Annotated in this window: 52 protein-coding genes (2 of these 52 only partly in view); 21 read left to right on the forward strand and 31 right to left on the reverse strand. The window is 63.8% G+C overall.

What is annotated here, in order from left to right; genetic code table 11:
• Nucleotides 1-1,247, reverse strand: partial view of a heparin/heparin-sulfate lyase HepB gene (hepB, locus tag AC07VH_RS05080; RefSeq protein WP_494786998.1) — the 5' end (the start) only. The gene continues 1,630 nt to the left of window position 1, outside the view; only the first 1,247 of its 2,877 coding nucleotides appear in the window; the start codon lies at nt 1,245-1,247; its stop codon lies beyond the left edge, outside the window.
• Between the two features lie 170 nt (nt 1,248-1,417).
• Nucleotides 1,418-3,679, reverse strand: coding sequence for an OPT family oligopeptide transporter (locus tag AC07VH_RS05085; RefSeq protein ID WP_494786999.1), 2,262 nt, complete (start codon nt 3,677-3,679; stop codon nt 1,418-1,420).
• Nucleotides 3,680-4,051: 372 nt separating this feature from the next.
• Here AC07VH_RS05085 and AC07VH_RS05090 point away from each other — a divergent pair, with 372 nt between their 5' ends.
• Entirely contained in the window at nt 4,052-6,379 is a 2,328-nt protein-coding gene (locus AC07VH_RS05090) for a penicillin-binding protein 1A (RefSeq protein ID WP_494787000.1), read from the forward strand.
• Nucleotides 6,380-6,902: 523 nt separating this feature from the next.
• Here AC07VH_RS05090 and AC07VH_RS05095 read toward each other — a convergent pair.
• On the reverse strand, nt 6,903-7,556 hold the full coding sequence (locus tag AC07VH_RS05095; RefSeq protein WP_489630678.1) for a TetR/AcrR family transcriptional regulator: 654 nt from the start codon (nt 7,554-7,556) through the stop codon (nt 6,903-6,905).
• 361 nt (nt 7,557-7,917) lie between these two features.
• Between AC07VH_RS05095 and AC07VH_RS05100 the strand changes: the two genes are divergently transcribed.
• On the forward strand, nt 7,918-8,832 hold the full coding sequence (locus AC07VH_RS05100) for a lipase family alpha/beta hydrolase (RefSeq protein ID WP_494787001.1): 915 nt from the start codon (nt 7,918-7,920) through the stop codon (nt 8,830-8,832).
• A 10-nt stretch (nt 8,833-8,842) separates the two neighbouring features.
• The gene (locus AC07VH_RS05105) at nt 8,843-9,790 is read left to right on the forward strand and encodes a lipase secretion chaperone (protein WP_494787002.1); all 948 of its coding nucleotides are present in this window, start codon (nt 8,843-8,845) and stop codon (nt 9,788-9,790) included.
• Between the two features lie 59 nt (nt 9,791-9,849).
• On the opposite strand, the gene AC07VH_RS05110 is transcribed toward AC07VH_RS05105, so the two are convergent.
• Entirely contained in the window at nt 9,850-11,613 is a 1,764-nt protein-coding gene (locus tag AC07VH_RS05110; protein WP_494787003.1) for a methyl-accepting chemotaxis protein, read from the reverse strand.
• Nucleotides 11,614-11,953: 340 nt separating this feature from the next.
• Here AC07VH_RS05110 and AC07VH_RS05115 point away from each other — a divergent pair, with 340 nt between their 5' ends.
• From AC07VH_RS05115 to AC07VH_RS05145, 7 genes are all read left to right on the forward strand, one after another.
• On the forward strand, nt 11,954-12,898 hold the full coding sequence (locus tag AC07VH_RS05115; RefSeq protein WP_494787004.1) for a 5'-nucleotidase: 945 nt from the start codon (nt 11,954-11,956) through the stop codon (nt 12,896-12,898).
• 87 nt (nt 12,899-12,985) lie between these two features.
• Nucleotides 12,986-16,429, forward strand: coding sequence for a transcription-repair coupling factor (mfd, locus tag AC07VH_RS05120; RefSeq protein ID WP_494787005.1), 3,444 nt, complete (start codon nt 12,986-12,988; stop codon nt 16,427-16,429).
• A 55-nt stretch (nt 16,430-16,484) separates the two neighbouring features.
• Complete coding sequence (gene serB, locus AC07VH_RS05125) at nt 16,485-17,327, forward strand: phosphoserine phosphatase SerB (RefSeq protein ID WP_494787118.1); 843 nt, start codon at nt 16,485-16,487, stop codon at nt 17,325-17,327.
• 91 nt (nt 17,328-17,418) lie between these two features.
• Complete coding sequence (locus AC07VH_RS05130; RefSeq protein WP_494787006.1) at nt 17,419-18,147, forward strand: hypothetical protein; 729 nt, start codon at nt 17,419-17,421, stop codon at nt 18,145-18,147.
• Nucleotides 18,144-19,067 carry a TIGR04222 domain-containing membrane protein gene (locus tag AC07VH_RS05135; protein ID WP_494787007.1) on the forward strand — a complete coding sequence of 308 codons (924 nt, stop codon included), beginning with the start codon at nt 18,144-18,146 and terminating at the stop codon, nt 19,065-19,067. Before AC07VH_RS05130 ends, AC07VH_RS05135 begins: the two co-directional genes overlap by 4 nt.
• A complete protein-coding gene (locus tag AC07VH_RS05140; protein ID WP_494787008.1) occupies nt 19,057-19,911 on the forward strand; it encodes an MbnB/TglH/ChrH family RiPP precursor modification enzyme in 855 nt (284 codons plus the stop codon). The genes AC07VH_RS05135 and AC07VH_RS05140 overlap by 11 nt, the downstream gene beginning before the upstream one ends.
• A complete protein-coding gene (locus tag AC07VH_RS05145; RefSeq protein WP_489630671.1) occupies nt 19,908-20,174 on the forward strand; it encodes a hypothetical protein in 267 nt (88 codons plus the stop codon). Before AC07VH_RS05140 ends, AC07VH_RS05145 begins: the two co-directional genes overlap by 4 nt.
• Nucleotides 20,175-20,178: 4 nt before the next feature.
• On the opposite strand, the gene AC07VH_RS05150 is transcribed toward AC07VH_RS05145, so the two are convergent.
• Nucleotides 20,179-22,047, reverse strand: coding sequence for a serine hydrolase domain-containing protein (locus AC07VH_RS05150; RefSeq protein WP_494787009.1), 1,869 nt, complete (start codon nt 22,045-22,047; stop codon nt 20,179-20,181).
• An 86-nt stretch (nt 22,048-22,133) separates the two neighbouring features.
• Between AC07VH_RS05150 and AC07VH_RS05155 the strand changes: the two genes are divergently transcribed.
• On the forward strand, nt 22,134-22,496 hold the full coding sequence (locus tag AC07VH_RS05155; protein WP_099410143.1) for a DUF4870 family protein: 363 nt from the start codon (nt 22,134-22,136) through the stop codon (nt 22,494-22,496).
• 37 nt (nt 22,497-22,533) lie between these two features.
• Here the strand turns inward: AC07VH_RS05155 and AC07VH_RS05160 are convergent, their stop codons facing one another.
• From AC07VH_RS05160 to phaC, 4 genes are all read right to left on the reverse strand, one after another.
• A complete protein-coding gene (locus AC07VH_RS05160; protein WP_494787010.1) occupies nt 22,534-23,700 on the reverse strand; it encodes a cystathionine beta-lyase in 1,167 nt (388 codons plus the stop codon).
• Between the two features lie 188 nt (nt 23,701-23,888).
• Nucleotides 23,889-25,244, reverse strand: coding sequence for a 30S ribosomal protein S12 methylthiotransferase RimO (gene rimO / locus AC07VH_RS05165; protein ID WP_215404874.1), 1,356 nt, complete (start codon nt 25,242-25,244; stop codon nt 23,889-23,891).
• Nucleotides 25,245-25,438: 194 nt separating this feature from the next.
• Nucleotides 25,439-26,002 (reverse strand): polyhydroxyalkanoate synthesis repressor PhaR, encoded by a 564-nt coding sequence (phaR, locus tag AC07VH_RS05170; RefSeq protein WP_219116002.1) that lies wholly within the window; start codon nt 26,000-26,002, stop codon nt 25,439-25,441.
• 224 nt (nt 26,003-26,226) lie between these two features.
• Entirely contained in the window at nt 26,227-27,951 is a 1,725-nt protein-coding gene (gene phaC, locus AC07VH_RS05175; RefSeq protein ID WP_494787011.1) for a class I poly(R)-hydroxyalkanoic acid synthase, read from the reverse strand.
• A gap of 239 nt (nt 27,952-28,190) precedes the next feature.
• Here phaC and AC07VH_RS05180 point away from each other — a divergent pair, with 239 nt between their 5' ends.
• Complete coding sequence (locus AC07VH_RS05180) at nt 28,191-28,424, forward strand: hypothetical protein (RefSeq protein WP_475415141.1); 234 nt, start codon at nt 28,191-28,193, stop codon at nt 28,422-28,424.
• 16 nt (nt 28,425-28,440) lie between these two features.
• Here the strand turns inward: AC07VH_RS05180 and pgeF are convergent, their stop codons facing one another.
• Nucleotides 28,441-29,226, reverse strand: a complete 786-nt coding sequence (gene pgeF / locus AC07VH_RS05185) for a peptidoglycan editing factor PgeF (protein ID WP_494787012.1) — start codon at nt 29,224-29,226, stop codon at nt 28,441-28,443.
• On the reverse strand, nt 29,226-30,251 hold the full coding sequence (locus AC07VH_RS05190) for an RluA family pseudouridine synthase (protein WP_034781141.1): 1,026 nt from the start codon (nt 30,249-30,251) through the stop codon (nt 29,226-29,228). Before AC07VH_RS05190 ends, pgeF begins: the two co-directional genes overlap by 1 nt.
• 89 nt (nt 30,252-30,340) lie before the next feature.
• Between AC07VH_RS05190 and AC07VH_RS05195 the strand changes: the two genes are divergently transcribed.
• The gene (locus AC07VH_RS05195) at nt 30,341-31,144 is read left to right on the forward strand and encodes an outer membrane protein assembly factor BamD (protein ID WP_070220227.1); all 804 of its coding nucleotides are present in this window, start codon (nt 30,341-30,343) and stop codon (nt 31,142-31,144) included.
• A 95-nt stretch (nt 31,145-31,239) separates the two neighbouring features.
• Here the strand turns inward: AC07VH_RS05195 and yaaA are convergent, their stop codons facing one another.
• Nucleotides 31,240-32,010, reverse strand: a complete 771-nt coding sequence (yaaA, locus tag AC07VH_RS05200) for a peroxide stress protein YaaA (protein ID WP_494787014.1) — start codon at nt 32,008-32,010, stop codon at nt 31,240-31,242.
• A gap of 30 nt (nt 32,011-32,040) precedes the next feature.
• Here yaaA and AC07VH_RS05205 point away from each other — a divergent pair, with 30 nt between their 5' ends.
• The 3 genes from AC07VH_RS05205 (at nt 32,041) to AC07VH_RS05215 (ending at nt 34,882) form a co-directional block, all read left to right on the forward strand.
• Nucleotides 32,041-32,475, forward strand: a complete 435-nt coding sequence (locus tag AC07VH_RS05205; RefSeq protein WP_494787015.1) for a putative toxin-antitoxin system toxin component, PIN family — start codon at nt 32,041-32,043, stop codon at nt 32,473-32,475.
• Between the two features lie 83 nt (nt 32,476-32,558).
• Nucleotides 32,559-33,737, forward strand: a complete 1,179-nt coding sequence (locus tag AC07VH_RS05210; protein ID WP_494787016.1) for a pyridoxal phosphate-dependent aminotransferase — start codon at nt 32,559-32,561, stop codon at nt 33,735-33,737.
• Nucleotides 33,738-33,778: 41 nt separating this feature from the next.
• Nucleotides 33,779-34,882, forward strand: coding sequence for an HD-GYP domain-containing protein (locus AC07VH_RS05215; RefSeq protein ID WP_494787017.1), 1,104 nt, complete (start codon nt 33,779-33,781; stop codon nt 34,880-34,882).
• Nucleotides 34,883-34,924: 42 nt separating this feature from the next.
• Here AC07VH_RS05215 and AC07VH_RS05220 read toward each other — a convergent pair whose 3' ends face one another.
• The 19 genes from AC07VH_RS05220 to AC07VH_RS05310 form a co-directional block, all read right to left on the reverse strand.
• Nucleotides 34,925-35,383, reverse strand: a complete 459-nt coding sequence (locus AC07VH_RS05220) for a nuclear transport factor 2 family protein (protein ID WP_494787018.1) — start codon at nt 35,381-35,383, stop codon at nt 34,925-34,927.
• Between the two features lie 236 nt (nt 35,384-35,619).
• Nucleotides 35,620-36,270, reverse strand: coding sequence for a DUF2625 family protein (locus tag AC07VH_RS05225; RefSeq protein ID WP_494787019.1), 651 nt, complete (start codon nt 36,268-36,270; stop codon nt 35,620-35,622).
• A gap of 188 nt (nt 36,271-36,458) precedes the next feature.
• A complete protein-coding gene (locus AC07VH_RS05230) occupies nt 36,459-37,565 on the reverse strand; it encodes a serine hydrolase domain-containing protein (protein ID WP_489630661.1) in 1,107 nt (368 codons plus the stop codon).
• A 42-nt stretch (nt 37,566-37,607) separates the two neighbouring features.
• Entirely contained in the window at nt 37,608-38,498 is an 891-nt protein-coding gene (locus tag AC07VH_RS05235) for an alpha/beta hydrolase (protein WP_489630660.1), read from the reverse strand.
• 26 nt (nt 38,499-38,524) lie between these two features.
• Nucleotides 38,525-39,583, reverse strand: a complete 1,059-nt coding sequence (locus AC07VH_RS05240) for a tetratricopeptide repeat protein (RefSeq protein WP_494787020.1) — start codon at nt 39,581-39,583, stop codon at nt 38,525-38,527.
• 17 nt (nt 39,584-39,600) lie between these two features.
• The gene (locus tag AC07VH_RS05245; protein WP_475414483.1) at nt 39,601-40,503 is read right to left on the reverse strand and encodes an ExeA family protein; all 903 of its coding nucleotides are present in this window, start codon (nt 40,501-40,503) and stop codon (nt 39,601-39,603) included.
• A complete protein-coding gene (gene mshL / locus AC07VH_RS05250) occupies nt 40,504-42,285 on the reverse strand; it encodes a pilus (MSHA type) biogenesis protein MshL (RefSeq protein WP_475414482.1) in 1,782 nt (593 codons plus the stop codon).
• 38 nt (nt 42,286-42,323) lie between these two features.
• Entirely contained in the window at nt 42,324-42,725 is a 402-nt protein-coding gene (locus AC07VH_RS05255; protein ID WP_475414481.1) for an MSHA biogenesis protein MshK, read from the reverse strand.
• Nucleotides 42,710-43,408, reverse strand: coding sequence for a type II secretion system protein M (locus tag AC07VH_RS05260; RefSeq protein WP_494787021.1), 699 nt, complete (start codon nt 43,406-43,408; stop codon nt 42,710-42,712). Before AC07VH_RS05260 ends, AC07VH_RS05255 begins: the two co-directional genes overlap by 16 nt.
• Entirely contained in the window at nt 43,408-44,070 is a 663-nt protein-coding gene (locus tag AC07VH_RS05265) for an MSHA biogenesis protein MshI (protein ID WP_494787022.1), read from the reverse strand. The genes AC07VH_RS05260 and AC07VH_RS05265 overlap by 1 nt, the downstream gene beginning before the upstream one ends.
• Complete coding sequence (locus tag AC07VH_RS05270; protein ID WP_494787023.1) at nt 44,067-45,026, reverse strand: agglutinin biogenesis protein MshI; 960 nt, start codon at nt 45,024-45,026, stop codon at nt 44,067-44,069. The genes AC07VH_RS05265 and AC07VH_RS05270 overlap by 4 nt, the downstream gene beginning before the upstream one ends.
• Nucleotides 45,027-45,158: 132 nt before the next feature.
• Entirely contained in the window at nt 45,159-45,617 is a 459-nt protein-coding gene (locus AC07VH_RS05275) for an agglutinin biogenesis protein MshP (protein ID WP_494787024.1), read from the reverse strand.
• Nucleotides 45,614-46,516 (reverse strand): prepilin-type N-terminal cleavage/methylation domain-containing protein, encoded by a 903-nt coding sequence (locus AC07VH_RS05280; RefSeq protein ID WP_489630655.1) that lies wholly within the window; start codon nt 46,514-46,516, stop codon nt 45,614-45,616. Before AC07VH_RS05280 ends, AC07VH_RS05275 begins: the two co-directional genes overlap by 4 nt.
• A complete protein-coding gene (locus tag AC07VH_RS05285; RefSeq protein WP_489630654.1) occupies nt 46,513-47,070 on the reverse strand; it encodes a type IV pilus modification PilV family protein in 558 nt (185 codons plus the stop codon). The genes AC07VH_RS05280 and AC07VH_RS05285 overlap by 4 nt, the downstream gene beginning before the upstream one ends.
• Nucleotides 47,060-47,647, reverse strand: coding sequence for a pilus assembly FimT family protein (locus tag AC07VH_RS05290; RefSeq protein ID WP_475414474.1), 588 nt, complete (start codon nt 47,645-47,647; stop codon nt 47,060-47,062). Before AC07VH_RS05290 ends, AC07VH_RS05285 begins: the two co-directional genes overlap by 11 nt.
• A 110-nt stretch (nt 47,648-47,757) precedes the next feature.
• Nucleotides 47,758-48,261 carry a type II secretion system protein gene (locus AC07VH_RS05295; RefSeq protein WP_475414473.1) on the reverse strand — a complete coding sequence of 168 codons (504 nt, stop codon included), beginning with the start codon at nt 48,259-48,261 and terminating at the stop codon, nt 47,758-47,760.
• Between the two features lie 77 nt (nt 48,262-48,338).
• The gene (locus tag AC07VH_RS05300; RefSeq protein ID WP_494787025.1) at nt 48,339-48,845 is read right to left on the reverse strand and encodes a type II secretion system protein; all 507 of its coding nucleotides are present in this window, start codon (nt 48,843-48,845) and stop codon (nt 48,339-48,341) included.
• On the reverse strand, nt 48,845-50,080 hold the full coding sequence (locus tag AC07VH_RS05305; RefSeq protein WP_475414471.1) for a type II secretion system F family protein: 1,236 nt from the start codon (nt 50,078-50,080) through the stop codon (nt 48,845-48,847). Before AC07VH_RS05305 ends, AC07VH_RS05300 begins: the two co-directional genes overlap by 1 nt.
• 1 nt (nt 50,081) lies before the next feature.
• Nucleotides 50,082-51,785: a GspE/PulE family protein gene (locus AC07VH_RS05310; protein WP_494787026.1), complete on the reverse strand. Its 1,704-nt coding sequence runs from the start codon at nt 51,783-51,785 to the stop codon at nt 50,082-50,084.
• A 208-nt stretch (nt 51,786-51,993) separates the two neighbouring features.
• Between AC07VH_RS05310 and AC07VH_RS05315 the strand changes: the two genes are divergently transcribed.
• The 5 genes from AC07VH_RS05315 to AC07VH_RS05335 form a co-directional block, all read left to right on the forward strand.
• Nucleotides 51,994-52,722, forward strand: a complete 729-nt coding sequence (locus AC07VH_RS05315; RefSeq protein ID WP_494787027.1) for an ABC transporter ATP-binding protein — start codon at nt 51,994-51,996, stop codon at nt 52,720-52,722.
• A complete protein-coding gene (locus AC07VH_RS05320; protein ID WP_494787028.1) occupies nt 52,719-54,098 on the forward strand; it encodes an ExeA family protein in 1,380 nt (459 codons plus the stop codon). Before AC07VH_RS05315 ends, AC07VH_RS05320 begins: the two co-directional genes overlap by 4 nt.
• Nucleotides 54,099-54,205: 107 nt before the next feature.
• Nucleotides 54,206-56,161, forward strand: coding sequence for a secretin GspD/PilQ domain-containing protein (locus AC07VH_RS05325; RefSeq protein WP_494787029.1), 1,956 nt, complete (start codon nt 54,206-54,208; stop codon nt 56,159-56,161).
• Complete coding sequence (locus AC07VH_RS05330; RefSeq protein WP_494787031.1) at nt 56,158-57,594, forward strand: tetratricopeptide repeat protein; 1,437 nt, start codon at nt 56,158-56,160, stop codon at nt 57,592-57,594. The genes AC07VH_RS05325 and AC07VH_RS05330 overlap by 4 nt, the downstream gene beginning before the upstream one ends.
• Nucleotides 57,595-57,601: 7 nt before the next feature.
• On the forward strand, nt 57,602-57,671 hold the start of the coding sequence (locus tag AC07VH_RS05335) for a GspE/PulE family protein (protein WP_475414465.1). The gene runs 1,634 nt beyond the window's last position; the window shows 70 of its 1,704 coding nt (coding positions 1-70); the start codon lies at nt 57,602-57,604; the stop codon falls past the right edge of the window.

The raw sequence follows: 57,671 nt of genomic DNA on the forward strand, positions 1-57,671 counted from the left end.
AGGAAGCGCACCGTACCGTAGGATGCCCCCTGATGAAAGGCTTGCGCCGCGTACGCATAGTTGCGCGGCGCAATATAGTCGGCAAAGAAGCGTCCGGCAACGATATTGTAGACCAGCGGCGCCTCGTCATAAAAGGCGATGGCGGCCGACAGCTGGTCGCGCAGCAGCTGGTTGTCGCTGCCATGGCCCACGACGGCGCCCTGGCGCGAGGGCGGAAAGCCGATTTCCATCGTCGCGGCGATCTGCGTGAAGCGCGTGACGACATAGGCGCGCTGCTGCGCGCTCATCAGCCTGTAGCACCAGTCATACACCATGGCGCTGGCCAGGATGATGTCGCCTTTTTCGTTCGGGTGGCTATACCCGGGCGAAAAGCGCACGGCCGTCAGGTAGTCGAGCAGCATTTGCACGGCTTCGCCGCCCCGCTGCGCCGACGCCGGCGCGCCACCGCCTTCATACAGCAGCGAGAACAGCGCCTTCGCCTTGATCCGGCTCACGACTTCGGTCTGGTGGTTCGTCGCGGCCGGGCCGCCGGGCACGAACGGCGGCAGCGCAACCACGGCCGGCGCCTGGATAAACGCATGCAGGACCGTGCGGTGCTGCGCCATCTCGGCCGCATTCGACTCGAAACGGCCGCGTATGGCGGCCAGGTCGCCCACCCGGGCAAACAGGCGCGGATGCTCGCCTGGCGGCGGCAGCACGGTGGGCAGCGGGTACGCGCCATAGCCTTGCGGGACAAAGTCGGCGAGCGCCGTCACCAGCAGGCAATCGATGCCCACGCCGCCGTCACGGTACTTGAGCTTGAGTTCGCGCGCGCCGGCCGCCAGCCAGCGCGTGACGGGCACCCAGGTCCACTGCGCGGCCTGGCCGGCGATGAACGGCACCGCTACGCTGGCATAGGCGCCGTTGTCGAGCGCCAGGTACAGCGAGGCGGCATCCGCCGCCGGCGCCAGCACGCGCAGCCAGACCGTGTAGTTGCCGGCGCGGGGCACGGCCACGCTGTACGACAGCTCGGCCGCCGCGCCCGGCGTATCGGCGCGCGCCAGGTCCGCCGGCGTGGACAGGTAGCTGCCGCCGGAAACCACATTGCTGCCGAGATACTCTTGCGTCCACGGACCGCCTGGCGCCCCGGCTTCCGCCTCGAACATGGCTTCGACGGGAAAAGACGCCGCCTGCAGCGCGGGACTGGCCGCCAGCAAGGCGACATGGATCAAATATTGCAACTTGTGACGGTATCGCAGCTTGAACATTCCTGGCACCCCATTTTGTTGTATTTTAAATATCAGCAACGATACACCATGCAGCGTCAGTCCGATTGTATTTTTACAACAAATACCGGCGGCGGCCCGCCGCGCGCATAAAAAAACCGCCCGGTATCACTCCCGGGCGGTTTTGGCTGGCAATGCGGACCGGCCGCGCGCTATGCCTGCGGCGCCTTCTTCTCGCGCGCCACGAAGTACAGCAGCACGATGATGGCCGCATACGGCAGCAGGGACAGCGCGTCCGCGTTCAAGCCGGCATAGAACGGATTGCCGTGCTCGGCCCAGTCGGCCATCATCTGGTCGAAGTGCGTGAGCACGCCCGCCGTGATGGCGATGATGATGCCGGCCAGCGCGCCGCCGGCGATGTAGCCGGACGCCAGCAGCACGCCAGAGCTGCGGTCGCCCGCCAGCTGGCGCTCTTCCTCGTTCAGCTTGGCGTTGTGTTCCAGCTTGTTGTTGCGGCGGTCCGCCAGCCAGCGCACCAGGCCGCCGACGAAGATCGGCAGGGTGGAGGACAGCGGCAGGTACACACCCACGGAAAACGCCAGCGACGGGATGCCGGCCATTTCCAGCACCACGGCAATCATCACGCCGAACAGCACCAGGGTCCACGGCAGCTGCTGGTCGAGGATGCCCTTGATGATGTAGGACATCAGCACGGCCTTCGGCGCATCGTATTTCTTCACTTCCGAACCGTCCGGTCGCTTGCTGTAGTGGCCATTGATGCCCGGGTCCACCAGGTAAGCCAGCTGGCCATCATCCTTGACAAAATACTTGCCGGCCGGGCCACCCACGGTATCGGTCTTTTGCCAGACTTTATACGTGTTGTGGTCCGTATCGGCTTGCGGGCCATGCAGCGCGCCCGTCACCGTCAGCTTCGATGCATCGACCGTCAGGCCGGGCGCCACTTGCGCGGCCGGCACGTAGACGGTGCTCGCCTCGTTCAGTTTCAGCAGGATCGGACCGAGGATCAGGGCCGACGACAAGGCGCCCGCCAAAATCGCGTACTGCTGCAGGCGCGGCGTGGCGCCGACCAGGTAGCCCGTCTTCAAGTCTTGCGAGGTGGTGCCCGCATTGCTGGCGGCGATGCAGACGATGGCGCCCACCGACAGGGCCGTCACATAGTAACGCCCGCCCGTCCAGCCCATGATCAGGAAGATCAGGCAGGTAAACAGCAAGGTGGCCACGGCCATGCCGGAGATCGGGTTCGACGAGGAGCCGATTTCGCCCGTCAGGCGCGACGACACGGTGGCGAACAGGAAGCCGAAGACGAGGATCAGCAGCGCGCCGAGGAAGTTCATGTGCAGCGGCGTGGCGAAGGTGATCACGGCGATGATGGACAGGCAGCCGATGACGACCCATTTCAGGGGGATATCCTGGTCCGTGCGCAGGGTGGAATCGCTCTTGACGCCCTTGCCGATGCCTTTCAGGCCGGCCGACAGGCTCCGCCAGATCATGGGCATGGCGCGCACCAGCGAAATCAGGCCGCCGGCGGCCACGGCGCCCGCGCCGATGTACAGCACGTAAGCGCTGCGCACATCGTCGGCGCCCATTTCGCTGATCAACTTGGTGCCCGGCGAAAGCACGGTGGTCAGGCTGTCGCCGAAGAACTTGATCATCGGGATCAGCAGCAGATACGACAGCACGCCGCCGGCCGCCATGGTGGCGGCAATGCGCGGGCCGATGATGTAGCCCACGCCCAGCAATTCAGGGGAAATCTCGGCGCCGATGGAGCCGCCCTTGAGCGGCGCGGCAAATTCCACGCCCGGTGTGTCCTTCCAGCCCTTGAACGAGATATTGAAGACTTTATACAGCAGGCCGACGGCGAAACCGCCGAAGATGATCTTGGCGCGGCGCTTGGCGTCCAGCGCCGCGGCCGAGTCCTTCTCGATGCTTTCGCCGGCGGCGATGCGCGATTCTTCCGTGGCGGCCGCCTTCAGCACTTCGGCGCACGCCGTGCCTTCGGGGAATTTGAGTTCCTTGTGCTGGTCGACGATCATGGTGCGGCGCATGGGGATCATCATCAGGATGCCCAGCAGGCCGCCGAGGATACCGACCAGCATGACCCGCGAGATTTCCAGGTCGAAGCCCAGGATCAGGATGGCGGGCATGGTCACGCCCAGGCCGAAGGCCAGCGACTCGCCGGCCGAACCGGCCGTTTGCGTGATGCTGTTTTCCAGGATCGACGAATCCTTGCCGCCCACCTTCTTGGCCAGGCCGAACAGGGTGATGGCGATCACGGCGACGGGAATCGAGGCGCTGACGGTCAGGCCCACCTTCAGCACCAGGTAGAGCGAGGAGGCGCCAAAGACCATCCCCAGGATGACGCCCATGAACAGCGCGCGGAAGGTCATTTCGGGCAATTTCGCGTCGGCCGGGATATACGGCTTCATGGCGCTCGGTGTTGCATCTTTTGCCATACAAAGTTCCTTAGTCTTGTAAAATAAACAGCCCGGATCTAAGTAACCCTCGGGAAATTAGTGTGAATTTATGACGAACAGAAGCGGATGCTATGCAAGGCGCTCACTGCGACGCAGTGCGAGCACTGCTAGCAGTGAGCAAGCCTCGTCGGCCACCTTGCAGAGCGCCGGTTATGGAAGTCAGAAATCACAATAATTTATTGGGGGTTACTTAGGCCCGGGCTATTTTCTTGAAGCCGTGACTATCGCACAGGCGCGTTTCGATGAAAAGGTTTTTTGCTCCCCGTCCCGGCGCCTTGCCCGCACGGGAAGCGCCGCCGCATTGGTCTATAATCGCTGCCACCGTGCCCTGCACGCTCACGTGAGACTGCCTTGACTGCCAAACGATCCGGATTCCCCTGGCCTTCCCGCCGCGCCACCGTGCGCGCCATCATCCTCGCCGGCGGCGCCGCGCTGGCCGCCGCCGTGCTGCTGGCAGCCTGGCTGTTCCTGTACGTGCGCCCCCGCCTGCCCGAACTGGGCGTCATCACCGATTACCAGCCGAAGATCCCGCTGCGCGTGTACACGGCCGACAATGTGCTGATCGGCGAGTTCGGCGAAGAGCACCGCGACTTCGTGCCGATTGCGCAAGTGCCGGAAATGATGAAAAAAGCCCTGCTGGCCATCGAGGACAGCCGCTTCTACGAACACCACGGCATCGACTTCGTGCGCGCCGGCGGCGCCGTACTGTCGAACCTGCGCCATGGCTTCGGCCACGGCGGCGGCTCCACCATCACCATGCAGGTGGCGCGCAATTTCTTCCTGACGCGCGAAAAAGTCGCCTCGCGCAAGCTCAATGAAATCATGCTGGCCCTGAAGATCGAGGCGGCCTTGTCGAAAGAGCAGATTCTCGAGCTGTACATGAACCAGATGTACCTGGGCCAGCGCTCGTTCGGCTTCGGCAGCGCCGCGCAGACGTATTTCGGCAAGCCCTTGTCCGAACTGTCGATCGCGGAAATGGCCATGCTCGCGGGCCTGCCGCAAAACCCCTCGCGCCACAACCCGATCAGCAATCCGAAAAAGGCGCACGCGCGCCAGCAACTGGTGTTGAAACGCATGCGCGAACTCGATTACATCAGCGAAGGCCAGTACCGGCAGGCGCTGGCGCAGCCGCTGCATGTCAATACGCGCGGCAAGCAGGGTTTCGACACGCACGCCGAATACGTGGCCGAACTGGCGCGCCAGGCCGTGTTTGCGCAGTTCAAGGAAGACAGCTATACCAAGGGCATCAGCGTCTACACGACGATCCTGAAGGCGGACCAGGATGCGGCCTACGCCTCGACGCGCCGCAACGTCATCGCCTACGACCAGCGCCACGGTTACCGCGGCCCGGAAACCTTCATCGACATGCCGGCTGACGCAGAACAGCGCGACGACGCCATCGATGCTGCACTGCAAAAACGCCCGGACAGCGACGGCCTGATCGCCGCCGTCGTCACGGAAGTCGCCAGCGGCAAGGTGGTGGCCGACACGGGCGACGGCGACGCCAAGGCCATCACGGGCGACGGCTTGCGCTTTGCCGCCCCTGCCCTGTCCGCCAAGGCAAGCGCCGGCATCAAGCTGCGCCCGGGCGCCGTGATCCGCATCAGCCAGGACGCCAAGGGCAACTGGGCCATCACGCAAGTGCCGCTGGTGGCCGCCGCCTTCGTTTCGCTCGATGCGGACACGGGCGCCTATCACGCCATGGTGGGCGGCTTCGACTACAACCTGCAAAAGTTCAACCACGTCACGCAGGCGTGGCGCCAGCCCGGTTCGGCCATGAAGCCCTTCGTGTATTCGGCGGCGCTGGAAAAAGGCTTTTCGCCGGCCACCCTGATCAACGACGTCCCCCTGGAAATGCAGGCGGGCGGCAAGGTGTGGGCGCCGCAGAATGACGATTTCAAGTTCGACGGCCCCATCACCATGCGCTACGCGCTGGCGCAATCGAAGAACGTGGCCTCGGTGCGCATCCTGCGTGCCTTGGGCGTGCCGTACACGCACGACTTTATGGAAAAATTCGGCTTCGACCCGGCACGCCAGCCGAACAATCTCACCATGGCGCTGGGCACGGGTTCCGTCACGCCCGTGCAGATGGCGGGCGCCTACGCCCTGTTCGCCAATGGCGGCCACCAGGTGGAACCGTACCTGATAGACCGCATCATCGACGCCAAGGGCACCATCCTGATGCAGACCAAGCCGCCCGCGCCGAACGACGACAAGACCCTGGCGCTGGACCCGCGCAACGCCTTCGTCATGGACAGCATGCTGCGCGAAGTGGCGCGCACGGGCACGGGCGCGGCGGCGACGAAAAAACTGGGCCGCACTGACATCGCCGGCAAGACGGGCACCACCAGCGACGCCGTCGATGGCTGGTTCGCCGGCTACGGCGGCGGCATCGTGGCGGTGGCATGGATGGGCTATGACGAACCCAAATCGCTGGGCGGACGCGAATTCGGTTCGACCCTGGCCATGCCGATCTGGATCGACTACATGCGCACTGCCCTGGCGACGCGCCCGCAAATCACGCGCGCCGTGCCGGCGGGCCTGAGCCAGGTCGACGGCGAATGGCTGTACGATGAATTCATCGACATGAATGGCGTGAAAACGCTGGACATGGACGTGGAGACGCCGACGGATCCGGCGGCGCTGCCGGAAACGCTGCCGCCGGAAACCACGAACTGACGCAGCTATCTTGTCGGATGACGCTTCGCTAATCCGACCTGCCTCTTACTGCATCAATCACCAGTATCTTGTCGGATTACGCTTCGCTAATCCGACCTACCTATTACTACATCAATTACCAGTCGTAGGTCGGGTTAGCCGGGAAGGCGTAACCCGACAAGTACCGCCGGGGTTTACACGGTATCTTGTCGGATTACGCTTCGCTAATCCGACCTGCCTCTTACTGCATCGATCACCAGTCGTAGGTCGGGTTAGCCAGGACGGCGTAACCCGACAAGTACCGCCGGGGTTTACACGGTATCTTGTCGGATTACGCTTCGCTAATCCGACCTACCTATTACTACCTCAATTACCAGTCGTAGGTCGGGTTAGCCGGGACGGCGTAACCCGACAAGTGCCGCCGGGTTTACACGGTATCTTGTCGGATTACGCTTCGCTAATCCGACCTACCTCTTACTGCATCGATCACCAGTCGTAGGTCGGGTTAGCCGGGACGGCGTAACCCGACAAGTGCCGCCGAGGTTTACGCGGCGGTCATGCTCAAATATCCGCGCACCGTGCCGACCACGCTGTCGGCGAAATCGTCGACATGGACCTTCGCGGCGCGGTACTTCCAGCGTTTCACGTACCAGTCCTGGAACAGGGCCAGGCAGTGCGCCGCCAGCAAGGTGGGATCGCCCTGCGGCTTCGGCGCGATTTCGGCGATGGTGGCGGCGATCAGGGTCTGCACGTAGAGTTCGGAATTTTTAGCCATGCTGCGCTGCTCCACCTGCAGCACGCGCGAATCCATGAAGACGAAATAAAACCACGGCTGCAGCACTTCGGACAGGTAGATCGACGAGCGTATCATCGCCTCCAGGCGGTCCAGCGGCGACTTCACGTCAACGAACAGCAGCGGCAAGGCTTGCGTGGCGTGGCGCACCACGTCCTCGATCATTTCCGCCAATTGATCCTTGCTGGTGATGTAGCCATACAGGCCACCCATCGACAACCCCGTCTCGCGGCACAGGTCGCGCAAGCTCATGGCGCGGAAGCCCACGTCATTGGCCAGGCGGAAGGTGGCGACGAAGATGCGTTCGAGATTTTCCAGCGCCGGCTTGCGGCGCTTGACGCCGATGCGCTCCGCGTGGCGGTCAAGAATATATTCCCAGATGTTTTCGCCATTTAAGGGCGTCATCTGCTGAAACTGTTCAAAATTAAAATGGGTCGACAAGTGCATTCCCAAGTAACGGTGTATGAGCAATGTAAGACAGCACCTGGGCGGCGCTGCAAGACGGCGGGACGGCTGATGCGGGGCCGATTATAGCTCAGGAAAACAACTATTTGACCTTTCAACTATGCAATGGGTACATACGCAACGCCAAATTCCCACAGTTATTGCGCTGCATCATGCAATTCAAATGCAATTTAAATCCAGCGGTGCTACATTCAAAAAACCGAGCGCTCGCTATATTTAATGCATCGATAGAATGTGAAGGAGCACGCGGTTCATCGCTACAGCATCGACATTTCCATATTATTCAAATAACGGAGACAAAATGAAGACTCGCTTTTGGCAACTGCTATCCACCCTTCTGCTTTCCCTCGCCATCCTGCCCGGCAGCGCCAGCGCCGCCGGCTACACGCAAACGAAGTACCCTATCGTGCTCGTGCACGGCTTGTTCGGCTTCGACAAGCTGGGGCCCGTCGACTATTTCTATGGCGTGTCCGACGCCCTGCGCAGCGGCGGCGCGCAAGTGTATGTGACCACCGTGTCGGCCGCCAACAGCACGGAAGTGCGCGGCGAGCAGCTGCTGTCGCAGGTGCGGCAGATCCTCGCCGCCACCGGTGCGGCCAAGGTCAATTTGATCGGCCACAGCCACGGCGGCCCCACGGCCCGCTATGTCGCTTCCGTGCGCCCCGACCTGGTGGCGTCCGTCACCAGCGTGGCCGGCGTCAACAAGGGTTCCAAGGTGGCCGATATCCTCAGCGGCGCCATTCCCAACACCAGCGGCGCGCTGGGCAATGCGCTCGCTTCCCTGATCGGCATTTTGTCGGGCAACAAGGGCTTGCCGCAAAACGCGGGCGCCTCGCTCGCCTCCCTGTCCACGGCCGGTTCGCTGGCCTTCAACAGCCGCCATCCGCAAGGCGTGCCCACCTCCGCCTGCGGCGAAGGCGCCTACCAGGTGCAGGGCGTGCACTACTTTTCGTGGAGCGGCGCGCAACCGTACACGAACGTGCTCGACGTGGGCGACCCGGCGCTGGCGGCCATCAGCCTCGCCTTCGGCGGCGCCAAGAACGATGGCCTGGTCAGCAGCTGCTCCAGCCACCTGGGCAAGGTGATCCGCGACGACTACGCCATGAACCACCTCGATGAAGTCAACCAGTTCGTCGGCATCGTCAACCTGTTCGAGACGAACCCCGTCACCGTCTTCCGCCAGCAAGCCAACCGCCTGCAAGGCCTGGGACTGTAAGGAGGCTGCGATGCGCACGAACGCGAGATGGCTCATCGGCGGCAGCCTGGCGGCCCTGGTCCTGTATCTGGCATTGCGGCCGGGCGAACCGCCCGCCCCGCCGCCGGAGAAGGCGGAACCGGACCTGTTCGCGTTCGTGCGCTCGATGGAAGGCACGCGGCCCGACGGCAACGTGACGGTGGCCGCCGGCGACAAGCTGGTGGTCGACGCGGAACTGGGCCACCTGTTCGACTACTACCTGGCGGGCCTCGGTGAAAAACCGCTGGCCGCCATCCGCGGCCAGATCGAGGCGGAACTGGACCGGCGCCTGGCGCCCGTCCCCGCCCGCGAAGCCAAGCGCCTGCTGGGCGCGTACCTGGCCTACAAGCAGGCGCTGGCCGGCGCGGAACAGGCCTTGCCGGCGCAGGCCGATCCCGCCGTGGCGGCGCGCGCGCGCCTGCAAACGATGCGCGCCCTGCGCGGCAATTATTTTACGGCCGAAGAAAGCGCGGGCCTGTTCGGCGCCAGCGACGCGTATGACGACGACGCCGTGGCGCGCATGGCGATCCTCGGCGATACCTCGCTCGATGAAGCCCAGCGCCAGGCGCAATTGACGGCGCTGGACCAGAAAATGCCGCCCGCCCAGCGCGCCGCGCGCGACGCACCCGTCAGGGTGGCGCAGCTGGACGCCTCGGTGAAGGCGTTGCGGGCCCAGGGCGGCGGCGAGAATGAAGTCTACCGCCTGCGCGCCAGCACCTTCACGCCGGCGGCGGCGGCGCGCCTGGCGGAACTGGACCGCGAAGAATCGCAGTGGCAGCAGCGCATCATCGCGTATCAGGCGCAGAAGGCGCGGCAGGCCAGCCTGCCCGGCGGCGCGCAGGATGCGGCAGCCCTGCAGCAGCTGCGCGACGCCAGTTTCACGCCGGAGGAACAGCGCCGGCTGGGCGCCTACGAACAGGCGCCGCCGGCCACGCCTTAGACAACAAAACGGCCGCGCGAGGCGACCGTCCGGTAGCGCATGCTGGCGCCGTCAATCCGTCAAAACACTTCCCACTCGTCGTCGCGCGGCGCGCTCTGGCGCGAGGATGGCACGGCGTGCAGGGCCGGGCGGCCAGAGTTGGGGCGTGATGCGGGACGCGGTGCAGGACGCTGCGGTGCCGCGCTGGCCACCGCGGCGCGCGGCGCGGCAGGCTTCGCGCGCGCGGCCGGCGCCTGCGCGCCATCGAGCTTGAAGACGCTGACCACCTGGGCCAGCTGGCCCGATTGCTCCTGCAGCGATTCGGCCGCGGCGGCCGCCTCTTCCACCAGGGCCGCGTTTTGCTGCGTCACCTGGTCCATCTGGCCGATGGCCTGGTTGATCTGGTCGATGCCCGAGCTTTGCTCCTGCGTAGCCAGGCTGATTTCCGCCATGATGTCCGTCACGCGCTGCACGCTGGCGACGATTTCGGCCATCGTGCTGCCCGCCTCTGCCACCAGCTTGCTGCCCGTGTCGACGGCCACCACGGAGTCGCCGATCAGGGTCTTGATTTCCTTCGCTGCGCCAGCGGATCTTTGGGCAAGATTACGCACCTCGGTCGCCACCACGGCAAAGCCGCGCCCCTGCTCGCCCGCGCGCGCCGCTTCCACGGCCGCATTCAGGGCCAGGATATTCGTCTGGAAGGCGATGCCGTCGATGACGGAAATGATGTCGACGATCTTGCGCGACGAGTCGTTGATGGCGTCCATGGTTTCGACCACCTTGCCCACCACGGCGCCGCCCTTCACGGCCACGCCCGAGGCGGAGAGCGCCAGCTGGTTGGCTTGCTGGGCGTTGTCGGCGTTTTGCCGCACGGTGGACGTCAGTTCTTCCATCGACGAGGCCGTCTCTTCCAGCGAACTGGCCTGCTCTTCCGTGCGCGAGGACAGGTCCAGGTTGCCGCTGGCAATTTCCGACGAGGCCGTGGCAATCGTCTCCGTGCCGCCACGCACCTGGCCGACGATGTTGACCAGGCTGGAATTCATGTCTTTCAGCGCCTGCAGCAGCTGGCCCGTTTCTTCCGTCGTGTGCACCTCGATCCGGCTCGTCAGGTCGCCCGAGGCCACCGTTTGCGCCACTTTCACGGCCGAATTGATCGGCTGCGTGATGGCCCGCGTGATGTAGGCGGCGCAGCCCATGCCCAGCGCGGAGGCCAGCAAACCGAGGATGACCATCAGGCTTTCCGAGCGGATCACGGCCGCGCTGCCTTCCTTGACGCTGGCATCGGCCACGCCGTTATTGAGCTTGATGATCTCGTTGAGCGTGGCTTCGGCCTTGCCGAACAGCGCGCGCGAATCCAGGTACTGCTTGTAGAACGCCACGAACAGCTCTTTCTGCCGCTGCTCGTCACGGTTGTCGGCCAGCTGGCGCAGGATGGCGCGCACCTTGTCGTCGTCCGCCTTCCAGGCTGTCCACTCGCCCTGAAAGCGCTGCCACAGCACGGCTTCCTCGGGAGTTTGCGGCAGCGGCTCGTACAGCTTGCGGCCCGCCTCGATATTCGTCCAGGCCTTGGTGCGCAGCTGCAGCGCTTCCGCGAACTTGTCCTGTGCCTGGTAATTGTTTTCATAGATGGCGGCCGTCAGGGTGGCGGCGGCGACGGCCGTCTGGCCTTCGCTGATCATCATCAGGCCCTGGATCGACGGCAGGCGCACCACGCCGATCTCATTGACGGCGGTGCCCACGGTGGCGATGCCCGTATAGCCGCTGATGCCCACCACCAGCAAGGCCACCATCATCACGGCGACGAGCGTCGCCAGCTTCCATTTGATCAGTAAATTCTTAAACATGGCTAGGTCCTTTATAAAGTCACGACGACTGCTGGCGAAGTTGGGGCTGGCATGTTCGAGTAAAACAGCTGACACTTGTATAAAGGTGGCGGGGATAGGGCGTACGCTTCGTTACAATTGGCGAGATTTCGTAAGTGGAAGCATAGTGGAAAATACGCTCGCTGGCTGCTACATACTTGATACAAAACAAGATTTCTTTCTTTACTGTGGCGCATATTGCACAGGGGACAGAAAAAACGGCCTGGCGCCCCGCTTTGGTGCAAAAAATCTCCATAGGCCACTATTGGCTACGCAGTTGATAGTCGTATAAGATGAGCAACAAGCAAACAACGGGCAGACCATGGCTTATCCTATCGAACACAAACTGGTGATCGGGGTCGCATCCAGCGCCCTGTTCGACCTGGCCGAATCGCATCAGGTCTACCTCGACAACGGCCCCGAGGAGTACCGCAAGTACCAGGAAGCGCATATCGACACGGTTCTGCCGCGCGGCGTGGCCTTCCCCTTCATCCGCCGCTTCCTGAACATCAACAAGCACTATCCGCGCCAGTCGCCCGTGGAAGTGGTGCTGTTTTCGCGCAATTCGCCGGAAACGGGCTTGCGCGTGATGCATTCCATCGCCCACTACGGCCTGGACATCTCGCGCGCCGCCTTCATGACGGGCAAGTCGCCCTACCCTTACCTGCCCGCCTTCAACGCCTCGCTCTTTCTCAGCGCGAATGAAGACGACGTGCGCAGCGCGCTGGCCTGCGACTATCCGGCCGGCCTGGTGCTGCCATCGCGCACGGAAGACGACGAAAGCGACGAGGAATTGCGCGTGGCCTTCGATTTCGACGGCGTGATCGCCGACGACGAGGCGGAAACCGTGTTCAAGCGCAACAATGACGTCGATGAATTCCACGCCCATGAAACCCTGAACGTCGGCACGCCGCACCGCCCCGGCCCGCTGGCCGGCTTGTTCCAGAAGCTGGCTACCATGCAGCGCCTGGAAGAAAAGGCGCAGCGGCGCGACCCCGGCTACAAGAAAATCCTGCGCATCGCCATCATCACGGCGCGCAACGCGCCCTCGCACGAACGGGTCGTTACGACCCTGAAAAGCTGGGGCGTGGCGGCCGACGAAACGTTTTTCCTCGGCGGCATGGACAAGTCGCGCGTGCTGTCCGTGTTCAAGCCGCATATCTTCTTCGACGACCAGTTGAGCCACCTGAAATCAGCGGGCGGAACCATCCCGATGGTGCATGTCCCGTTCGGGATTGCAAATATGCGTGCGGGCGATGGTCTATAATCCTGCCTGTCAGCGCCGTCACTGGCGGCGCGGCGCGCATCACAGCTGTCCCACTCAACTGCCTCTGCCACTAGTGTCATCGCCTGCATGTCCTTAGACTTAACGAAAGCCCTCCCCAAGCCCGGCAACCGCTATGCGCTGCCCGCCCTGTATGGTTCATCCGACGCCTATGCCCTGGCGCTGGCCGCTTTGGCCTTGAAAGCGCGGGGCCAGATGCTGGCCGTGGTGGTGGCGCAGGCCAGCGACGGCCAGCGCCTGCTCGATGAAATCCCGTGGTTTGGCGGCAAGGAACTGCGCTGCCATCTGCTGCCGGACTGGGAAACCCTGCCCTACGACGCCTTTTCGCCGCACCAGGACCTGGTTTCCGAGCGCCTGGCCACCCTGCACGAAATCCAGACGCGCCAATGCGACGTGCTGATCGTGCCGGCCACCACGGCGCTGGTGCGCCTGGCGCCGCCGTCGTTCCTGGCCGCCTACACCTTCTTCTTCAAGAAGGGCGAAAAGCTCGACGAGGCGCGACTGAAGTCGCAGCTGACGCTGGCCGGCTACAACCATGTGTCGCAAGTGATGTCGCCCGGCGAATACTCGGTGCGCGGCGGCCTGCTCGACCTGTTCCCCATGGGATCGGCCCTGCCCTACCGGCTGGACCTGTTCGGCGACACCATCGAAACCATCCGCACCTTCGACGCCGACACCCAGCGCTCGCTGTATCCCGTGCACGAAGTGCGGCTGCTGCCGGGGCGCGAATTTCCCATGGACGAAGCAGCGCGCACCACCTTCCGCAACCGCTGGCGCGAACAGTTCGAGGGCGACCCGTCGCGCTCCGTCGTCTACAAGGACATCAGCAGCGGGATCGCCTCGGCCGGCATCGAATACTATCTGCCCCTGTTCTTCGAACAGACGGCGACCCTGTTCGACTATCTGCCGCCCGACGCCTCGCTGGCCCTGGTGGGCGAGATCGACGCCGCCATCGGCCGCTTCTGGACGGACACGCAGTCGCGTTACCGCTTCCTGAAGGCGGACCGCGAGCGGCCGATCCTGCCGCCCGAAGCGCTGTTCCTGTCCGACGAGCAGTTCTTCGGCCTGGCCAAGCCGTATCCGCGCCTGGCGATCGCCAAATCGAACGATGCGCTGGCCTCCGAACTGTCGGCGCCGATTCCCAACATCGCCGTCAACCGCCGCGCCGACGACCCGCTGGCCAACCTGCGCAGCTACCTGCTGCAAGCGGGCCGCCGCGTGATGATCTGCGCCGAATCGAACGGCCGCCGCGAAACCCTGCAACAGTACTTCGCCGAATACGACCTGCACCTGACACCGGTGGAAGGCAGCGACGGCTTTTTGCAGTCCGACGCCAAGCTGATGCTGGGCGTGGCGCCGCTGCACGCGGGCTTCGAGCTGTTCACGCCGGAAGGAAATCTATCCTTCATCACCGAGACGGAGCTGTATGCCGGTTCCGGCCGCCGCGTCGGCACCAAGAAACAGGAAGGCGTGACGCAGGTCGAGTCGATGGTGCGCGACCTGTCCGAGCTGAAAATCGGCGACCCCGTGGTGCACATCAACCACGGCATCGGGCGCTACATGGGCCTGACCAGCATGGACCTGGGCGAAGGCGAGACGGAATTTTTGCACCTCGAGTACGCGAAGGACACCAAGCTGTACGTGCCGGTGTCGCAGCTGCATGTGATCTCGCGCTATTCGGGCGCCTCGCCGGAAGACGCGCCGCTGCATTCGCTGGGCTCGGGCCAGTGGGAAAAGGCAAAGAAGCGCGCCGCCGAACAGGTGCGCGACACGGCCGCCGAACTGCTCAACCTGTACGCGCGCCGCGCGCTGCGCCAGGGCCACTCGTTCGAATTCTCGTCGCACGACTACCAGCGCTTCGCCGACAGCTTCGGCTTCGACGAGACGCCGGACCAGGCCGAGGCCATCCACAACGTCATCAAGGACATGACGTCCGGTAAGCCGATGGACCGGCTCGTGTGCGGCGACGTCGGCTTCGGCAAGACGGAAGTGGCGCTGCGCGCCGCCTTCATCGCCGTCATGGGCGGCAAGCAGGTAGCGATATTGGCGCCCACCACCCTGCTGGCCGAGCAGCATGCGCAAACCTTCGCCGACCGTTTCGCCGACTGGCCCGTGCGCATCGCGGAACTGTCGCGCTTCCGCACCGGCAGGGAGATCACGCAGGCGTTCAAGGGCATGGCCGACGGCACCATCGACATCGTCATCGGCACACATAAACTGCTGTCGGACGACGTGAAATTCACGCGTCTGGGCCTCGTCATCATCGACGAGGAACACCGGTTCGGCGTGCGCCAGAAGGAAGCATTGAAAGCCTTGCGCGCGGAAGTGGACGTGCTGACCCTGACGGCCACGCCGATTCCGCGTACCCTGGGCATGGCGCTGGAAGGCTTGCGCGACTTTTCCATCATCGCCACGGCACCGCAAAAGCGCCTGGCCATCAAGACGTTTGTCCGCAGCGAGGGCGAAGCCATCATCCGCGAAGCCTGTTTGCGCGAACTCAAGCGCGGTGGCCAGATCTACTTCCTGCACAACGAGGTGGAAACCATCCAGAACCGCCTGGCCATGCTGACGGAACTGCTGCCCGAGGCGCGCATCGCCGTGGCGCACGGCCAGATGCACGAGCGCGACCTGGAAAAGGTCATGCGCGACTTCGTCGCCCAGCGCTTCAATATTCTGCTGTGCACGACGATCATCGAGACGGGCATCGACGTGCCGACGGCGAACACCATCATCATGCACCGCGCCGACAAGTTCGGCCTGGCGCAGCTGCACCAGCTGCGCGGCCGCGTGGGCCGCTCGCATCACCAGGCCTACGCCTACCTGCTGGTGCACGACGTGCAGGGTCTGACTAAACTGGCGCAGCGCCGCCTGGACGCCATCCAGCAGATGGAAGAACTGGGCAGCGGCTTTTACCTGGCCATGCACGACCTGGAAATCCGCGGCGCCGGCGAGGTGCTGGGCGAGAGCCAGTCGGGCGAGATGACGGAAATCGGCTTCCAGCTGTACTCGGACATGCTCAACGAAGCCGTGCGCTCGCTGAAGGCCGGCAAGGAGCCGGACCTGGCAGCACCGCTGGCCTCGACCACCGAGATCAACCTGCACGTGCCGGCCCTGCTGCCGGCGGACTTCTGCGGCGACGTGCACGAACGCCTGTCGATCTACAAGCGCCTGGCCAACTGCGCCACGCAAGAGAAGATCGACGATATCCAGGAAGAGCTGATCGACCGCTTCGGCAAGCTGCCCGACGCCGTCAAGGCCCTGGTCGAAACGCACCGATTGCGCATCGCGGCGAAAACCGTGGGCATCGTCAAGATCGACGTGCATGGCGAGGCGGCCACGCTGCAATTCATGGCCAAGCCGCCCATCGACCCGATGCGCATCATCGGCTTGATCCAGAAGAACCGCCATATCAAGCTGCATGGCCAGGACAAGCTGAAAATCACGGCCGCCATGCCCGACCTGGCCGCGCGCGTGACGCAGATCAAGACCACCATCAAGCAATTGACGGTGTAGATTATTCCCATCTTTTATGCAGGCCTGACCCATGACCAATACCAAGACCATCACCATGAATCTGATCCTGCAGGGCCTGGACGGCGATAGCGCGCGCCTCGAACGCATCGCCGCGCTGGCCGCGCCCACGTCCATCACGCGCCTCGGTCCGAATGCCGTGCGCTGCGAACAGATCGCCTATTCGCCCGCGCTGCGCCCCACCATCGAAGTGGCGGCCCAGGCGGCGCAGCTGGACGCCACCTACATGATGGGACAGCGCGAACTCAGTGAGTTCAAGCTCGTGGCGATGGACATGGATTCGACCCTGATCACCATCGAGTGCATCGATGAAATCGCCGACATGCAGGGCCTCAAACCGCAAGTGGCGGCCATCACGGAGGCAGCCATGCGCGGCGAACTCGATTTCGCGGCCAGCCTGAAGCAGCGCGTGGCCCTGCTCGAGGGCCTCGATGCGTCGGCCCTGCAGCGCGTCTACGACGAGCGCCTGAAACTGTCGCCGGGCGCGGAAACCATGCTGGCGGCCGTGCGCAAGGCTGGCCTGAAGACCCTGCTGGTCTCGGGCGGCTTTACCTTCTTCACCGAGCGCCTGAAACAGCGCCTGGGCCTCGACTACACGCACGCGAACGAACTGGAAATCGTCGACGGCAAGCTGACGGGCAAAGTGTTAGGGGGCATCGTCGACGCCGAGGAAAAGCAGCGCACGGTGGAGCGCGTGTGCGCGGAGATGGGGATTGCGCCATCGCAGGCCATCGTCATGGGCGACGGCGCCAACGACTTGAAAATGATGGGCATCGCCGGCCTGTCCGTGGCATTCCGCGCCAAGCCCGTGGTGCGCTCGCAGGCGGACGTGGCGCTGAACTTTGTGGGACTCGACGGCTTGCTCAACGTCTTGACCTGAGCCGGTGCCAGGCGGTGCGCGCACGGTTGCATAAGTTTGCTATATTGCAAACTTGTGATCATCCCGCCAGCCCACCGTGAAAGAACACCGCATGCCGCCACCGCTGCCAGAAGAAATACGACGCCACCTGGATGTGTTCGTCGCCGCCGCGCAAACGGCCTTCGGCGCCGACCTGGCCGCCGCCGTGCTGTTTGGCTCGGCCGCCGACGGCCAGTTGCGCGCCACGTCCGACGTCAACCTGCTGTTGCTGCTCAAGCGCTTTACGCCGCCGGCGGCCGATGCGCTGCGCGCTCCCTTGCGCCTGGCGCACGCCGCCATCGACTTGCAGGTGATGTTCCTGCTCGAGAGCGAATTGACGCAGGCCGCCGATGCCTTCGCCGTGAAATTCGCCGACATCATCGCGCGCCACCGCGTCTTGCTGGGCAATGATCCTTTCGCCAGCCTGCACACCAGCCGCGATGCCGTGCTGCGCCGGCTGCGGCAAGTGCTGCTGAACCAGCAGGTGCGCATGCGCGAACGGTATATGCTCCTGAGCCTGAATGAAGAACAGCTGGCCGGCGCCATCGCCGACGCCGCCGCCCCCCTGCGCTCGGCCGCCGCCTCGCTGGCGCAGCTGGAGGATAAACCTGCGCAATCCGGCAAGCAGGCGCTCGAAGCGTTTGTCGACCAGCTGGGCGAACCGTCGCTGCACGCAGCCCTGCAAGCCATGTCGGCGGCGCGCGAAACGGCGCGCCTGGCGCCCGGGCAAGCGCTGCCCGCCTTCACAAGCCTGATGACGATTACCGAACGCTTGCGCGAACACGCGGAGCAGATGCGGTGAACGGTCTCAATCCCTTTGACTGGAGCGGGCCGTGGTTCCTGCTGGCCTATCTGATCTTCGGCGCGCTCGTGTACTACGGCGTGCGCGAGCTGCTGATCCGCCAGGAAGTGCGCAATCCGCATGCCCAGCTGACACTCGCCGACGATCCCTACCGCATCGCCTTCTTGCGCGGCGGCGCGCTCGAAGCCGTGAAGATCGCCGCCATCGTGCTGGTCGACCGCGGCTTGCTGCGCGCCGATGGCCCGCTGCTGGAAACGGCCAGCGCCGACAGCCTGCGCTTCGCCAGCCACGACATCGAACGCGATGTGCTGCGGCTGTACCTGGGCCGCCAGGGCCATAGCAAGGAACTGGCCGTGCAGGCCGGGATGCTGCCATCGTGCCGCGCCTACCAGGAGACCTTGACGCAGCAGGAATTGCTGGTCGGCCCGCCGCTGCTGCGCCGGCGCGAACGCATCACCTGGGCCGCGCACTGGCTGCTGGTGACGGTGGCCGGCATCAAGGCCGTCATCGCCATCAGCCGCCAGCACTACAACCTGCTGTTCCTGGCGCTGCTGCTGGCGATTTTTCTCCTCATGCTGCGCGGCTTACGCACCCAGGCGACCAGCTGGAGCGCGCAGCGGCTGCTGACCGACTTGCGCATGCTGTTTGGCCGGCTGAACATGCGCTCGGCGCGCCTGCAGGCGGGCAGCAGCAGCGCGGACATGGCACTGCTGGCCGCCATCTTCGGCATCGGCGCCCTGCCCTTGTCCGTGTACGCGTATGTCGCCGAGCTGTACCCGGCGCCCCGGCACAGTTCGGGCGGCGACTCCTCGTCCGGCGGCACGGGCGACTCGGGCGGCTCCTCATCGGGCGACGGCGGCGGTGATGGCGGCGGCAGCGGCTGCGGCGGTTGCGGCGGTGGCGGCGGCTGTGGCAGTTAGCCAGGCAAGCGCGCGCGACCGCGTCGGCTTGGGCTGGCGCGGCGAACTGGCCGCCGGCATCCTGTCCCACCTGGCGCGGATCGACGTGCTGGAAGTGATCGCCGACGATTATTACCATGCCTCGCGCGCCGCCATCGCCGCCCTGCGCAGCCTGGCGCGCCAGGTGCCCGTCAGCCTGCACGGCGTCGGCATGGGGCTGGCCTCGACGATACCCGCCGACCCGCGCCGCCTGCAGGCGATGGCGCGCCTGATGAAGGAGGTACAGGCGGAATCGTGGTCCGAACACCTGAGCTTTGTGCGCGCCGGCGGCGTGGAAATCGGCCACCTGGCGGCGCCGCCGCGCACGCCGCACAGCGCCGCCGGCGCCATCGCCAATATCGCGCTGGCCACGCGCATCGTCGGCAGCGCGCCGCTGATGGAAAACATCGCCACCCTGGTGCAGCCGCCCGCCAGCACGCTGGACGAAGCCGCATGGCTGGCGCAGATCATCCATGGCGCGCAAGTGCCGCTGCTGCTGGACCTGCACAACCTGTATGCGAACGCCGTCAATGCTGGCGCGGCGCCGGAGCAAATGCTGCTGCGCCTGCCCCTGGACAGGGTGGGCGCCGTGCATCTGAGCGGCGGCCACTGGATAGCTGCGCCTGGCGGCGGCCAGCGCCTGCTGGACGACCATCTGCACGACGTGCCGCCCGCCGTTTTCGACCTGTTGACCCAGCTGGCGCGCCATGCGCCCCAGCCCTTGACGGTGATCGTCGAACGCGACGGCAATTACCCGTCGTTCGACCACGTGCTGGGCCAGCTGGAATTGGCGCGCGCGGCCTTGCGCGCGGGGCGCAACGCATGAGTTCCCCCGCACTGGAAACCTACCTGGCCAGGCTGTACACGGACGACGCCGTGCGTGATGCCTTCCTGCTGGAACCCCGCGCGCAAGCCTTGCTGCATGGCTTGTCGCAGCAGGAAGCGGAGGCGATGGCGGCGATGGACCGCGTCGGCCTGCAGATGGCGGCGGCCAGCTATCGCGCCAAGCGGGCCGGGCGCGCCGAACACGGCCCCCGGACTACTCCGCTGCAACCCTGGTGGCGCCGGCTGCTGGCTGCCTGGATCTGACCGCCTACATCTGCCACAGCCGCAGCGGCAGCAAGCCCCACCAGGCCAGCACCAGCAGCAGTTGCAAGGCCGCCAGCAAGGCCACCCAATCCCATTTCGCCCACGAGCCCGCCTCGGCTAGCGTGCCGCGGCTGCGCCAGCAGCGGGCCAGGCCGAATGCCGTGGCCAGCGGCAGCGCGCCCGTGACCAGCGCCAGCAGCACGCTGGCGATGGTCACGTCGCCCAGGCGCAGGTAGGACTGGAAATAGAAAAACGGCAGCGGCAAAAGCAGCGCCAGCAGCGACAGCAGGGGCGCGAACAGATGGTCGCCCCGTCCCAGACGGCGCAGCGCGGCGCGCCAGACGCCCACCACGAGCACGTACAGCAAGCCGGCAGCCCCCAGGGCCAGGCTGCCCCACAGCACCAGCATGCGCAGCATCGACGCGCGCTCATAGCTGCGCAAGCCGTCGCTGAGCACATGCTTGCCATCTTCCTGCATCAGCACGTGCGACGCGGTGCTGCGGTCGCTGGCGCGGAACAGCAAGCCGCCCACCGGTTCCAGTTCCTTCGGTTCGCCCTGGAACGGGATCAGGAACAGCGATTCGCCATCCCATTTGAGGCGCGTAAAGCCGAAGACGGCATCGACCCAGGCCATGCTGGCCATGGCGCTGGGCGACGGCACGTAGACGCCCTGCCAGTTTTCCACCGTGGGCGCGGGCGTGCCCTGCGGGGCCGGCGCGCGCAGCGGCAGTTCCAGATCGCGCAGCAGCAGGCGGTTGAAGCGCTCATAGTCGGCCCGCTCCGCATCCGTGTTGAAGGCCACGAAGAAGGCGCTGTCCTGCTCCGGATAGATGCACAGCATGGCGCGGAAACCCACGGCCGTGCCAGGGTGGCAGGCGCCCACCACATTGTGGCGGTCGCGCACGGCCAGCGCCAGGCCGTGGCCCGTCGCCAGGCCCGCCTGCGCCGCATCGGTGCCGGCCGGCTCCGACAAGGCGCCCATCAGGGCCAGGTCGATGAACTGCGTACCCTGCAGCTTGCCGTCGCCCATCAGGAACTGCGCCAGCTTGCCCATGTCGGCCGCCGTGGTGGTAAATTGCGCGGCCGGACGCAGATACTGGGGCACGGCCGGCTGCGGCACGCCATGCTCGAAATAACCCATGGCCAGGCGCGGATCAGCCTGCGCGCCTGTCTGGCTGACAAAAGCAAACGTGCTGTCCGCCATGCCCAGCGGCTGCAGCAGCTGCGCGTCGAGGTAGCGCTCATACGGCTGGCCCGTGACTCGCTCGATCACCATGCCCAGCAAGCCATAGCCCATGTTCGAGTAGGCGTAGCGGCTGCCGGGCCGCGTGCGCACGCGCAGCAGATTGCCGCCGCCGTCAAAAGCGGCGGCCAACGGCGTGTCCGGCGCCGGTTTCAGGCTGAAGGCCTGCCAGAAGCGCACATTATCGAGGCCGGCCGTATGCGCCAGCAGGTGGCGGATGCGCACGGGATCGCTGGCCAGCCACGGGTTTCTCAGCGCCAGATCGGGCAGCACCTGCCGCAGGGGCGTGTCAAGCGTGAGCTTGTCTTCGCTAATCAGGCGCAAGACGCCCAGCGCCAGTGCCACCTTGCCCACGGAGCCCACCTGCATGCGCGTATCGGCCTGCATGGGTACTTGCCTGGCGGCGTCGCGCAGGCCGGATGCGCCGACCTTGACTGTGCCATCTGGCAAGACTTCGCTCCAGACGGCGCCCGCCAGGCCCTCTTCCTTCAAGCCGGCCGCAAACTCCGCCTCGAGGGTGGCACCGGCGGCATGCGCCGCCGTGGCGCAGCACAGCAGCAAGGCCGGTGCGGCGCGCCGCAGCCATGACCTGGCGCGCGCGGCCAGGGTGGGATATTGATTTCGTTTCAACAATGTAATCCGCCTTTTTCCATGGACTGCGCTCCCGCGCCGCTTTGCTTGTTACAATTAAAAATTGCGCAACGACGGGAGCTTTCATGTCACAAGATATTATTTTGGATACCCAACTCCAGCAGACCAAAAACCTGGCCTGGTGGTTGTACCTGATACATGGCGCCAGCTTCGTGTTTTCGCTGGGCGCGTTTTCCTTCATTCCGCTCATCATCAATTATGTGAAGCGGGACGAGGCGGCCGGGACCTTCGTGTACAGCCATCACAGCTGGATGATCCGTTCCTTCTGGTGGTATGTGGCCTGGATCGTCGTCGGCGCCATCCTGTGGATCACGCTGATCGGCATTCCGCTGGCGCTCGTCGTGTGGGGCGTGGCCTGGCTGTGGAAGGCTTACCGCCTGCTGCGCGGCTTTCTCGACCTGAACAACAACAAGCCCGTGCCCATGTAAGGACTTGCGGGCAAGCCGTCGTGCTTGCCCACTGCCGCTACATCGCCGCGAACGCCCGTTCGATATCGGCGATCAGATCCTGCGGATCTTCCAGCCCCACGTTCAGGCGCACCAGCTGGCCCGGCAGCGGCCAGCCCTTGCGCATGGCGGCGATGCGGTACGGCATCACCAGGCTGTTCGCGCCGCCCCAGCTGTAGCCAATCTTGAACAACTGCAAGGCATCGACGAAACGGTCCGTCTGCGCCTCCGTGTAGCGGGCGTCGAACAGCACGGAAAACAGGCCGCCCGCGCCCGTGAAATCGCGCTGCCAGATGGCGTGGCCGGGGCAATCGGCGAAAGCCGGATGCAGCACCGTGGCGATCTCGCTCCTGCCCTTGAGCCAGGCGGCCACCGTGCGCGCGCCCCTGTCGTGGGCGTCGAAGCGCAGCTTCATGGTCGGCAAGCCGCGCAGCACTAAGTAGGCGTCGTCCGCCCCCACGCCCATGCCCAGACGCATGTGCGCCTGCGCGAGGCGGTCGTGCAGCGCCCGCTCGCGCGTGATCAGGGCGCCCATCAGCACGTCGGAACCGCCCGACTGGTATTTCGTCAGCGCCTGCATGATGATGTCCACGCCCAGGTCGAAGCCGCGCAGGGCCAGGCCCGCCGACCACGTATTGTCCAGGGCCACCAGCACGCCGCGCGCGTGGGCGGCCGCGCAGATGGCAGGCAAGTCCGGCACTTCCATCGTCACGGAACCCGGTGCTTCCGTCCAGATCAGCTTGGTATTTTCCTGGATCAAGGCCGCGACGCCTGCGCCGATGAGCGGATCGTAATAACGGGCCGTGATGCCGAAATCCTGCGCCAGCCAGCGTCCCAGTTCGCGGTTCGGGTTGTAGATATTTTCCGGCAATAACACATCGTCGCCCGTCTTCAGCAGCGCGAAGTCCGCCATGGCGATGGCCGCCAGCCCCGACGGCGCCAGCAGGCAGTGCGTACCCCCTTCGATCTCGGCCAGCCGCGCTTCCAGGGTGAACGTGGTGGGCGTGCCGTGCAAGCCGTAGGTATAGGCGTTCTTTTCTTTCCAGTCGCCCGAGCGCATGGCCGCCACGTCCTTGAACAGCACGGTCGAGGCGTGATGGATGGCGTTGGGAAACGCGGCAAAGCCTTGCGGCGCCTGGTAATCGCTGTGGATCAGCGCAGTTTGCGGAGATTTGGGTGTGGTCATGGCGTCGGAAAGTAAAAAAGGCGGCCCAGCATTTGCTGGTCCGCCTTGATTGTAAGGGCTTATGCCCTTGCCTGCCGTACGTATGACAGAGTGTTACACCTGCATAAAAAACGTTCAGGCCAAGGCGCGCTGCCGAAGACAGTACTTTACTGTACGGCAAGGCAGCGCAACGCAGGCATGGACGTTTTTTACTCGGCGGCGCCCCACAGGTCGTGCGCATCCGCTGATGTAATTTTTACGTCGACGAACTGGCCGACGGCCAGCTTGCGGTGCGGCTCGAACGGCGGCTTGACGTACACGACGCCGTCGATTTCCGGCGCGTCGGCGGACGAGCGGCCCACGCCGCCGGAACGGGTGACTTCATCGATCAGCACGCGTACGGTCTTGCCGACCTTGGCCTGCAGACGTTTCTTGGAAATTTCTTCCTGCAGCAGCATCACGCGGCCGCGGCGCTCTTCGCGCAGCTCTTCCGGCACAGGATTGGCGATGGCATTGGCCGTCGCGCCTTCGACGGGCGAATACGCGAAGCAGCCGAGCCGGTCGATCTGCGCTTCCTTGAGGAAGTCGAGCAGGTACTCGAATTCCGCTTCCGTTTCCCCAGGGAAACCGGCGATGAAGGTCGAGCGGATGGTCAGGTCCGGGTTGATGGCACGCCAGGCCTGGATGCGGTCGAGGTTTTTCTCGCCGCTGGCCGGGCGCTTCATGCGTTTCAATACGTCAGGATGCGCATGCTGCATCGGAATATCGAGGTAAGGCAGGATGTGGCCGCCGCTCATCATCGGGATGATCTGGTCCACGTGCGGGTACGGGTATACATAGTGCAGGCGCACCCAGGCGCCGTAGGACTTGGCCAGTTCGCCCAGCGCTTCCGTCAGCTGCGTCATATGGGTTTTCACGGGACGGCCATTCCAGAAGCCGGAGCGGAATTTCACGTCCACGCCGTAGGCCGAGGTGTCTTGCGAAATCACCAGCAATTCCTTGACGCCGGCCTTGAACAGGTTTTCCGCTTCGATCATCAGTTCGCCGATCGGGCGCGAGACGAGGTCGCCGCGCATCGACGGGATGATGCAGAAGCTGCAACGGTGATTGCAGCCTTCGGAAATTTTCAAATACGCATAGTGCTTCGGCGTCAGCTTGACGCCTTGCGGCGGCACCAGGTCGAGGAACGGTGCATGCGGTTTCGGCAGGTGAAAATGGACGGAATCCATCACTTCGGCCAGCGCGTGCGGGCCCGTGACAGACAGCACTTTCGGGTGCACCTTCATGATGATGTCGTCGCCGGCAGCATCTTTCTTGGCGCCCAGGCAGCCGGTGACGATGACCTTGCCGTTTTCAGCCAGCGCTTCGCCGATGGCGTCCAGCGACTCTTGCACGGCAGCATCGATAAAACCGCAGGTATTGACGATCACCAGATCGGCGCCAGCGTAGGATTTCGCCGTTTCGTAGCCTTCGGCGCGCAGTTGGGTCAGGATTTGTTCGGAGTCGACCAGCGCTTTCGGGCAGCCGAGCGAGACAAAGCCCACTTTCGGCGCCGCACCTGGCATGGCCTGCATGGCCTCGGGCTGGGCGGAAGGAACGGGAATACGGTGAATTTCAGACATAGTTGGCAGCTAGTAAAATGGTGAGGCGAATCGGCTATTGTACCCCGAGCCGCCCCTTGCTGACAGAACTATGCTGTTTTGATGACGCCGATACAACTCCCGGGCGATCAAATCGCCCGGTGAGCGTGTGGCATTGATTACTTTTTGTCGCTTGGAGGAACCGGCGGCACAAACGGGAAGGTGCCGAACAGATTCTTGCTCTGGCTCTGCATCTGTTCCTGCATCTGCACGAACAGGCTCTTGCTCTGGTCGATGTAGTTGTTCATCATGCCCTGCATCATCGGGCCCTGGACATTCATGAACTGGGTCCACATTTCCGGGCTGAATGGCTTGCCTTCGAAACTGCCGGCCGACGTGCCCGTGAATTTGTGCTGGATATCGGTGAACGCTTGCACGTTCTTTTCCAGGTAGGATCCCATCATGCCCTGCATGGCGTGGCCATAGTAGCGGATGATCTGCGACAACACGCTGCTCGAGAACATGGGCGCGCCGTTCGCTTCCTCTTCCAAAATGATTTGCAGCAAGATGCTGCGCGTCAAATCTTCATTGGATTTGGCATCGACGACGGTAAACACCTCATTGTCCAACACCAGCTGCTTGACGTCCGTCAAGGTGATGTAGGAACTGGTTTGCGTGTCGTACAGACGGCGGTTGGGATATTTTTTAATCAGGCGGTCTATACTTTTTTTTGCACTACTCATCACAAGTTCCACTTATTGCGCCGCAGCGCATACTGAGTTAATCCGAAAAAAAAGCGAACGTGGGTCCGCTTTCGCACCTGCCTACGTTTTCCATTATAGAGTGGAAAACGGCTCCATTGCACATCAGGGTAGTAGATTCCCGCATTTATTGCAACGCAACTAAAAGTAGATTCCTGACAAGACCGGTGATTACGCCGGTCTTGCCCGGCAAAACGCTTTGTGAATTAATCTGCCCTGACTTTAACATACCGCCCCGGCGCCGGCTCGATTGCCGCGTGGCGCTTGTTGCCCGGCTTGCCTGGCGCCTTCACCTGGGCGCCGCCGTGTTCGGCCAGGAAGGCCGCCCATTCGGGCCACCAGCTGCCCACGTGCTCGGTCGCGCCTTCCATCCATTGCTCGGCAGTCAAGGGCTTGGCTTTCGCCGTGCGCGCGCCTTTGCCTGCGTCGTTGCTCCAGTAACTGCGCTTTTTCTTCGACGCCGGATTGATCACGCCGGCGATATGGCCGGAGGCACCGAGGATAAAACGGTTGGCTTTCGGCTTTTTCGGGTTCAGCAGGGCCGTGCTGGCGTAGGCCGCGCCCCAGGGCACGATATGGTCTTCGCGCGAACCGTAGATGAAAGCGGGTGCGTCAATGCTGCTCAGGTCGACTTTTTCACCGGCCACCGTCAGCTTGCCCGGCACCTTCAGGCTGTTTTCCAGGTAGGTGTTGCGCAGATACCAGCAAAACATGGGGCCCGGCAAGCCCGTGCCGTCGCCATTCCAGTACAGCAAGTCGAACGCGGGCGGTTCCTTGCCCTTCAGGTAATTCGACTGCACATAGTTCCACACGAGGTCGTTCGGACGCAGGCTCGAGAAAGTGCTGCCCAGGTCGCGGCCCGACATCAGGCCGCCCTTGGCCAGCGTCTGTTCGCGCAGCGCCACTTGCGGCTCGTCGATAAAGACGTCGAGCGCGCCCGTGTCGCAGAAATCGAGGAAGGTGGTCAGCAGGGTCAGGCTGGCGGCCGGATTCTCGCCCCGTGCCTTGAGCACGGCCAGCGCCGTCGAGACGATGGTGCCGCCCACGCAAAAGCCGAACATATTCAGCTTGTCCTGGCCGGAAATGTCCTGCGTGACCCGAATGGCTTCGATCACGCCTTGCTCGACATAATCGTCCCACGTCAGGTGCTGCATGCTCATGTCCGGATTGCGCCAGGACATGAGGAATACGGTATTGCCCTGCTCCACCGCATAGCGCACGAGCGAGTTTTCTGGCTGCAAGTCAAGGATATAGAATTTATTGATGCACGGCGGCACCATCAGCAGGGGCCGCTGGTGTACCGTGGGGGTGCTTGGCGTGTACTGGATCAGCTGGAACAAGGCATTTTCAAACACCACCGTGCCCGGCGTGGTGGCCACGTTGCGGCCCACTTCGAAGGCTGATTCGTCCGACTGCGAAATGCGGCCCTTCTGCATGTCGGCCAGCATGTTCGTCAAACCCTTGGCCAGGCTTTCGCCCTTGGTCTCGATCAGGGTTTGCTGGGCATCGGGATTGGTGGCCAAAAAGTTGGCGGGCGACATGGCATCGACGATTTGCTGTACCGCAAAGGCAATCTTTTGCTTCTGGTGCGGCGTCGCTTCCACGGCATCGGCCATGGCGCTGAGAAATTCGGCATTGAGCAGATAGGCGGCCGCGTTGAAGGCCGACAGGGGGCTGGCGTGCCAGGCGGGCGCGGCGAAGCGGCGGTCTTTCAGCTCCGGCGCCTTGCCAGCCATAAAGTCAGCCCACAAGCCCGTCAGCTTGGCCAGGTAGGCATTTTTCAGTTGCTCGATCGCTTCCGGCTTGATGCTGACGCCCGCATCCTGCAAAATGCCGGCAATCGGATTGCCCTGGGGCTGCGGTACCATGTTGAACCACGTCTTCCACTGCTCAGGATTGCTGATCTGCGCCATCCATTCCTTGGTCATCATTTGAGGATCGGGCATGTTCATAGATATATGTAAGTCCATTCAAGATTGAGGGACGCCGAACAAAACCTACTGCGCGTCGGTATAGGCGGCCTGCGATGCTCACCGTACTAGAGTACGGTTGCGCTTCTTAGGCACCTCTCCCTTCCGCTCGCTACGGTTTTGTTAGGCGCCGAAACGTAGTCGAAAAATAAATATTTTTGGATCATCTGCATGCAAACTCTTACTCACTGCCACTACTCATGATGCTCATGACCGCTGTTGCCTGGATCTATGTCGTCGGCCTCATGGCGCTGACGGAAGCGTCCATCGTCGCCGGGGTGATGACCTTCGTGCTGTACTGCGTCATCCCGCTGTCCATCCTATTCTATCTGACGGGCTCGCGGCGACGCAAACGCAAGGCTGAGCGCGTCGCTGAACTGAACGCCCGCGCGCTCGCCTCAGCAGACGATAAAACAAAAACGGCAGACACATAAGTGCCTGCCGTGCAGATTATTTGCGCCAGATCAAACTGGCCTGTCTTCCCGTGACGCCATCGCGTCGGTACGAGTAAAACTGCGCCGCATCGCTGACGGTGCAATATTCCCCGCCCGCCACTTGCGCCACGCCATCGCGCAACAGCATGGTGCGCGCCAGCGCATAAATATTCGCCAGGTATTTGCCCGGCTTGCCGGCGATGGCGGCGAATGCATCCGACAACACTTGCCGTTCAGCATCATCGCGCGCGCCGTCGCTGAACGCCTGCAGCACGTCCTGTCCCACTTCGAATTGCTGCGGACCAATGGCCGGCCCCAGCCAGGCGAGGATCTCCGTCGCACCCTGCGCCCGCATGCCGTCCACCGTGCGCTGCAAGACGCCGTTGGCCAGGCCGCGCCAGCCCGCGTGGGCTGCGCCGACGACCAGGCCATCGCTTGAGCTGAACAGCACGGGCAGGCAATCGGCCGTCATCACCACGCACACGGCGCCCGCCTGCGTGGCGATGCTGGCGTCGGCATCGGGCACGCAAGCACCCAGCGTAGCGGCATCGGCGACGGCCACGCCATGCACCTGCGACAGCCAGGCCGGCTCGGCCGGCAAGACTGCCGCCAGCCGCGCCCGGTTGGCGGCCACGTGGTCAGGATCGTCGCCCACGTGCGTGCCCAGGTTCAAGCCGCCGCCGCCCTGCCCGTCACCATATGGCCCCTGGCTGACGCCGCCCGCGCGCACGGTCGCCAGCGCGCCCACGTTCGCTGGCAGGCCGGGCCAATGGGGAAGAATGCAAGGCAACGGTGACGTCATCAGACCTGTTCCGGCTCGGGAATGCCGGCCGTGGCGATCAGTTGCGCGAAATCATCGGCCAGCGGCACGATCCACTCGCACGCTTCCAGGGTGCCCGGATGCACGAGGCCCAGGCGGCGTGCCTGCAGCGCCTGGCGCGAGAAGACGGACACCAGGTGCTGCTTGCCGTACACGTAGTCGCCGACCAGCGCAAAGCCCAGATGCTGCATGTGCACGCGAATCTGGTGCGTGCGGCCTGTTTCCAGGCGGCATTGCATCAGGCTGACGGGACGGCGGTCGAGTTCGCCGCTGCCGATCAATTCATAGTGCGTGATGGCGGGCTTGGCGGTGAAATTCTCCGACACGGCCATCTTGACCCGGTCGCGCGGGTGACGCGCGATGGACGCATCGATGGTGCCCGCCATTTTCGGCGTGCCCCACACGAGCGCGAAGTACTCGCGCTTGACGGTGCGCGCCTGCAGCTGGCGCACGAGGTCCGTTTGCGAAGCGAGGGTCTTGCCGACCACCATCAGGCCGCTCGTATCCTTGTCCAGGCGGTGCACGATGCCGGCACGCGGCACGCCGGCCAGTTGCGGGCAGTGGTGCAGCAAGCCGTTGAGCAAGGTGCCCGACCAGTTGCCGGGGCCCGGATGCACGACCAGTCCGGCCGGTTTGTTGATGACGATGATATGCTCATCTTCGTGCACGATGTTCAATTCCATCGCTTCCGGCTTAAAAGCCTCGTCTTCCGGCGCGCTTTGCGGCAGAATGACGATCTTCTCGTCGCCATAGGCGGTCATGTTGCGTTTGGCAACTTTTCCATCGACGGTCACGAAACCGGCTTCCAGCCACAATTGCAGGCGGCTGCGCGAGTATTGCGGCACCAGCTGGGCGATGACTTTATCGAGGCGGTGGCCGCAGGCGTCCGGCGTCAGTTCCAATGTAATCGGGGCCATTTCCTCGAAGACGTCGTCGGCGGCAAAATCGCCGTCAAACGCCTCTTCGGCAGCATGGTCAGAAAGGGAGTCAAACGCGGGGTCAGCCAAATTAGGCTTCGGAGTTAATATCACAGCATTCCCATCGGCTATAATCAGCCTATTGTAAAATCTTGGTTAAAACCTTCTTGCAAAACGTCATGCAAAAAAAATTATCGTTGGTAGTCGCTTCAGTCGTTCTGCTCGGCATGTCCGCTTGCAGCTTGTTGCCTGAAAAAGTGGATGAGACCAAAAACTGGTCCGTTACGAAATTATACTCGGAGGCGCGTGAAGAAATGGCCGGGCAGCACTATGAAGCTGCAATCGGCCTGTTCCAGAAGCTGGAGGCTAACTATCCTTTCGGCAACTATGCTCTGCAAGCGCAGATGGAGATCGCTTACGCGTATTATAAGTCGGGAGACCAGGCTCAGGCACTGGCCGCCGTCGAACGCTTCATCAAGTTGCATCCGAACCACGCCAATGTGGACTATATGTACTACCTGCGGGGCCTGATCAGCTTTAACGACCAGATCAGCTTCCTGAACTTCCTGTACGAGCAAGACCCGACCGAGCGCGACCCGAAAGCCACGCGCGAAGCGTTTGCCGCCTTCAAGCAACTGGTCGACAAGTTTCCAAATAGCAAATATGCGCCCGATTCGCTGGCCCGCATGAACTATTTGATCGATGCCATGGCGAAATATGAAGTCCACGTGGCGCGCTATTACTACCGCCGCGGCGCCTACCTGGCCGCCGCCAACCGCGCGCAAACGACGGTCAAGGACTTTGCCGCCTCGCCGGCCATCGAAGAAGCGCTGTTCATCATGTACCGCTCGTATGACAAGCTGGGCTTGACCGACCTGCGCGACGATACCTTGCGCGTGCTGACCAAGAACTACCCGAACACGGCATTCCTCAGCCCGGAAGGGGTGAACAAGGAACGCAAGTGGTGGAAATTCTGGCAGTAAAATGAAAAAACCGGAGCTTGCTCCGGTTTTTTCTTGACCCAACAACAGAATCCGGGGTCAGACCCGTCGGGTCTGACCCCAGCCGTCCGCTGCATTCAGTTGCCAATTTTACGTCGAAACACCCAGCTAGCATCATTTGACGCTTCCGGCACGAAACCGTAGCCATCGACGTCGAACTGCTTCAGCTGCTGCGGATCGCGGATCTGGTTGACGGCCGCATAGCGGGCCAGCATGCCGCGCGCGCGCTTGGCGTAGAACGAGATGATTTTATATTTGCCGTTCTTCCAGTCCTCGAACACGGGCGCGATGACGGGCACGTCCAGCTGGCGCGGCTTGACGGATTTGAAATATTCTTCGGAAGCAAGATTGACCAGCACTTGCGCGCCCTGCTCCTTCGCCGCGCGGTTCAGGCCGTTGGTGATGGTGTCGCCCCAGAACGCATATAAATCCTTGCCGCGCGCGGTCGACAGGCGCGTGCCCATTTCCAGGCGGTGCGGGTGGATCAGGTCGAGCGGGCGCAGCAAGCCGTACAGGCCCGACAGGATGCGCACGCGCGACTGGGCATAGTCGAGCTGGGCCGGCTGCAGGCTGCGCGCCTCGAAACCGGCATACACGTCGCCGTTGAAGGCCATGATGGCCTGGCGCGCTTCCGCCAGCTGCGGCGTCCAGGATGCATAGCGGGCCACGTTGAGGGCCGACAAGGCGTCGGAAATGCCCATCAGGCTGCCCACTTCGGCGGGCGAGAACTGGCGCATGCGTTCGATGAGTTGAAAGGAATGGTCGAGAAAATCGGGGGTGCTGTGCAACGTGGTCGTTGGCGGCGTCTCCAGGTCGAGACTCTTGGCGGGCGAAAGCACGATCAACATAAATTATCACTACAGAATAGAATTGCCGACATGATACCTGCTCCACAAAAACTCGTCCTCGACACCAACGTTTGCCTCGACCTGTTCGTCTTCAACGACCCGCGCTGGGCGGGCCTGCTGGCGGCCATGGAAAGCGGCGCCGTGCACGCCATCACGCGCGAAGATTGCCGCGCGGAATATCTGGTCGTGCTGCATTACAAGCATCTGCCGCTCGACGAAGCCAGCCGTGCCGTCGCCGCCGCCCGCTTCGACGCCCACATCAGCGTCGTGGCGCCGCCCGTGTCCGGCATGCGCCTGCCCGTCTGCACGGACAAGGATGACCAGAAATTCCTCGAACTGGCGCGCGACGCCAACGCCGACATCCTCATCACCAAGGACAAGGCCCTGCTGAAACTGGCCCGGAAGACGGCCAAGGCCGGCATGTTCAAGATCATGGTGCCGGAAGGCTGGGCATTGCCGGGCTGAGTCGCCAAAGCCCCGCACGCGACGGGGCGCGCTGCGCTAGAATGGGAAACGATTCCACTTTCCGCACCGCGACCCTACCGTTCATGAACAGCCCGTCCCTGCCCCACCTGACTCCCACCCTGGCCACCCGCCTGCCCGCTGTCGGCACCACCGTGTTTACCCGCATGTCCAGCCTGGCGGCCCAGCATGGCGCCGTCAATCTGGGCCAGGGCTTTCCCGACTTCGATTGCGACCCGGCTCTGGTCGAGCTCGTCGGCGACGCCATGCGCGCCGGCCGCAACCAGTATCCGATGATGACGGGCGCCGCCCCTCTGCGCGAAGCCATCGCCGCGAAGATCGCCAGCCTGTACGGCCACACCTACGACGCGGGCACGGAAATCACCGTCACGGCCGGCGCCACGCAGGCGCTGACGACGGCGATTTTGTGCTGCGTGCACCCGGGCGACGAAGTCATCGTCATCGAACCGGCCTACGACAGCTATTTGCCCGCCATCGCGCTGGCCGGCGGCGTGCCCGTGCTGGTGGCCATGCAAGTGGGTGAACGGGGTTACAGCGTGCCGTGGGACAAGCTCGCCGCCGCCGTCAGCCCCAAGACGCGTTTGATCATCATCAATACGCCGCATAACCCGACGGGCACGATTTTGCGCCCGGCCGACGTGGCGGCCCTGGCCGACATCGTGCGCGGCACGCAAATCCTGATTTTATCGGATGAAGTCTACGAGCACATGGTGTACGACGGCGTGCCGCACGCCTCGCTCTCGCGCAACCCTGAACTGGCGGCGCGCAGCTTCATCGTGTCCAGCTTCGGCAAGACGTATCACGTGACGGGCTGGAAGGTCGGCTATGTGGCGGCACCAATGGCCCTGACGGCGGAATTTCGCAAGGTGCACCAGTACAACGTGTTTACCGTCAATACGCCCATGCAGCACGGTATCGCCGGCTACATGGCCGACCCGCAGCCCTATCTGGACTTGCCCGCGTTTTACCAGCGCAAGCGCGATTTGTTCCGCGACGGCCTGGCGGGCAGCCGCTTTACCCTGCTGCCGGCCGACGGCACGTATTTCCAGTGCGTGCGTTACGATGCCATTTCGCAAGAGACTGAAGCGCAGTTCGCCGAATGGCTGACGGCGGAAATCAAGGTGGCCGCCATCCCCGTCTCCGCGTTTTACGCGCAGGGCAAGGAGTCGGGCATCGTGCGCTTCTGCTTTGCCAAACAGGACGAGACCTTGCGCCTGGCGCTGGAGCGCCTGCGCAGCATTTAACGACAGAACTTCTCCGCCCCGGCGGAGCAAAGGATGACAGCATGGTACAGCGTCGCATCGGCCCGGCCGACCTGGTTCCCGGCGAACCCCTGCCCTGGGATCTGTTTCTGGCTGACCATAGTGCCGGCCCGCAACTGCGCAAGGGGCAGATCATCACGGACGGCGCGCAGCTGGGACGGCTGATGCAACTGGGCCTGTATGTGGGCACGCCGGACCAGCCGTCCGTCTTGCGCTTGCTCAATGAAGCGGCGCAGCGCCTGGAACGGCTGCTGCTGGCCTTGCGCAGCGAAAACAATGCCGAGCGCGACGTGCGCGACATCGCCCGCGAACTGCTGCGCGCGCTCGAGCACGATGCCGACATCGCCCTGGCCAGCATCCTGCTGAACCAGATCGCCGGCAGCTACGCCGTGCGCCACTGCATCGAAACGGCCTTGCTGGCCATGCTGGTGGGCCGCAGCATGCACAAGTCCCACGATGAACTGTTATTGATCGGCGCTGCCGCGCTGACGATGAACGTGGGCATGCTGCGCCACCACGACAGTTTCCAGGACCGGCGCGGCCCCCTGAACGACGAAGAAATGCGCATCGTGCGTCTGCATCCGCAGGAAAGCACGGAATTGCTGCGATGCGCCGGCGTCGACGACGAGGAATGGCTCAGTTGCGTGCTGCTGCACCATGAAAACGATGACGGCAGCGGCTACCCGCAAGGGCGCACGGCCGATGAAATCCTGCAAAATGCCAAGCTGATCGGCCTGGCCGACCGCTATTGCGCCCGCGTTTCGGCGCGCAACTACCGCCGCTCCATCGTGCCCGACCAGGCGCTGCAGCACATCTTCCTCGACCAGAACCTGCCCATCGACCCGCTGCTGGGAGAGCAGTTCGTCAATTTGCTCGGCAAATACCCGCCCGGCACGCTGGTGCGCCTGCGCAGCGGCGAACTGGGCGTCGTCACGCAACGGGGCGCCGCCCACGTGCATCCGCTTAGCGACCCGCTGGGCGCGCCGCTGGCCGCCGCCGAACTATCGCGGATGACGCCGCGCGACACGGGCGACAGCCAGTTCGCCATCGTCTCGTCGCTGCATGAAGACGATGCCGGCTTGCACTTCAGCATGCGGCATGTGTGGGGCGATGAGGCACGGCTCTAACCTGGCTGGATGACGCCGGGGCCAGCACCACACAGTGTTACTTCACGGTTTAGGCGGACGGATGCCCGTGTACTGTGCGCTGACGAGCAGCCATTGCTTGTCGACAAGCCGGGCAACATACCCGGCGCGCATGGCGAAGGTACGCGCCCCCCCTTCCTGATTGAGCCGGTAGGACAGCCGGGCCGAGATGAGCGCCGTATCGCCAAAGAGGCGCACCGCCGGTTCATCGACCTGGACTTGCGGACCCGGCCGCTTCTGCTCCGGCGCATAGAAGGACAGCATCTTTTCACGCCCGTCCACCTCGCCGACGGGCGATATTTCCACATAATTCTCGGCCGTGACGGCTTTCAATGTGGCTTGATCGAAGCTGCTCTGGGCCTGCGCATGGCGCTGCACCAAAGCGACCAGTTCGGCGTCGGCGGGCGCCGCCTGCGCGCCACCGATCGCGCCCAAGGTGCCAAGCAGGCAGGTGGAAAGAATATATGACAGGGTCAATGTCATGCGTATGTCATCCTGGTCGAAGTCATGGAGAAGCGTCCGTTGATGACTGCGCTATCGTCAGCATCGAACACCCGCTTGCGGGCCTCGCATCACGAGAAAGCCCACTGTATGCTATCCCCTTGCCCATTTCTGTAGCATGCCATTGCGACAAACCGCTTGATTGCTGGATTGAAATGCCATTCCACCGCCTCGGGATGCGCATGGCGATGCTTTCAGATATGCCCGCAAGCCCTGCCTCAGCGCGCGTCGGGCAACTTCTGTTGCAGATCAACGTTGAGTACCCACTGCTCTTGCACGGGAATGGCGCGCCGCGAACTGGTCTTGAGGGAACCCTCTTGCATCCACAGGAATGGATAAAAATTCAGGCAGAGCTCACCTGACAAGGGCAATTCGTCGAAGCCGTCCGCGTCGCCAGGCTGTCGCCCGTAAAACTGCCGCAGCTGGCTGGTAAAGGCCCATTGAACAAACGTCGTGAAGCCGATCTCCAGCGCTTCCCACGCCAGCGTCTCGGGAGCCAGGTAATACAGATTGCCCTGGTCGTCCCCGAGTACGCCGCCGTTGATGGCAAAAAATCCGCCCAGCACGTCGTCGGCGACCAGCAGAAAACCGTCGGCCTTTCCTTCGTTCCACGTAGCAATATCCCGGTCCAGCCTGGCATGTCCCGATCCCAGTATGCGCAGCCAGCCGTCATCCACCAGGATGCCTCCCGTTTCATAGGCTATCGCCCCCAGGGGAGAACGCGTGGTGACCTGCAGGCTCAGCAGCACATCCTCCCTGGCGGCCGAGGGTGGCAGCAACTCCACCGGCAAGTCGGCCTCGCTGGCCCATTGCCTGATCAGCGGAAATGCCGGGTCCTCGCTATCGAGTAATTCATTCAATGTACGCATGCAATCTGACCTTGTTGATGCGCGCTCGCGGCAGCCCGGGAGCGCAAGGGCGCGGCAAAAATTGCCGCTTCGGCGCTATTGTTTTTCGCACACTGCCGGCCATCCCACGGGCATTTCCGGCATTTGCCGGCCGCGAAGACATGCCCACAGCCGCAACCTTCGGCACTGATGATGCCAGAGCAATCTGACTATCTCACAAGATTGCTATTCATCACTATTTCCCTTATTTTTATTTCAAAATAGTAATGCAGCGCGCTATCTTCGCTGAACTGATTTTCCAGGACGACAACATCAACATCTTTTTCAGGAAAATATACCTTGATCGATGCAAATCCCAATCCTTTCCCAGAGTGCCCGATGTATTTAACGGGTGTTTTATCGCTCACATACACACCGTAGCCATATCCTACATCTTCAGTTCCGAAAGCAACATGCTGGCTGGATATGGTGTAGTCAGTCATCAGTTTATAGCTTGTCGGTTTTAAAATGTTTCCGTTGTGAAGCTTATCATCCCAGACAGCCAAGTCCTTTGCATTGGAAACGATCCCTCCAGCCGGAATAAAACCGAGCCAGCCTGCGCCCTGAACGGGATGCTCCTTCAACTCCAACACATTGTTTGAATTGACATAACCCTTGATAACGTTATTCTTCTTGTTTTCTTTGTTTTCTTCATAGCAAAAACTGTTGTGCATTCCCAGTTCCTTGAACAAGTCATTGACCGCCTCGATATACGTTTTCCCGCTGACTTTTTCAAAAATATTGCCCAGCATGGTGTAGGTCGTCACACCATACAGGAAGTCCGTTCCGGGCTTGAAGCTCAGCGGCTTGTCAATGTCAGTGATTCCTGCCGAAAAGTTCAGCAGTTGATGCACCGTCACCTCGTCGGCCCAGGCCTGCGGCAAATCGGGCAAATATTTTCTGACGGGACTGTGCAAATCGATGTTGCCTTTTTCAACCTCCCTCAAGATCAGCACGGCAGTAACCTGCTTGCTATTCGACATGATCCGGAAATTATCCTCCAGCTTCAATGGTATTTTATTTTCCACATCCGCATACCCAAAGGCTTTTGAATATGTCGTCTTGCCATTTTTCGTGATGAGAACGACGCCATTAAAACTTCTTGGACTTGTTGTCTGGATAAATCTGTCAATTTCAGCGGCGTAGTCGCCTGCCTTTTCCATGTGAAATTTATTACCAACCTGGGCATGCACAAACGTCGAGATGGTCAATAAAAGAGACATCGCAAACATCTTCGGCAATGAAGTCATTTTTTTGCCAGCATCTGGAGTTTTCATGGGGATATCCCGGGTTGGTTTATTATTTCCAGTGAAACCGGTTCAGTTAGAGGACTTCAGGTAGGCCCGCAAGCCATGCGTCAGCACAAAGGGAAACACGCTCGCATGGTCTTCGTCCTCGAACACGCGCAGGCGCGTCTTCAGGCCGGGAAACTTGCGCGATTTCAGCTTGCCGTCGAATTCGCGCACGTCGGCCAGCATATCGGCGTCTTCCTCCGCACGCGACCGTTTCTTTCCTGGTGCCAGCTTTTCCAGGCCGCCGATGCCGAAGAACACGGACGCGGGCAAGTCCTTGTGGCTGGCGGCATATGCCTGCTCGCGGTCGAACATCACGCCGGCGTCGTACCACAGCGAGGGGCTGCCGAGGATGTAGTGCTCAAAGGTGCGCGGTTCCGTCAGCAAAAATTGCAGGCCCAGCAGGCTGCCGTAGGAATGGCCGATAAACACCTTGCGCTGCATGTTGACGCGATAGTGTTGTGCGATGAAGGGAAACACCTCGCCCGAGACGAACTGACCATAGGCCGCCGCTTCGCCGAACGCCGGTTGCCGCCCCGGCATGTCCGAGCGGTAGTCATGCTTGCGCGGCGTGCTGGGCGTGTAGTCGCGGCGGCGGCTGTACACGCCGCCATCGCCGTTGGCGTACGACAGGCCGACGACCACCACTTCTTCCATCCCCGCATGCTTGTTCAGGCGCTGCGCGATATTGCGCACGACGGGAAACGCATAATTGGCGTCGACGACGAACAGCACCGGATAGCGTTTATTCCCCTGCCGATAGGAATCGGGCAAGGCGACATAGAGCTGGTAGTCGCGCTTCAATCCTTGCGCGCGGATGTCGCGCACTTCGGTATTTTCAAGAACGTAGCTGGCGGGCGCGGCAAATACACTATTTGCAACAACGCAAAGGACGATGAACAAGCTGAGAGGTTTCAAGCTGGTTTCTTTCATTAAGGTGAAACTTACTTCGCCGCCGCCAGCTGCACCAGCTTGCGCTCGACGAACGCCTGCAGCTGGGGAGATAAAGTTTGCAAGCCCCTGGCCCGCTCGAACGCCTGGCGCGCCTGGGCCGGGTGGTTGTCCGCTTGCAAGGCGATGCCGAGACCCATCCACCAGACGCCGTTGTCGGGCGCCGCCTGCAGGGCCAGCTGGTAGTGCTCGGACGCTTCGCGGTAGCGCTGCTCGCGCTGCAGCACGCCGGCCAGGAAGGCGTGGTATTCGCCGTTGTCGGCGGCGTACGGCAGGCTGCGCATGAGGGTGTCGAGGGCGGCCGCGTCGCCGTTGGCCTTGTCCAGCTGCAAGCGGGCCAGCATCATCGCCTGCGCCGGCTGTTTCGGGTCCAGCGCCAGGCTCAGCTGCAACTGGCGCGCCGCCTCGTCGGGACGCTGCGCTTCCAGCAGCAGGCGCACCAGGGTTTCGCGCGCGCCCTGGTGGCGCGGGTCCAGCTGCAGGGTCTGCTGCAAGGCCAGCATGGCGTCGGAGACGCGGCCATCCTGCAACTGGGCCAGCGCGCGCCGGTACTCATTTTCCACGCGCTGCTGCGGCGTGACTTGCTTGCCGTCGATGATGCGCTCGCTGGCGGCCGGTGCCGGCGTTTTCACCACGGGCGCAGCGGCAGGCTTGGCGGCTTTTTCCGCGACGCGCCGGGACTCGACAGGACGCGCCCTGGCGGGTGCCGGGGCCACTTCCTCCGCCTGGAACACGGGTTCGGGTTGCGCCGCCGGGGCGACCGCCAGCGGCGCGGGCGCTACGGCGACAGGCACAGGAACGGGCACCGGAAGCGGCGCCGGAACCGGCTTGCTGGCCACATTCACCAGCACGGGCGGCACGGGCGGGCGCTTCAGGTAGACCCAGCCCAGGGCGATGGCGGCCGCCGTCAGGCCGGCCGCGCCGCCAAAAACGAGCGCGCGCGACACGCCCCGCTCGCGTTCGGGCACGGAACGGATGCCGGCCGCGTCGCCGCGTCCATCGGGGGTGCCGCGCGCATCGAGGTCTTGCAACATCTTGTTAATCAGGCTCATCTACAGGCTCATCTTCGTCATCGGTTCAATAAAGTCCAGCTCAGGCCGCAGGCGGCGGCCAGCACGCCGGCGCCCGCCAGCCATGGCCAAGGCTTCTGCCACAAGCGGGGCTTGCTGGCCAGGGTATCGCTGGCGGCCAGCGCCACGTGGCGGCCGCTGACCTGCTGCCGCCCTTCGCCATACGCCACCATCAGCGCCTTGTGCGCCATGATGTTGATCAGGCGGGGAATGCCGCCGGAAGCCTTGTACAGGCGCGCCACGCCGCCACGGCTGAACAGGCGCGCGCCGTCGAAACCGGCCACGCGCAAACGGTGCGCCACATAGAAATCCACGTCGTCGCGCGACAGCGGTCCCAGGTGGTAGTGAAAGGTGATGCGCTGCGCCAGCTGGCGGATTTCCGGCAGGGCCAGCTTGACGTCCAGTTCCGGCTGGCCGAACAGCACGATTTGCAGCAGCTTGCGCTTTTCCGTTTCCAGGTTCGTCAGCAGGCGCAAGGCTTCCAGGCTATCGACGGGAATCGCCTGCGCTTCGTCCAGGCACAGCAGCACGCGCTTGCCCTGCGCCGCCAGGTTGAGCAGGCGCAAGTTGAGGGATTTCAGCAATTGATGCTGATCAGCATCTTTTTCCAGCAATACGTCGAGGTCGTCGGCCAGGGCCAGGATCAGCGAGCGGGGCGGCAAGTTCGGATTCGGGATATAGGCCGTGACGAACTCCGGCCCCAGCGACTGCATGAACTTGCGGCAAAGAAAAGTCTTGCCGGTGCCCACTTCGCCAGTGATCTTGATGAAGCCCTCGCCATTGCGCGCCGCCACCAGCAGGGTGTTGAGCGCCTTTTGCGACTGCGGGCCGTTGAAGAAGAAACTGGTATCGGGCGTGAGGCCGAACGGTGCCTCGCGCAAGCCGAAATGGGCCTGGTACATTTAGCGCCGCTCCGACGGACGGCGCGGGTCGAGCGCCTCGATGCGCTTGCCCGAATCGAGCAAGTCCTCGTTCCAGCTGTTGGCGCCATCGACGATGGTGGGCTTGATCAGCACCACCAGCTCGCGCTTCTGGATCACCTGCCCCGTGTTGCGGAACAGCGCGCCCAGCACGGGCAGGTCGCCCGCGCCCGGCACTTGCGAGCGGTCCGCCGTGGTGGCCTGGCGCATCAGACCGCCGATGGCGACGATGCGCCCATCCTGGCTGCGCACCATGCTGTCCATCTCGGAGGTGCTGGAGGCGGCCAGCGGCAGCTTCAGCGAACCAGCGCTGCCCAGGTCGATTTCCTTGCTGATGGTCGACACTTGGCTGACGGACGGGTGCACGTGCAGGATGATGTTGCCATCCGCATCGATCTGCGGCGTCACGTCCAGCACCACGCCGGAAAAGAACGGCTGCAAGGTCACGTTGGGGCTGGTGGTGGCGCCGCTGGCCGTCGTATTCGTGGTGGTCGACACGCCCGTCACGTAAAACTCGTCCGTGCCGATCTTCAGCACGGCCTTCTGGTTGTTCATGGTGGCGATGCGCGGGCTCGACAGCACGTGCACGGAACCCTGCGATTCCAGGAAGGAAATCATGGCGGCAAAATTGGCCGTCTGGAACGCCAGGCCGAACATGGAGCCGGCCGCCGTCGCCGCCGAACTGAGGCCGAAGCCGCTGCTGGCCGTCAAGCCGCTGCCATTCGTCATGTTGGGCGGCTGGCCGCCGTTGAACGGCAGCGGCGCCAGGGTCCCGCCCGGCTGGATGAAGCCCGTCGAGATGCGGTTCGTATGGCCGCTCTTGATGGAGGCGAACGAGGCCCAGTTGATGCCCGTCTGCGTGTTGTCGTTGAGTTCGACTTCGAGGATTTTCGCTTCCAGGATCACCTGGCGGTCGACGGACAGCTGCGTCGCCTTCAGGTACATGTCGACATTGCGCAGCTCTTCCGGCATGGCGCGGATGACGATCACGCCCGACTGCGGGCTGAGCACCACTTGCCGGCCCCCTTCGCTGCTGCCGACGATGGCTTCCAGCGCCGCCCTCAGTTCCGGCCAGAAATCCGCCGTCGACGAGGTGGTCAAATTGCTGCTGTCCAGCGTGCGGCCGCCCTGGCCGCCATTCGTTTGCTGGTTCTGCTCGTTATTATTGCCCTGGTTGCCGTTCTGGCCATTGCTGCCCGAACCGCCCGAGCTGGTCGAGCCGACCGAGCCCACCGACGTCGACGAGACGCGCAGGTTGGAACTGCCCCGGCGCGCGCCCGTCAGGTAATTGACATGGAACAAACGCGTCTGCATGGTCAGCGGCTTGATGTAGATCTGCGTGCCCTCGACCTTGTAGTCGTAGCCATACAGCTCGCGCACGGCGTCGAGCGCCTGGAACAGGGTCACATCCTTCAGATTGGCGGAAATCGTGCCGCCGATGTCGGGGTGGACCAGCATGTTGTAGCGCGTGCCGGCCACGATGGAAGTGAAGAACTGGCGCGCCGGCACATTGTTGAAGGCCACGTTGAAGCGCTCGTCGAGCGCGGCGCGGGCCTTCGGCAATTGCTGGGCCAGGGCCGCCACGGGCGGCAGCAGCGCTGCTTCCACGGCATCCGGCTGGGCCGCTGGCGCCGTGGTGGCTGCCGCGCCCTTGACGGCATCGGTGATCGCATTGTAGGTGTCGCGCTTGACGGGCGCGACATTGCAGCCGCCCAGGCCCAGGCTGACGCTGATGACAGCCGCCATCGTACTGATCTTGAACATGCTCGCCTTGTGTTGATTGAATTGCTTGGCCACTTCTTCTACTCCTGCTTGCGGTCGGTCTTGCGATCGGTCTTATTGTCGGTCTTGCTGCTCGGGTACAGCTTGAAGGTTTCCATCGATTTTCCACGCCGCAACAATACGGCCGTCTCGTGGATCTCCGTCACCACGCCATCGCCCACCTTGCTGCCGACCTTGACTGTCTGGCCATCGATGACGGCCAGGCGGCGCCCGCCCGGCTGGGTGGAGATGAGCACCGATTGCAGCTGCGGCCGGGCCGCGACGACGGGCGCGGCGCTGGCGGGCGCCCACAGGGCCGCCGGCGGGCGCGTCGGGTCGTCCAGCGCCTGCGCCTGCGCGCCCGGCCATGCCAGGCTCAACGTCAAACTCAGCGCCAGGAAAGACGCCGGCAGCGCGCGGCCAGCGGTCAGAGTGCGATCCATGTGTCGTCCATGCTGAGGGTATGTAAGGTCAGGGTCAAGGTGGCGCCCGGATAACCGGCCGCATCGAGGTGGGCGGCGCCCCAGAAGACGCGCGTCGGCATCGCCTGCAGCGCCTGCATGTATTGCACCATGTCCGCATAACTGCCTTGCAGCACCACTTCCACGCCATGCTGGTGCAGCAACGGGGCCGGGGCCGGAACCTTGGCGGCATCCGCCTTGGCCGCAGGATCGCCGTTCGCGGCATCGGTCTGGCGGCCGCCCACGGCGCTGGCGGGCAGGGTTTTCAGCGACACCACGCGCAGTCCGGCGTGCCGGCGCAGCAAGTGTTCGAGCAAGGTGACCATGCGCCCGGGCGCCACCAGGCCGTGCTGTTTCTCGCGCAGCGCCTGCGCCAGGGACGCCGTTTCCGCCTGCAAGGCCGCCAGGCGCGCGCGCGCTTCCCGGTCGGGGTCGGCGGCATGGGCGAGCATGCTCAGCTCGATTTCCTTGTTCGTCGCACTCAACAGGCTTTGCTTTTGCGCAATACTCGCTTCCAGCGTGGCGCGTTTCGCCAACAGGGGATTGAAGCTCATGAAATAAAACACGAACAGGATGGCGGCGGCGCCGGCGCCGAACACCATCAGCCGCTCGCGCAGGCTGAGGGCGTCGAAGGCGGCGGCCCATTTCTTCAGCAAGGGCAGCATCAGCGCGTTCCTCCAGCAACAGGTTTTGCCGGCGTGGCGGCGCGGTCCGCCGACTGCAGGCTGAACGCGATATACGGCAGGCTGGCCGCCTTGCCCTCGGCCACGGACGGCTGATCGGGCTGCCCGATGTCGAGGCTGGCGAAGGTCTTGCCTTTCAGTACTTCCTGCTGGCCCAGGCGCGCGATGTACGCGGGCAGCAGCGACGCGTGCAAGGCCCGGCCCTGCAGGCCGAAGTCATTGCCGGCGCCGGCGATGTCCACGCCCGTCAGCCAGACGCCCTCGACCCTGGCCTGCGCCAGCGCGCGGAAATAGCCGGCATAGCCGAGGGTATTGCCCAGCTTGCCGCTGTCCAGCACGGCCGACGCATCCTGCAGCAGCTGGCGCTGCGCCTCGACGGCCGCCAGTTCCTGCGCCAGGGCCGGATCTTTCTTGCGTGGAGGAAAATCGCGGACGATCTGGTCGCGCTTCGCCTCGACTTGCGCCAGCGCCGCCTTGGCGCCCGCTTCGCGCTGTTCCAGGTCCGCCGTGGCCCGCTGGGCAACGACGCCCAGGGTCAGCAGGACCAGCGCCAGCGCGCCCAGGCCCAGGCCGGCCGTACGCGCCGACATATGGTGTTTTTTCAGTTCAAACTGGGGATTGAACAGATTGATCTGCTGGCTCATGCGCCCTTCCCTTCGTGCTTGCCCGGGTGCACGCCGACCTCGCGCAAGGCCGCGCCGATGGCCAGGAAGTAGCGCGCCTGCATGGCGGGCGCGCGCAGCTCGGCGGCCTGGGAAAAATCCAGCACCGTGGCCAGGTCGATCTGCTCGACCGGCATGTAGAGATTGTCGGCCAGATACGCGTGCAAGCCATCGGCCGCGCCCGTCATCAGCATCAGACGGGCCAGCGAAATGAAATGGAACTGGCGGTCGAAATGGTCGAACGAGCGCTGCAGTTCCAGGGTGACGCGGTCGTAGTACTGGCTGGCGTCGGGCGACTGCAATTGCGCCAGGGTCACGTCGATGCGGCGCGCCTGGTACAGCTCGCCATTGAAACTCATGGTCAGCAAGCCGCCGTCGCCATCGAAGAACAGCACGGCGATGCCGCGTCCCGGCGTTTCCAGCAAGGTGGCGATATTGCGCTGCGCCATCTCGGGGATATCGATGACGGACAGGCCGATCTTGCATTCGGCATACTGCGCCTGGCGGCGCGACACGGCGCTGTTGCGCGCGGCGACGGCAAACACGCTGCTGCCCCGCTGGGTGCCGTTCGGGTCGGCGGGAATGTCGAACACGTCGATGGTGGCCTCGGCCAGGGGAAAATCCAGCATGTCCTTCAGGCGCCAGCCCACGGCCGTCTTCAATTCCTCGCGCGGCACGGCCGGCGCTTCCAGCGACAGCAGCTGGTAGTCGCCGCCGGCCAGCACGGTGGTGCAGTGACGCGCGGCGGCCTGCAGCTCCTTGCCCAGTTTCTCCAGCACCTCGGTCGGCGCCGGCCGCGCGGCCGCCTGGTAGCCGGCGCCCCGCACGCGCGGCATGCCGTCGGCGGGACGTTCGACGACGACAGCGCTGACGCCTTCGCGGCCAAACGCCGTGGCCAGCCAGCCATCGTACTTCTTTGCTCTTGCGAATAAACCCATGCGAACTATCCAGTGTAAGTGCCTGCCCGATCTTGTCGCGCAGTTAATGCATCCAGCCAATTTTAATTCATGAAGTCAACTTTATTGTGTAAAAACAATAAATTAGCGATCTTTTTTTTCACGCAGTTGACCTTACTGCGACAGCACGGCTTGCAGGCGGCGCTGGACATAGTCTGGGTTGTTGCCTGCATGTGGGCAGAACGGCCCGGTCGTGGCCGGCTGATTGCAGGCCGTGGCCGTGATGGTCCAGCTGGTCAAGGTGCCCGGCTGCGTCGCCATGGAGCACTGTATGCTGACGCTGAACGCCGACAGCGTGCTGCCGGCGGGCATGGCAAACGAGGTGGCCGCCATGCATGGCGGTGCCGTGGCCAGATTCGCGGCGAGCTGCTTCTGCAAGCCCCATTCGAGGCCCGCCCGCGCGGCCTGCTCGGCCCGCACGCCCTGCACATCCATCGCCGATTCCGTCTGCTGGAAAGTGGAGATATTCACCATCACGGCCGCCAGCGCGGCCAGCACCACCAGCAGGAAAATGGCCGTGACGAGGCTGAAGCCGCGCATGCGGCCCGTGCGGGGGATCAGCAAGCGCGTCATGGCGTATTCCTCGCCTGTACCTGCTGCACCAGGCGCAGCACGCCCGTATTGCTGTTCGCCGCACCCAGGCTCAGGTCGATATTCACCAGGCCCCGCTGCACGTTGGCCAGCACGGCGTAGCTGAAAGCGCACGCCGTCACCTGGCGCGCCAGCTGGGCGCCATTCGCCGCGGCCAGCGGCGCGGCGTCCTCCACCACCGGCTGGGTGGCCACGATGGCATAGCCGGCGTAGCGGGTCAGGGTGCCAGTCGACAAGTTGCAGGCATAGGTGACGGGCGTGGACACCACTTGAAAGCGGTTCGACGGCGACGGCAGCGGCGCCGGCGCCGTCGTGAAGGGATAGCTGCCGAGCGTGACGACGTTGCCGGCCACGCCCGTCACGCTCGCCCGGTTACAGCCAGTCGCCGCGCTGCACGCATACGCATTGTTCGGCGCGTAATCCGTGCCCAGGTTGTAGACGACGATCTGGTCGCCCACCCGGATCGCCTGGCGCGCGCCCAGGGCATCGGCAGGCATGGCGCCGACGACGGTAAAGTTCAATGGAAGGCTGGGGTCGGGAGGGGTATCAAAGCTCAGCACGTTGCCCAGGCCGGACGGGTCGCTGTCGCTCAGGTAGCGCCCGCCCGTCTTGGTCAGCAGCAATTCCAGAAACAGGCCGTCGTTCGACACGCGCACACTGTTGGGCAAGGCCAGGCGCACGTCGCGCGTCAGGCGGCGCGCAGCCGTATCGGCCGTGTCGGCCAGCGCGGCGCGCGCGGTGGTGTCGATATAGCCTTGCACGGGCACGCGGATGAAGACGGCGACCATGGCGCCGATGATGCCCGTGATGACGATCACGATGACCATCTCGACGAGGGTAAAGCCGCGCGGGCGGCGCCTGGCGTTGGGGGAATTTCTCATGGGATACTATTTGGCGCATAGCGCACGCGATAGCCGTCGAGCACGATCTGCTGGTCCGCATACGGCACCCGGACCTGGATATGCAGGCTTTCCGAGGCGGGCAGGCCGCGCAGGGATTCCTCGGTGATCGTCACCCACGCCGTATAGGCCGGGCTGGCGCCGGGTACCCATACGCGGCCCTGCGCATCGGTCGTGTAAGCAACCGCCGTGCCAAAAGCGCTCACATAATCGTTGACATTATCAAAGGGCCGCGTTACGCCGCCCGCCTCTTGCCCGGCCACTTCCGGAATGGCGCAGCCGGCCGCACTGGTGGCCGTTTGGGCGGCCGGGTCTTGCGGATCGCAATAGGTAAACCGCGCCAGCTGGATTTCTTCCAGCATGCCTTCGGCAATCGCCAGCGCCTGCTTGCGCAGCTGCGGGTCGGCGCTGTGGCTGGTGGTCAGGCTCATCACGCCCAGGATGGCGGCCGAGGCCAGGCCGACGATGACGATGAACAGCACCAGTTCGATCAGGGTCACGCCGCGTTCACGCCGGCGCCGCTGGCTAATGGACATAACCCGTCTCCCCTTCGACGGTGACGTCGCGCTGCATGCCATCGCCCAGGATGCTGATTTTCAGCCGCGCCGGGAAGGTCGATGCGTCCGGAAACACGTTGACCAGCTTATACGGCTTGCCCAGCGCGTCGAAATAAAAGCCCGCCGTATCGACGGGATCGGTGGACAGGGTGACGCCGGACGGACGGCCTTCGCACAGCCAGTTGGTTTCCACACAATACTGCAGCGTCTCCTTGCTGCCGCTATTGCTGCCCGTGGGCGGCACCACCTTCTCGGCGGCGCTGCAAACGGCATCGAAGCACAGGGCCACGCTTTTCTTGTCAATGATGTGGACATACACGGCACGGTTTTGCGCCACCGCCAGCTTTTGCCCGTAGCGCACGATATTCGTCACCTGGTCGGCAAAACTGCGCGCATCAAACGTGTCGCGCTGGAAAAACCGGCTCACGGCAAAGGTCGCCAGCAAGCCGGCCAGCACCAGCACGGCCACCAGCTCGATCAAGGTGAAGCCGCGCGCGCGGCGCCGCAGCCTGGCCTGCGGTAGCGCCACACGTTGCGGCAAGTTGATCGATGGCAAGGACAATGGAAATACCCGTAAAAAAGCCCAACCGGCGTAGCCTGGCGTTGGGCGGGCGGAAACATGGCGCGGCCGTGCCAGCTTGCCGGCACGGCATCTGCACGCCCGGATTAACTGCAGTTGGCCGACGTCAGGGCCGTCGCGTCAACCACTGCTGGCAGGGCCGGCGTCGTGCCTGCCGCAGGCACAGCAGCCGTATAGGTCACCTTGCAATTTGTACGTTTGTTGTCAGGCAATACAGTCAACACGGTCGCTGTTGGCGCAACGGTGGCGATATCGTAGTCAACCAGGCCGCCTGCCGCCGCAGCGATGCCAGGCGCCGCGATGCCCGGGTAGCCGCTGATGCCCTTGACGTCCGTGCCTTCCATGGTGACGGCAACGCTGTCCGCAGGCGACCCCTTGACCAGCCATTGTGCGTGGAACAAGGCCGAGCCGGACTTCAATGCGCCCGTCGCCGCCTGCATCTTGGCGATGCGCGCATCGGTCGACATGTCGACGAATTTAGGAATCGCCGTGGCTGCCAGGATGCCGAGGATCACGATGACGACGACCAGTTCGATCAGGGTAAAACCCGCCTGGGCGCCGCTTTGCATACTACGTAAAGACTTGTTCATTCTTGCTTTCTCCAAAATCAAATAAAAACATCAAAACCAACACATGAAACTATCGCTGCGCCGGGCCAGGAAGCGCGTCACTTTGCTGCAGAGTCCGGCGATTTCCACACCACGATATCGGGTTCCTGGGCGAGCTTCTCAAGATCGGCATCTACACCTGGCAAGATTACCTTAAATTTCACTGCATCAAGCCCTGTACCAGGAAAAATATTGCCATTACTAAACAAATAGATGATTTTTTGCTCTTTTCTGTCGTAAAGCCAATTGCCACTAGGCAATTTATCGAGCTCGGGGGCATCGAACTCGCCCAGGTAGTTGGCCGGTTTGTCGGCCAGCCAGTCGAACGGGTTTTGCCGCGCCAGCGCCGGTATCCTTGCGCGCCCGTCCGCCAGATACAGCTGCAGCACCTGCACCCGCAAGCTGGTGCGCAAGGCCCCCAGCGTCTGCGCCATGGCCACCTGCTGCGCCTGCTGATGGTAATCGCCGACGCGGTTCAGGAACACCGCCACCAGAATGGCGAACAGGCTCGCCACCACCGCCAGTTCGAACAGCGTGAAACCGCGCTGGCGGAACGGTTTTGCCATCAGTGCAGGGCCGCCCGGCCCAGGTCCCAGATCGGCAGGAAGATGCCCAGCGCCAGCACCAGCACCATGGCCCCGAGGAAGACGATCAAAATCGGCTCGATCTGCGCCGACAGGGTCTTCAATTCATAGTCGACTTCGCGCTCGTACATGTCCGCGATCTCGTCCATCAAATCGTCGAGCGAACCGGATTCCTCGCCCACGGCGATCATCTGCAGCACCACGGGCGTGAAGACGCCGGCCGCCACCGAAGTGCGCAAGATGCTTTCGCCCCGCTCGACGCCGTCGCGCATCTGCTCCACGCGCGCGCTCAAATACGTGTTGTCGACCGTTTGCGACACCACCGTCAGGGCCTGCACGATGGGCACGCCGCTGGTGCTCGACAGGGCGAAGCTGCGGGCAAAACGCGCCATCGTGCCTTTCAGGATAACCTTGCCGGCGATCGGCAGGCGCAGCTTGGCGCGGTCCCATTTATAGAGCCCCTCTTTCGTGCGCAGCCAGGCGCGCCAGCCGAAAAAGCCGCCCACGCCCAGCAGCAGCAATATGGGCCAGTAAGCCACCGTCAGGCGCGAAGTGCCGATCAGGATGCGCGTCATCAGCGGCAGTTCCGCATGAAAACTGGCGAACACCTTCTCGAACTGGGGAATGACGAAGATATTCACCACGATCATGGCGGCGACCATGGCGAAGACGACGAAGGTCGGATAGCGCGTGGCCGACTTCACGCGCGCGCGCATGTCGCGGTCGAATTCCAGGTGATCGAACAGGCGCAGGAACACTTCATCGAGGCGCCCCGTCATTTCCCCCACGCGCACCATCGACAGATAGAACGGCGTGAAGATGGCGGGATGGCGCGCCATGGCGGCCGACAGTTCGCGCCCCGCATCGAGCGATTCGCGCACGTCCTTGATGATGCGCCCGAACGCGGGGCTGATGGCGGACTCCTGCAAGCCGGCCAGGCCGCGCATGATGGGCACGCCCGCCTTGAGCAGCGTGTACAGCTGGCGGCTGAACAGCTGCACGTCCATGGGCGTGACTTTTTTCTCGGTCAGCTTGTCCCACCAGCCCAGCTGGTTGGCGCCGGCCTTCGTCACCGTCTGTTTGGTCACGCTGATGTCGACGGGCGTGCTGCCGCCCGCCATCAATTGATCGGCCACGGCGCCGCTGTCGGCGCCTTCCATCACGCCGGTCAGCAATTCGCCGCTGGCGCTGCGCGCCTTGTAGGAGAAAAACGGCACCTCAATCCTCGCTCTGGTTGCTGATGCGCATCGCTTCCATCACCGTCGTGCGGCCCTGGACCACCAGCTGCACGGCGTGGCGGCGCAGGGTCTCGCCCGCCATCTGCGCCGTCGCCACCTTCATGAAGTGGGATGGATCGGCATGGTTGGCGGCGTCGGCCACGGCGCGCGTGATTTCCAGCAATTCGTACACGCCCGTGCGGCCCCGGTAACCCATGCCGTTGCAATGCGAGCAGCCCTTGCCGTGGAAGTACTGGTTGCGTTCGACCAGCTCGCCCAGTTCCAGGCGCAGCCATTCGTATTCATTCGGCGTGGGCGCGTACGGCGTGCTGCAGCTTTCGCAGATCACGCGCACCAGGCGCTGCGCCAGCACGGCTTGCAGCGAACTGCCCACCATGTAGCGCGGCACGCCCATGTCCATCAGGCGCAGCGGCGTGCTGATGGCGTCGTTCGTATGCAGGGTCGACAGCACCAGATGGCCCGTCATGGCGGCGCGCAAGCCGATCTGTGCCGTTTCCTGGTCGCGCATCTCGCCGACGAGCACGATGTCGGGATCTTGCCGCAGGGCCGAGCGCAGCACCCTGGCAAAGTTCAGCTCGATCTTCTCGTTGACTTGCACCTGGTTGATGCCCGCCAGCCGGTACTCGACGGGGTCTTCCACCGTGATGAGCTTTTTTTCCACCGAATTGAGTTCGGACAAGGCGCAATACAAGGTCGTCGTCTTGCCGCTGCCGGTCGGCCCCGTCACCAGCACCAGGCCGTTCGGGCGGCTGACGATGGCGCGGAACTGCTGCACCAGCTTGGGCGGCATGCCGATGGCGTCCAGGCGCAAGGTCGTGCCGCCCTGGTTCAGCAGGCGCATCACCACCGATTCGCCGTACTGCGTCGGCATGGTGGAAATACGCACGTCGATGCGCTGGTTTTTCACGCGGATGGCGAAGCGGCCGTCCTGCGGCAAGCGTTTCTCGGAAATATCGAGGTCCGACATCAGTTTCAGGCGCAGCGCCAGCGAACTGGCGATCTTGCTGTCCGCTTCCGTCTGCAGGTGCAGCACGCCGTCGATGCGGAAGCGGATCTGCAGCCGGCCTTCCTGCGGTTCGATGTGGATGTCCGAGGCGCGCACCTGCGTGGCATCCTCGAACACCGATTGCAGCAGCTTGACGATGGGCGCCTCTTCCAGGCCCGGATTGGCGGCCAGCGCGCCGAAGTCGACGGAGACGTCGCCCAGGTCCTGCTCCAGCTCGCGCGTCAGCGTGGAAATATCTTCCGTGCGGCGGTAGATGCGGTCGATGGCGGCCAGCACTTCCGTTTCATTGACCACGGCCAGTTCGATCTGGCGCTTGACCAGGCGCGAGATTTCATCGTACGCAAACAGGTCCGTGGGATCGGACATGCCGACCAGCAAGCCCTCGCGGCGGTCTTCCAGCACCAGCGCGCGGAAACGCCGCGCCTGGGTTTCCGGCAGCAGCCGCACCAGTTCGGGATTGATGTTGAAAAACTTCAGATTGATATAGGGAATGTCGAGCTGGCGCGCCAGCGCACCCGAAATCTGCTCTTCCGTGACGAAGCCGTGCTCGACAAAAACGCGGCCCAGCTTGCGTCCCGAACGCTTCTGTTCCGTCAAGGCCTGGCCCAACTGTTCTTCCGTCAGCAATTTCTGCTGCACCAAAATTTCACCGAGCCGGACTTTCTCTGGCCTTGCCATGCTTGCTCCTCGACAAATTCTTCAGACGATGCGCGCCAGCGGCGTGCGCAGGTATTTTATTCCAGAACCTGTTGTTTCTTAAAGAAAATACATTCCATCGTTTGATTTTTGCGCATTTCAACACTCTGCAAGGAAACACTTGCCGCCCACCTGCGCCCATGGCAATAATGGCGGTCGTTCACCGTCTTGCCTGCCGCCCATTGCCCCTATGAACGCCTGCGCCATCGAATTCCACAACGTGCATCTGCAGCTGGCCGGCAGCGCCGTGCTGCGCGGCATCGACTTGCAGGTGCGCGCGGGGGAACTGTTCGGTCTGGTCGGCGTGAATGGCGCGGGCAAGACTTCCCTGCTCAAATGCCTGCTCGACTTCTGCACGCCCGAGCGGGGAGACATCGCCATCTTCGGCCAGCCGCACCGGCATGGCGCGGCGCGCCAGCCCCTGTCGTTTCTGCCGGAACGCTTCCAGGCGCCCTATTACCTGACGGGCGACGACTTCCTGCGCTACCTGGCGCGCCTGCACCATGTGCGGCCCGATGCGCAAGCCGTGCAGCAGGCGCTGGACGCGCTGGACCTGGCGCCGGACGTCCTGCAGCGCCCCGCGCGCGCGTATTCGAAAGGCATGATGCAGAAACTGGGGCTGGCCGCCTGCATGCTGTCGGGCAAGCCGCAACTGGTGCTGGACGAACCGATGAGCGGACTCGACCCGAAGGCGCGCGCGCAGTTCAAGCAAGTGCTGCGGCAAGCGCGCGCACAGGGCCGCGGCGCCCTGCTCACCTCGCATGCGCTGGCCGACGTGGAGGAATTGTGCGACCGCATGGCCATCCTGCATGGGGGCCGCATCGTGTTTACGGGCACGCCCGCCGAATGCCGCGCGCGCCATGGCGGCGCGGAAGACGCCAGCCTGGAACAGGCTTTCCTCAATTGCATCGCGACATGAACGGTCCCGAACAGGCGCCTGCCGGGCGGCCCTACGCACCGTCCCCGCACGGCATGTATCTGCGCCATTTCGGCTTGCGCACGGCTCCGTTCGGCATCACGCCGGACCCCGCCTTCTTCTATCCCGGCAATACGCGGGGCGAACTGCTGGACGCGCTGCTGTATGCCGTCATGCAAGGCGAAGGCATCATCAAGCTGACGGGCGAGGTGGGCAGCGGCAAGACCATGCTGTGCCGCATGCTGGCCGAACGCCTGCCGCCCCAGGTCGACGTGCTGTACCTGCTCAATCCCCGCCTGGAGCCGGACGACGTCCTGCACGCCATCGCCGCCGAACTGGGCCTGGAACTGGACGGATGCCGCGCCGATGCCGTGCTGCGCGCCCTGCACGGCGAGCTGATCGCCCGGCATGCGGCGGGGCGCCAGGTGGTGCTGCTGGCCGAGGAAGCGCAAGCCATGCCGGGCGCCACGCTGGAAGCGCTGCGCCTGCTGACGAACCTGGAAACGGCCAGCCACAAGCTGCTGCAGATCGTCCTGTTTGGCCAGCCGGAATTGCAGCACACCCTGGATATGCCCCAGTTCCGCCAATTGAAGGAGCGCATCACCCACAGTTTCACCGTGCCGCGCCTGCCGCAAGCCTTGCTGAACGACTATCTGGCGTGCCGCCTGGCCGCCGCCGGCCGCATCGCGCCGCTGATGTTTACGCCGGCCGCCCTGCGCCGGCTGGCGCGCGCGGCGCAGGGCATCGTGCGCAGGGTCAATATCCTGGCCGACAAGGCCTTGCTGGCCGCGTTTGCGGACGATGCGCAGGCAATCCGCGCGCGCCACGTGCGCCTGGCCATCGCCGACAGCCCTTTCCACCGTCCGCCCTGGCATGCGGGCAAGCTGCTGGCGGGCGCCTTGTGCGCGCTGATGCTGCTGCTGACCGCCGCGCTGCTGTGGCAATGGCTGACGCCGGCCCAAACACCGGGCATCGCAGTGCCGCGCACACCGCCGCCAGCGCCATCGACGCTGCTCGACAGCAAGCTGGCCGAATCGCGCGACTGGCTGACACGGCAAGGGCCGCAGCAGCTGGTGCTGCAGATCGCCAGCCTGCCCGCCACCGAAACGGTCACCGCGGAAACTTTCCTGCGGCAAGCGCAGCAAGCCATCGGCCTGCGCGACATCCACGTGTTTCGCCTGCCCGGCGCAGCGCCCGCGAGCGCCGCCGCGCGCCTGGACATCGTCTATGGCAGCTTTGCCGACCGGGCCAGCGCCGAAGCCGTCTGGACCAGGATCGCCCCCACGTCGCCACGGAAAATATTGCTGAGCGACATAGAGAGTATCCGCATGGAAATGAAAGCCACGGCGCCGGCACAAACGGCGCGTGGCACCCCCTGACTTTATTTCGGTATATTGCCTCCAGGGCCCGCACAGCCGATTGCTTTTAGGCGATCATGCTGGGTAAAATTACAAAAGCACAACATGACTTCAAGGGCGAACTTTTCATGAATCAACACCCTATTCCTGTGCTGGCATCCTGGGTCGCCCTCGCCTGCGGCAGCATGCTGTCCGGCTGCGCCACGCATCAAATGCCGCTGTCGCCTGCCCACCTCAATACCGCGCCCGTCCCCGGCGGCGCCATTCCCGAACCGGTGCAGCAAAGCAGCGCGCTGGCCGCGCCCTTGCCCGCGCCCAAGGTGGAAACCTACAGCGTCACCGTGCACAAGGTGCCCGTGCAATCGCTGCTGTTTGCGCTGGCGCGCGACGCGGGCATGAATATCGACATTCACCCGCAGATCGAAGGCAGCGTCACCCTGAATGCGCTGAACCAGACTCTGCCGCAATTGCTGACGCGTATCGGCAAGCAAGTCGATATGCGCTACGAAATCGATGGCAAGAACCTGACGGTGCTGCCCGACGCGCCCGTCTGGCGCAATTACAAGGTCGATTACGTCAACATGGCGCGCAGCACCAACAGCAGCGTGAATATCGCCACGCAAATTTCCACGGCGGGCGGCGGATCGAGCAACGCCAGCAACCCCGTTGGCAGCACCCAGGGCAGCGGCGGCAATGGCAATAACAATTCGACCACCCTGGTCGTGAATCGTTCGGAAAATAACTTCTGGTACAGCCTGGAAAAGAATATCCGCGACCTGCTGCGCGAGACCACGCTCAACGACGTGCAGCTGGACCCGCTGGCGCAGCTGAACCAGCAATTGACGGCGGCCCAGGGCAATACGCAAGGCCAGCAGGGACAAGCGGGCCAGCCAGGCCAGCAGCAGAATCAGGGCGGCAATCCATACGGCAGCCAGCCGCCGATGCAGTATGGCAATCCGAATGGCGGCCAGCCTGCGCCAGGCCAGCAGCAGGGCAACGCCAACGCGAACCCGTCCCAGCCGCTCGACGCGAACGGCATGCCGCTGCTGAAACTGGCCAACAAGGGCAGCCCCTCGTCCGTCGTCGTCAACGTGGAAGGCGGCTTGATCGCCGTGCGCGCCACGGGCCGCCAGCACGAAAAGATCGCCGCATTCCTCGACGCCGTGTTGCATAGCGCCAAGCGGCAAGTGCTGATCGAGGCGACCATCATCGAGGTGCGCCTAAGCAATGAATATCAGCAAGGCATCAACTGGTCGCGCCTGACGGGCAGCCTGAGCCTGAACCAGGGCCGTGTCGGCTCCCTGCCCCTGCCCAGCGGCGTGCTGCCGGGTACCTCGCCCGGCATCTTCGTGCTCAACTACATGAAGGACAGTTTCGCCACGACCATCCAGCTGCTCGAATCGTTCGGCAAGGTAAAAGTGCTGTCCAGTCCCAAGATCAGCGTGCTGAACAATCAGACGGCCATGCTGAAAGTGGTCGACAACAATGTCTTCTTTACCATCAAGGTGACGCCCGCCGTGATCAGCTCGACGGGCTCCATCACCACGCCGGCCACCTATGAATCGAAACTGGAAACGGTGCCCGTCGGCTTCGTCATGAGCGTCACGCCGCAGATTTCCGACAGCGATGAAGTCACGCTCAATGTGCGCCCCACCATCACGCGCATCGTCGGCTACGTGCAAGACCCGAATCCCGCCCTGACCTCGGCCAGCGTGCAGAGCCGCGTGCCCGTGATCCAGGCGCGCGAACTGGAATCGATCATGAAAGTGAGCAACGGCCAGATCGCCGTGATGGGCGGCCTGATGCAGGATTCCATCGACAATGCCAAGGATGGCGTGCCGGGCCTGTCCAGCCTGCCCCTGGTGGGCAATTTGTTTACCTATCGTAACGAGGCAAGCAGCAAGACGGAGCTGGTGATCTTCATGCGCCCCGTGGTGGTCAAGGATGCCAGCATCGACGGCGATTACCGCGACTACCGCTACCTGCTGCCCGGCCAGGCGCCGCTGAACAGCCAGCCGTACACGGATGGCCCGCCGGCGCCCGCCGTCCAGCCGCAGGCACGCCTGCAGGGAGACGTCCCATGAGCTTGCTGATGCAGGCGCTCAAGAAGGCCGAACGCGCCAAGCAGAACAGCCTTTCCGACGAGGAACTGGAAAAGCCGTCGGAAGCCTACGACCAGGTGCTGGAACTGGCGCCGGCCGACGCCCTGCCGCCCCGTCCCGTGCCTGCCGCGCCACCGCCCGTGCAGCCGGCAAGCACCTTGAGCCTGGAACCGCTGCCGGACGCCCCCGCGCCATCGCCCAGCGCAGCCCGGCCAGGTCCGCAGCCAGGTCCGCAGCCAGGTTCACCGCAAGGTACACAGCAAGGCGCGCAGCCCGGCCCGCCCCCCGAGCCGCCGCGCGCCCGTCCGGAACCGCCGCCCGCCAAGCCACGCGCCAGCCGCAGCAACCCGCCGCCGAAAGGCCCCGCCGGTCCCATCAGTGTCGATCCGGCCACCGTGCGTCTGGCCGTGCTACTGGCACTGCTGCTGCTGGTGGCCGGCGCCATGGCGTACTGGTACTGGCGCGCCAGCACCAGCCCCGGCGCGGGCGCCAACCTGCCCGGCGTGCCCATGCCGCTGACGGACGCCCCGGGCACGGCCGGCGTTGCCGGTCCCATCGTGGTGCTGCCTGCGGCGGGCGGCGCCACGCCGGACGCGCCCGCACCGCTGCCGCAGGACGTGCCGCGCGAACAGCGCCCGCCAGCCGGCGCGGCGGAACAGCAGGCGATGATCCAGGCGGCAGCGCAAGCGGCCGTGGCCGCCCAGCTGGCGCAACTGCCGCCGCCTGCGCCGCCCAGCCTGCCGCCGGTCATGGCGCCCGACAATAGCCAGATCCAGGTGCTGCGCAACGAGACGGCGCCGCAAATCAACCCCGGCGTGCAGCAAGCCTACCAGGCCTTCAACGGGGGCCAGCTGGGCCTTGCTCGCCAGCAATATGAAACGGTGCTGAGGCAGGATGCCAACAACCGCGATGCGCTGCTGGGCCTGGCGGCAGTGGCCCTGCGCGAGAACCAGGGCGCGCAGGCGGCGGCCTTGTATGTGCGTTTGCTGGAAATCAATCCCGACGATGGCGAGGCGCTGGCCGGCCTGATCGGCCTGCGCCAGGGCGACGTGGTGCAGAGCGAAGCCAGGCTGAAAGCCATCCTGGCCCGTACCCCCGACAGCGGCCCCGTGCTGTTTGCACTGGGTAATCTGTACGCCAAGCAGCGCCGCTGGAACGAAGCGCAGCAGCAGTTCTTCCGCGCCTACGGCGCCGCGCCCGGCAATCCCGATTACGCCTTCAACCTGGCCGTGGGCCTGGACCGGCTGAACCAGCCCCGGCTGGCCGCCACGTATTACCAGCGCGCCTTGACCCTGGCGCGCGCCACGCCAGCCGCCTTCGACCAGGCCGTCGTGCAAACGCGTTTGCGCGAACTGGCGGCCCCCGCGCCGGCGGCCCCGGCCGAACCGCTCATCACCCCACCCCGTCAGGAATAAGCACTACATGGCAGAACAGGCAAAACTTCCGCTGGGCAAATTGCTGATCCAGAAAGGCGTGATCAGCGAGGACCAGC

Source organism: Janthinobacterium sp. GW821-FHT03C10, from assembly GCF_059420865.1.

Excerpts from the sequence above, each read along its gene's own strand:
- AC07VH_RS05085 (WP_494786999.1), bottom strand. The coding sequence starts at position 3,679 with ATGGCAAAAGATGCAACACCGAGCGCCATGAAGCCGTATATCCCGGCC.
- AC07VH_RS05325 (WP_494787029.1), top strand. The coding sequence starts at position 54,206 with ATGAATCAACACCCTATTCCTGTGCTGGCATCCTGGGTCGCCCTCGCC.
- serB (WP_494787118.1), top strand. The coding sequence starts at position 16,485 with ATGAATCTGATCCTGCAGGGCCTGGACGGCGATAGCGCGCGCCTCGAA.
- AC07VH_RS05100 (WP_494787001.1), top strand. The coding sequence starts at position 7,918 with ATGAAGACTCGCTTTTGGCAACTGCTATCCACCCTTCTGCTTTCCCTC.
- AC07VH_RS05160 (WP_494787010.1), bottom strand. The coding sequence starts at position 23,700 with ATGACCACACCCAAATCTCCGCAAACTGCGCTGATCCACAGCGATTAC.
- AC07VH_RS05205 (WP_494787015.1), top strand. The coding sequence starts at position 32,041 with ATGATACCTGCTCCACAAAAACTCGTCCTCGACACCAACGTTTGCCTC.
- AC07VH_RS05320 (WP_494787028.1), top strand. The coding sequence starts at position 52,719 with ATGAACGGTCCCGAACAGGCGCCTGCCGGGCGGCCCTACGCACCGTCC.
- AC07VH_RS05230 (WP_489630661.1), bottom strand. The coding sequence starts at position 37,565 with ATGAAAACTCCAGATGCTGGCAAAAAAATGACTTCATTGCCGAAGATG.
- phaR (WP_219116002.1), bottom strand. The coding sequence starts at position 26,002 with ATGAGTAGTGCAAAAAAAAGTATAGACCGCCTGATTAAAAAATATCCC.
- AC07VH_RS05315 (WP_494787027.1), top strand. The coding sequence starts at position 51,994 with ATGAACGCCTGCGCCATCGAATTCCACAACGTGCATCTGCAGCTGGCC.
- AC07VH_RS05220 (WP_494787018.1), bottom strand. The coding sequence starts at position 35,383 with ATGACATTGACCCTGTCATATATTCTTTCCACCTGCCTGCTTGGCACC.
- yaaA (WP_494787014.1), bottom strand. The coding sequence starts at position 32,010 with ATGTTGATCGTGCTTTCGCCCGCCAAGAGTCTCGACCTGGAGACGCCG.
- AC07VH_RS05115 (WP_494787004.1), top strand. The coding sequence starts at position 11,954 with ATGGCTTATCCTATCGAACACAAACTGGTGATCGGGGTCGCATCCAGC.
- AC07VH_RS05330 (WP_494787031.1), top strand. The coding sequence starts at position 56,158 with ATGAGCTTGCTGATGCAGGCGCTCAAGAAGGCCGAACGCGCCAAGCAG.
- AC07VH_RS05195 (WP_070220227.1), top strand. The coding sequence starts at position 30,341 with ATGCAAAAAAAATTATCGTTGGTAGTCGCTTCAGTCGTTCTGCTCGGC.
- AC07VH_RS05245 (WP_475414483.1), bottom strand. The coding sequence starts at position 40,503 with ATGTACCAGGCCCATTTCGGCTTGCGCGAGGCACCGTTCGGCCTCACG.
- AC07VH_RS05275 (WP_494787024.1), bottom strand. The coding sequence starts at position 45,617 with ATGACGCGCTTGCTGATCCCCCGCACGGGCCGCATGCGCGGCTTCAGC.
- AC07VH_RS05105 (WP_494787002.1), top strand. The coding sequence starts at position 8,843 with ATGCGCACGAACGCGAGATGGCTCATCGGCGGCAGCCTGGCGGCCCTG.
- AC07VH_RS05300 (WP_494787025.1), bottom strand. The coding sequence starts at position 48,845 with ATGGCAAAACCGTTCCGCCAGCGCGGTTTCACGCTGTTCGAACTGGCG.
- mshL (WP_475414482.1), bottom strand. The coding sequence starts at position 42,285 with ATGTTCAAGATCAGTACGATGGCGGCTGTCATCAGCGTCAGCCTGGGC.
- AC07VH_RS05215 (WP_494787017.1), top strand. The coding sequence starts at position 33,779 with ATGGTACAGCGTCGCATCGGCCCGGCCGACCTGGTTCCCGGCGAACCC.
- AC07VH_RS05155 (WP_099410143.1), top strand. The coding sequence starts at position 22,134 with ATGTCACAAGATATTATTTTGGATACCCAACTCCAGCAGACCAAAAAC.
- AC07VH_RS05295 (WP_475414473.1), bottom strand. The coding sequence starts at position 48,261 with ATGAACAAGTCTTTACGTAGTATGCAAAGCGGCGCCCAGGCGGGTTTT.
- AC07VH_RS05240 (WP_494787020.1), bottom strand. The coding sequence starts at position 39,583 with ATGAGCCTGATTAACAAGATGTTGCAAGACCTCGATGCGCGCGGCACC.
- AC07VH_RS05280 (WP_489630655.1), bottom strand. The coding sequence starts at position 46,516 with ATGAGAAATTCCCCCAACGCCAGGCGCCGCCCGCGCGGCTTTACCCTC.
- mfd (WP_494787005.1), top strand. The coding sequence starts at position 12,986 with ATGTCCTTAGACTTAACGAAAGCCCTCCCCAAGCCCGGCAACCGCTAT.
- AC07VH_RS05130 (WP_494787006.1), top strand. The coding sequence starts at position 17,419 with ATGCCGCCACCGCTGCCAGAAGAAATACGACGCCACCTGGATGTGTTC.
- AC07VH_RS05260 (WP_494787021.1), bottom strand. The coding sequence starts at position 43,408 with ATGCTGCCCTTGCTGAAGAAATGGGCCGCCGCCTTCGACGCCCTCAGC.
- AC07VH_RS05225 (WP_494787019.1), bottom strand. The coding sequence starts at position 36,270 with ATGCGTACATTGAATGAATTACTCGATAGCGAGGACCCGGCATTTCCG.
- AC07VH_RS05110 (WP_494787003.1), bottom strand. The coding sequence starts at position 11,613 with ATGTTTAAGAATTTACTGATCAAATGGAAGCTGGCGACGCTCGTCGCC.
- AC07VH_RS05145 (WP_489630671.1), top strand. The coding sequence starts at position 19,908 with ATGAGTTCCCCCGCACTGGAAACCTACCTGGCCAGGCTGTACACGGAC.
- AC07VH_RS05270 (WP_494787023.1), bottom strand. The coding sequence starts at position 45,026 with ATGGGTTTATTCGCAAGAGCAAAGAAGTACGATGGCTGGCTGGCCACG.
- AC07VH_RS05255 (WP_475414481.1), bottom strand. The coding sequence starts at position 42,725 with ATGGATCGCACTCTGACCGCTGGCCGCGCGCTGCCGGCGTCTTTCCTG.
- pgeF (WP_494787012.1), bottom strand. The coding sequence starts at position 29,226 with ATGACGTCACCGTTGCCTTGCATTCTTCCCCATTGGCCCGGCCTGCCA.
- AC07VH_RS05180 (WP_475415141.1), top strand. The coding sequence starts at position 28,191 with ATGATGCTCATGACCGCTGTTGCCTGGATCTATGTCGTCGGCCTCATG.
- AC07VH_RS05095 (WP_489630678.1), bottom strand. The coding sequence starts at position 7,556 with ATGACGCCCTTAAATGGCGAAAACATCTGGGAATATATTCTTGACCGC.
- AC07VH_RS05265 (WP_494787022.1), bottom strand. The coding sequence starts at position 44,070 with ATGAGCCAGCAGATCAATCTGTTCAATCCCCAGTTTGAACTGAAAAAA.
- AC07VH_RS05285 (WP_489630654.1), bottom strand. The coding sequence starts at position 47,070 with ATGTCCATTAGCCAGCGGCGCCGGCGTGAACGCGGCGTGACCCTGATC.
- AC07VH_RS05210 (WP_494787016.1), top strand. The coding sequence starts at position 32,559 with ATGAACAGCCCGTCCCTGCCCCACCTGACTCCCACCCTGGCCACCCGC.
- AC07VH_RS05310 (WP_494787026.1), bottom strand. The coding sequence starts at position 51,785 with ATGGCAAGGCCAGAGAAAGTCCGGCTCGGTGAAATTTTGGTGCAGCAG.
- rimO (WP_215404874.1), bottom strand. The coding sequence starts at position 25,244 with ATGCCAGGTGCGGCGCCGAAAGTGGGCTTTGTCTCGCTCGGCTGCCCG.
- phaC (WP_494787011.1), bottom strand. The coding sequence starts at position 27,951 with ATGATGACCAAGGAATGGATGGCGCAGATCAGCAATCCTGAGCAGTGG.